The sequence below is a fragment of the Brevibacillus sp. genome (assembly GCF_003521185.1).
Taxonomy (GTDB): Bacteria; Bacillota; Bacilli; order Brevibacillales; family Brevibacillaceae; genus Brevibacillus; species Brevibacillus parabrevis.
This window is the reverse complement of sequence record NZ_DOTK01000025.1, coordinates 1-57,107: the sequence shown is the minus strand read 5'-3', so window position 1 is coordinate 57,107 and position 57,107 is coordinate 1. Positions and strand designations below refer to the sequence as shown.

Here is a 57,107-nt window from a genome sequence, read left to right as displayed (position 1 = left end):
TTCGTCCAGCGCGAGCACCCGTTTGCGCATCGTTCCCAAAAAGCGCGTGTAGTCTTCGTACTCAGGCCCGATCCACGCTTCCAGCTGGCGGCGCAGTTTTTTCGCCAAGCCCGGATTGTTGCCCCCTGTCGAGATGGCCACAGTCAGGTCGCCGCGCTCGACTACGGACGGAACCGTAAACGAGCACAGGTCGGGACGATCCACTACATTGATCCACGGGCACCCGGCTTGCTGACACGCTTCGTAGACAGCCAGATTGACCGCAGAATCGCTGGTCGCAGCGACAACGAGCACAGCAGAAGAAACATCAGCGGAAGCAAACGGTCGCTGCCAAAGCGTCAGCCTGCCCGCTTGCCCCCAGGCGTGAATCGCTTCTGTACAGGTGGGACTGACGACGCAGACATCCGCGCCAGCGGCAAGCAGACTGGCGATTTTCCGTTCTGCGACCTGTCCGCCACCGACTACGACGCAACGTTTACGTTCCAGATTGACCATCATCGCATAGTGCGGCATCCGCCGTCCCTCCCTGCAATACTACATATTCGCGGCAGCAAACCGTCTAGCCTAGCCGCCCAGCCGTTGCGCTTTACTCGGCAAGACTATCGTTTACGCCAAGCGTGGCCTCAAACCAGTTGATTTTTTCCCGCATTTTCACGACATCGCCGACCAAAATGATCGCCGGATTGGTGACGTGGCTGTTCTCTGCCAAGCGTTCCTCGATGTTTGCCAAAGTGCCCGTTACGACCGCTTGCTTGGGCAGCGTCCCCCAGGAGATGACAGCGACAGGCGTCTCTGCGTCGCGGCCGTGCTTGATCAATTGCGTGCGGATCAGCGGCAAATTGGCGACGCCCATGTAAAAGGCAACCGTGTCGATCCCGCTCGCCAGCGCCCGCCATTTTTCCACAGCCAGCTCCGGCTTGTCTTCGCGCAGATGACCTGTCACTACGGCAAAAGATGAACCGTGATCGCGATGAGTCACCGGGATTCCCGCGTATGCGGAAGCCGCGATTCCCGCCGTGACGCCTGGCACGATCTCAAAAGCGACTCCTCGCCCAGCCAGATGCTCGGCTTCTTCTCCCGCACGTCCGAACACGCACGGGTCGCCACCTTTCAGGCGTACGACGATCTTGCCTTCCAGCGCCTTCTCCGCGAGGACTTCATTGATCGATTCCTGGCGCATCGTGTGATGATCAGGCAGTTTGCCGCAATAAATACGCTCTGCCGTTTCAGGCGCATAAGCGAGCAATTCAGGGTTAGCCAGGCGGTCATAGACGACCACATCAGCCTTTTGCAAGCATTCAAGCCCTTTGACCGTAATCAGCTTGGGATCTCCAGGTCCAGCGCCGACGAGGTACACTTTTCCCGCGCCGCTCATCGGTCACTGACTCCCGCCGAAGCAAAAGTCGCCATCTCGCGCACCATCCGTGCCGATGCCTCGACGATGGAAAACGCCACTGCCGCTCCGCTGCCTTCGCCAAGCCGCAGGTTCAAATCGAGCAACGGCTGTTTGCCCAGTACGTTCAGTACGAAAGCATGTCCCGGCTCCTGGGAACGGTGACCGGCAATCAAGTAGTCCGCTACGCCTGGCTCCAACCGCACCGCCAAAAGTGCTGCTACGGTGGCGATAAAGCCGTCGAGCAACACCGGAACGCGTCTGGATGCAGCGCCAATCACGGCCCCTGCCATCGCGCCGATTTCCAGTCCGCCCACTTTTGCCAGCACGTCGAGCGGCTGATCCGCATCCGGGCGATGCAGCGCGAGCGCTTCGCGGACAACGGCTTTTTTGCGCTGCCAGCCAGCGTCGTCCAAGCCTGTGCCCCGCCCGACAATCTCATCCGGGTCTGCGCCCGTCAAAGCGGACAAAATCGCGCTGCTCGCTGTCGTGTTGCCGATCCCTACTTCACCGACGATCAGCACCTTGGCTCCTTCATCGATGATCTGCTGCGCCAGCTCGATGCCGACCGCAAGCGACTGCCGCGCTTCTTCCGGCGACATCGCCGCTTCTTTCAGCATGTTGCCCGAGCCAGAGCGGATACGTCTGCTGGTCACTCCGGGAGCCTCTACCTCTACAGCCACGCCGACATCCACGAATTTTTGGATCGCGCCGATTTGCCGGGCGAACACGTTGATCCCCGCGCCACCGTTCACCAGGTTCAGCACCATTTGCGCCGTTACTTCCTGGGGATAGGCCGACACTCCCTCAGCAGCGACGCCGTGATCCGCCGCGAAAACAAGTACGCCAGGCGGCGTGACGACCGGAAACGTCTCTCCTGTCATTCCTGCCAGCTCCACAGCCAGTTCCTCCAGGCGTCCCAAACTTCCCAGCGGCTTGGTCAGCTGATCCACATGTTGTCTCGTTTGCTCACTTGCCTCATGGTTTCGCGGCTCAATCGCCGGAAATAGCTTTTCCAAGCCTGCCATCATATACGCACCTCTTTTTCCTGATAAGCCTTCATCTGTTCTTCAATGACATCCATCCGCACATGACGGCGTACCGTATCTGCCAGCAGATCGTAGCCTTGCTCGCGAAGCGCCACGAAGGACGGACGCTCCACGATTGGCTCCAACCCTTTTTTCGCACGGATTGCGTTCAATAGCAGCGTACGAAAGCGGTCGTTGTGAAACAACCCGTGAAAATACGTCCCGATCAGTTGGCGCTCCTCCTGACAGTAGCCTTCCGTGCGCTCTCCCATCTGGATAAAGGGGGCATCCACCTGCTCATAAGCGGACTGGCCCATATGAATCTCGTAGCCTTCCACTTCGAGCCGCTCTCCGGCAAACACCGCTTCGCCCTTGGACAAAACCGTCGTCTTTTTTGTCTCCATCGTCGTCGTCATCGGAATCAGCCCCAGCCCGTCAAGCTGCTGCAACGGAGATTCCACGCCATCCGGGTCCAAAATCGTCAGCCCCAGCATTTGATAGCCGCCGCACAGACCGACTACGTACGATTTTTTTTGCACATGGAGCTGTTTCACGGCGTCTGCCAGCCCTGACTCGCGCAAAAACTGCAAGTCTTCCAGCGTATTTTTGCTACCTGGCAACACGATGAGGTCAGGCTCGCCCAGCTCTTCCAAACGGGTCACGAAGCGCATCCGGCAATCCGGCTCCACAAAAAACGGGTCTACGTCTGTGAAATTGGAAATGCGCGGATAGCGCAAGACCGCGATGTCCAGATCGCGCGGCGTCTCTCTCTGCCCCTGGTAGCGATGCAAAATCAGCGAGTCCTCCGCATCGATCCACAAGTCGGGAATGAACGGCACCACGCCAAGCACAGGCTTGCCCGTATACTCCTCAAACCAGTCCAAGCCTGACTGCAACAGCGTCAGATCGCCGCGAAAACGGTTGATGACGACGCCGATCACCCGGTCGCGATCTTCGGGTTCGAGCAGTTGCAGCGTGCCGACCAGGCTGGCAAAAACGCCGCCGCGCTCGATGTCAGCCACCAAAATGACCGGAGCGTTCGTCAGTCGCGCGACCCGCATGTTGACCAGCTCGCGATCGTTGAGATTGACTTCTGCCGGACTGCCTGCCCCCTCAATCACGATCCGCTCATACGCGGCGGCGAGCCGCTCGTAAGCCTCGCCGATAATCCGCAGTCCTTCCTCGTAAAACTCCTGGCGATACGCCATCGCTTTCATGTTGGCGTACGGCTCGCCGTTCACCACGATTTGCGACTCGGAATCGCGCGTCGGCTTGATCAGGATCGGATTCATGTCGGTCGTGGCGAGAATCCCGGCCGCTTCCGCCTGAACGCCCTGTGCCCGCCCGATTTCTTTCCCATCCAGCGTGACGTAGGAGTTCAGCGCCATGTTTTGCGATTTGAACGGAGCCGTCTTGTAGCCATCCTGCGCAAAAATTCGGCAAAGTGCCGTTGCGATCGCACTTTTCCCTGCGTCTGAGCTGGTTCCCTGAACCATCAGCGGGAGAGCTTTAGGCACGAGCCGCCACCTCCGCGCACAGACTCAGCCACCGCTTCACCAGCTCTGGATTGGAGCCAAAGTGCAAGTGCGTGTAGCCTGCGACCAGATTGCCCTCTGCGAAGCCTTCTGGCTTGGTTCCGCGCAGCCCTTTTGTCTCATAGGCCGCAGGAAGCTGTTGCTCGCTGGAATAAGTCGAATAATGGAACTCGTGCCCTTTTGCCTGTTCATCCGGGCCGATCAGGAAATTGCCTGCCTTGCCGCGCACTTCCCGATAGCCAAGCGCGGCCAGCTTTTTCTGCATCGTCACCTTCCCGGGCACGATCCCGAGCATCGGGAAGCTCTCGCCGTCTGTGGTCACAATCGCTTCCGTCAAAAACATGAACCCGCCGCACTCGGCCAAGGTCGGCAAGCCTTTGGCAATCGCCTTGCGGAACGAGTCTTTCACCAGCTCGTTTTGCGACAGCTCGGCAGCAAACTCCTCTGGAAAGCCTCCGCCGATGTACAGGCCGTCCGCTGCTTCCGGCACGCCTTCTCCTGCCAGCGGCGAGAAAAAGGCCAGCTTCGCTCCGTGCGCCTGCAGCAGTTCCAAATTTTCCGGATAGTAAAAATGAAACGCCGGGTCTTTCGCTACCGCGATCGTCACGTCGTAGTTCGCTTGACGCGGCGCGAACAGCTTTGGCTCCACTTGCAGCGGCTCTGCTTTCGCCAGTTCCCAAACCAGGTCGAGGTCTACCGTTTCGTGAATCAAGTCTGCCAGCTTCGCAAACAGAGGCGCAAGCTCGCCGCGTTCCACGGATGGCACGAGTCCGAGATGACGCTCGGGAATTTCCAGCTCGTTTTCCCGTTTCAAATAGCCGACAACCGGAATCCCGCACTCCTGCTCAATCGCCGCCTTGACGATTTTGTGGTGCCCTTCGCTGCCGACTTTGTTGGCGATCACACCGACGATTTTCGCCTGCGGATTGAGCAGCTGAAAGCCTTTGACGATCGCAGCCGCGCTGCGCGCCATGCTTTGGCAGTTGACCACGAGCAACACAGGCGAAGCTGTCAAAATGCTGATTTCAGCCGTGCTTCCTTTGTCGCTCGTCGCTTCCTTGCCGTCGTACATGCCCATGACGCCCTCGATGATCGAGATGTCCGCGCCTTCGCTGCCGCGGACGAAAATCTCTTTGACCACCTCATGCTCCAGCATGAAGCTGTCGAGGTTGCGCGACGCTCTGCCTGTTACGGCTGTATGGTAAGTGGGATCGATATAGTCAGGGCCGCACTTGAAGCCTTGGACGACATGGCCTTTGCGGATCAGGGCAGCCATCAGTCCGATGGTAACGGTCGTCTTGCCTGCCCCACTGCCCGTTCCGGCGATTACGATACGGCGGCTGTTATCCGTCATACGCGCTCCTCCTCACGATAAGGCATTAAAGCGACAGAAATAGTGGCGTTGCCCGATTTTTTCTTGGTCAGGACGAGTTCGTCGACACCTGCGTACAGCTTCGCCGCAGGCTCGCTTACCCCGTACGCTCCCGTGAACTTGAATACCGTCTCGGACGGATCGCTGATCTCCACCTTGTTCAGTTCCTCCGGGGAATACCAGACAAAAGGCCAGCCGTACTTCTCGCACACGGCGATCAGTCCAGCCTCGTCTTTTTTCAGTTCAATCGTCGCAAGAGCCTTGACGCTTTTGATGGAGAACTGCAATTCATCCAGCGTCTCCTTGATGACCGCCTCGATCTCCTCGGCAGATGTTCCCCGGTTGCAGCCCATTCCGAGCACGATTACTTTCGGACGATACAGGACGCCATTGTCCAAAATCGTCTGCTCCTCTGGCGCAAGCAAGCGGTGAGAGACGACGAGCGCGGCATGCGGATTGGCTGCCTGCGCTTCGGCAATCGTCTTGTATTCCTTGATCGACGGCGGCATCGGCGTGTCGTGCATCCACCAGTCGCGCTCGCCTGATTCGTTGACCACCGCTACATGCTCCTCGTTGACGACAGAGGCGCTCACTGGCGTCAGCTTGTCAGCCGAATCCCACTCCCAGCCAAAACGGCGGCCGAACAAATCGACAGGGATCGTCTTTTGTACATCGGAAGCAGTCGTGATGATCGGACGAGCGCCCATGATCGCCGCTACCTCGCGAGCCAGCTCATTGGCTCCCCCGAGGTGGCCGGACAGGACGCTGATCACATTTTCCCCGCGATCGTCCACGACGACGACACCCGGGTCTTTCTTTTTATCTTCCAGCAAAGGAGCGATCATCCGCACAACCGCCCCGAGCGAAATAATGATAATCAGCCCTTTGTAAGCGGGCCAAAGCGCAGGAAACAGCATGCGCACACTGTTGGAAAACAGCTGGATGCCACGCGCTTCCTCGTCTCCACGGGCGAACTTGCTCATGTAGTACAAGTCTGCCCCGGGAAATTTTTGCGCCAGATCGCGTGCCATCTCTACCCCGTGCTTCGTGATGGCGACGATCGCATATTCCCCGCGCTGGCGGATGGCTGGAATTTCCCCTTCAACCAGTTCGATAATCATTCTTTCACACCTTTTCTGTACCCGTGCGTGAAGGTTTTATCGTACAGCTTGGAACGGTACTGTTCGCTTTTTTCATGGATATCCGGGTCCAAAGCCCAGCCTGCCAAAATCATCGCGTGCTTGCGAATGCCGTTTTTGCCCATGTCTTCGTCCAAATTTCTCAAGGTCGTGCGCACGATCAGCTGATCCGGCCAGCTTGCCCGTTGCACGACAGCGACTGGCGTATCTTCGCTCCAGCCTGCCTCGACAAGCTCACGCACTACTTTTTTCGTCAAAGTCGCGCTCAAGTACAAAGCGAGTGTGCAGTGATGCTCGGCAAGCGCGCGCAGCTTCTCCCTGTCCGGTACAGGCGTGCGCCCCTCTGCGCGGGTAAGGATGAGCGTCTGGGTCAGCTCCGGGATGGTCAGTTCGGCGCCTACTGCTGCTGCTGCCGCAAATACGGAGCTGACGCCTGGCACGATCTCTACCTCGATGCCTTTTGCTTTCAGCAAGGCGATCTGCTCCATGATCGCTCCGTACACGGACGGGTCGCCCGTATGCAAGCGCACGACTGTTTTTCCGCTGCTGATGCGGTCTACCATCAGCTCTACCATTTCTTCCAGCGCCATGCCCGAGCTGTGCAGCACCTCTGCATCAGGATTGCCAAGCGCAACCAGCTCTTCGTTGACGAGCGAGTCGGTGTACAAAATGACGTCTGCCTTTTGCAGCAGCTTCATGCCTTTTACGGTAATCAAATCCGGGTCGCCGGGACCCGCTCCCACTATGTACAGTTTCATCCCTTTTTCACCACCATCAGTGTAAGATAGCTAAGCTCTGCCCGCTCCAGTTCACGCATGTCCGTCCAGACCATTTCTTCCGAGGAAGTGACCTTTGTCGCAACAGCGGCTTTGTCTGCGAGTCCCATTTCTTTCAGCAAACCGATGATCATCGGCAGCACTTTTGCTACCTTCAAAAACACGACGGTATCGTGATCTTCAATCGCTTTGCGCATCGCTTCCTTGTCTTCTGTAGCCGGAATGATCCCGATTTGCTCGTCGCCATCCGCGAGCGGCATGTTGAAGCGGGAAGCAGCTCCGAGGAACGAAGATACGCCCGGCACGGTTACGACAGGCACTTCCGGGTGCTCTTCATGCATGACGCGCATCATGTGGATGAACGTACTGTAAAACATCGGATCGCCTTCGGTGACAAACGCGACGTCTTTGCCTTCGGACAGACGCTCCCAGACGATTTCGACCGTTTTGTTCCACTCGCGCTCCAAAATTTCTTTGTCGCGTGTCATCGGGAAGACGAGTCCGAGCATTTCCTTGTCTTGCGGCTGCACGTACAGCTCGGCAATTTGGTGGGCGTAGCTTTTGCTGCCCATCCGTTTTTTCGGGTACGCAACTACCGGGGATTGCTGCAGCAGGCGGAATGCCTTGACAGTAATCAATTCTGGATCGCCAGGGCCGACTCCCAGCCCGTACAATGTTCCGATCTTGGTCACTTGCTGTCTCCTCCTTGTTCCTCTGCCTGCTTTGCCCAGGCCGTAATGATGTAGATCGGATTCAACGCTTCAAAACGGGTCAAAGACAAAATCGGCTTGCTGCGCGACAGCTGCGCCAGCGTGACCGATGTTTCGAAGCCTTCCTCTGCAAAAGCTTGCGTCGCTTCGTACAACGTCTCAATCGTCGCCGCGTTGACCACGATGCGTCCGCCTGCCCGAAGCCGCGTGCAGCAAATGTTCAGAAGCTCGCGCAATTCTCCGCCGCTGCCCCCGATGAATACAGCATCCGGGTCGGGGAACTCATCCAGTCCTTTTGGCGCGCGGGCATTCACAACAGTCAGATCGGTGCGAAACTTCGCCATGTTTTGGCGGCAGTTTTCCAGGTCGTCCGCATTTTTCTCCACGCCGTACACTTCGCCTTCGCGTGCGATTCGCGCTGCCTCGATCGCGACGGAGCCTGTGCAGGTGCCGATGTCCCAAACGATGCTTTTGGCGTGCAATTGCAGTTGGGCGATGCTTAAAATGCGCACTTCTTTTTTCGTAATCAGTCCCTTGTCCGGCTTGCGCTGGGAAAACTCCTCGTCCGCAATCCCAAACGGCCAGACCGGGCTTGGCCGACGCTTTTTCAAAATCACGACATTCAAATCGGAAAAGACGCCGTCAGCCATGTCCTGCAAAGCGTACCAGCCTGTCCGCTCGTCTTCGCTGCCCAAGTTTTCCGCCACGAACGCATCGTATTCGGTCATCTGAAACGACAGCAAATACTTGGCGATCGCCGCAGGCGTGTTTTCCCGATCGGTGAGCAGCGCGACTTTGTCCTTGCCGTCCATCCGCTGCGCCAGCCCTTTGATGCTGCGGCCGTGTACGCTGAGCAATGTCGCATCTTGCCACGCCTCGCCCATTTTGGCAAAAGCGAGCTGAATGGAGCTGAGGTGCGGGTAAATGTCCACGTTGAGCTTTTTCGCCAAAAGGCTGCCGATCCCGTAAAAGAGCGGATCGCCGGAAGCGAGAATGACCGTCTTGCGCGTCTCTGACCGCAGTTCCTCGACCATCGCGGTCAAGCCGCCTTTCAAAACTCGCTTTTCCCCTTTGTACTCCGGAAAAAAGCCAAGATGCCGCTCTCCTCCAACCAACAGCTCACTTTCTTCGATCCAGGTCCGGTACAGCGGCAGCAAGCTTTGCTGTCCGTCATCCCCGATCCCGATCACTTTCATCGCTTGTGTCATCGATCGTCACCCTTCCCAGCAGGGACCCTTTCATAGTAATGATGATGGTTTCGACCACGATGCCGCCGCCTACTTCTTTCAGGGCGGCACGGCAGCAGTTGGCGCACATGATCTCGAAAAAGGCAGGCGTCTCCGCCATCATATCCCCGACCTGCGAGGCTGTATTTGCTCCCAGTATTTCGTCCACTTGCTCTTGGGAAACACCTGCTTCCGTCGCCATCTGGGCCAAAAACCCGAAGTCGACAGGAGCGCTTTTCGAGTGAACCATCATGACACCTTGCGCCACTTTGGAAAACTTGCCCATCATGCCGACAAGCGTCACTTTGCGCATTTTCCTGACCTTGCACTGCTTGAGCGCAAACCCGACGAAATCGCCCATCTCCACGAAAGCTTCCTCGGACAGCTCCGGGTAGGTAGCGATTCCATACGACTCACTTTTTCCGCCCGTGGAGAGGACGATGTGATCGCAGCCCGCTTCTTTGGCGACGTTGATCGCCTGAGCCACGCTTGCCTTGTAAGCAGAAGTGGAAAACGGCACCACGATTCCGCGCGTCCCCAAAATGGAAATGCCGCCGAGTATGCCGAGTCGTCCGTTCAATGTTTTTTTGGCAATTTCCTCGCCCGCAGGCACGGAAATTACGATTTTGATCCCGCGCTCTATCCCGTACTCATCGAGTACCGCCTGAGCCGTCTCGCGAATCATTTTGCGCGGAACGGGATTGATCGCGGCCTCGCCAATCGGGACAGGCAACCCTGGCTTGGTCACCCGTCCTACCCCGACGCCACCGTCCAAAATAATCCCAGGCTCGTCTGACCATTCGACAGTGGAAAGAATCAACGCCCCATGCGTGGCATCCGGGTCGTCACCGCCGTCCTTGATCGTGGCTGCTGTCGCTTTTTCCGGCGAAAACTCGCAGCTCTCCATCTGGAAAGTCACGTCTTCCCCGATCGGCAGGCGGATCGTAGCCTCCCTTTGCGGCTCCTGGGTTATCAGCGCTAGCAAAGCAGCCTTGGTCGTCGCCGTTGCGCATGATCCAGTTGTGTAGCCGTGGCGGAGGGGTTTCGCCTCTTTTTCGTCCGATGCTGCTTTGGCTGCCATCTGCTTAGCCCAACCGTTCCGCCATGATGGAGATGGCATTCAATGCCGCTACAGTTACAGGGCTTCCGCCTTTGCGCCCGATGTTGGTGATGAAAGGAATGTCGAGCTTCGCCAGCTCTTCCTTGGACTCCGCCGCAGATACGAAGCCTACTGGCATTCCGATGACAAGTCCTGGCTTCGCTTCCCCTTCCTTCACCATGCGAATCAGCTCCAACAGAGCTGTCGGCGCGTTACCGATGCAGAAAATTCCTCCGTCTGCTTCCTTCACAGCTTTGCGCATGGAAATAATCGCACGAGTGGTGTTGAGGCGTTTTGCTTCTTCCATGACGTCGCGGTCAGAGATGTATACTTTCACTTCGCCGCCGAATTTCTCAATCCGGTTTTTGCTGATGCCGACTTGAACCATTTGCACGTCCGCCACGACGATTTTTCCGCTGCGAATCGCTTGAATACCGGATTGGACAGCATCCGGGTGGAAAACGAGACTGCGTCCGAGATCAAAGTCGGCGGAAGCGTGGATGACGCGCTGCACGACAGGGTATTGTTCCTCTGTAAACGGGTGCTCGCCCAGCTCGTCGGTAATGATTTGAAAGCTCATGTCCTCGATCTCTTGCGGTTGTACAGTCAAAGGCTTAAATTCGGTTTTGAAGTCCATGGTTGGTTTCCTCCAGTCACTTGTTTGGATGCTTGTTTATACAGGCGGGATGCCGTGTTATTGCACGACCTCTTTAAGCTGGTTCAGCACGCTTTGGTAGTCGGAAAACTTGGTGCCGTAATCGATTTTCGGACGCCCGATGACGATTGTCTCGATGCCCATTTCCAGCGCTGCTTCCACTTTTTCGTCAAAAGCGCCTACCTTGCCGCTCTCTTTCGTAATCATCAGCGTCACGCCATAGTGGGCGTAGAGCGCTTTGTTCAGCTCTTTGGAAAAAGGCCCTTGCATGGCGACGATGTTTTTTTGCTCCACGCCGAGTTCTTCGCATTTTTGCATATTGTCGAGCCGCGGCAGCATGCGGGCAACCAATGTCGTGTCCGGCAGGCCCAGGAGACGATCCGTGAACGTCTTCAACGTCTTGCTGCCAGTCGTCAGCATGATGACGCCGCGCTTGTCAGCCGCAAGCTCGGCTGCTTGCACGTAATCCTCGACGATGATCAGCTTTTCGCTGCCTGGCGCATCCAGACTCTCACGCTCGTAACGGATGTACGGAACACCCGCTCCTTGTGCGCCAGCCATCGCGTTTTTCGAGGCTTCCTCCGCAAAAGGGTGGCTCGCGTCAACGACACAGCGCACGCCCCGCTCCTGGATCAACTGCTGGATGTCGTCGGCAGTCAAGCGTCCGACCTGGACGGGCACACCGGCCTCCTCCATGCTTTTCGCTGCGTTGTCCGTTACGACGGTGGTCAGCAGATCGTAGCCGTTTTCCTTGATCAACAAGGCCAATTCACGCGCGTCGCTCGTTCCAGCCAATACGAGAATCATGCTGTGTCTCCTCCTACTTGGTTACGTGGTCATGCTTGTGGTCGTGTTTGTGATCATGGTCGTGGTCATGATCATGGTGATGATCGTGGTCATGGTTATGATCGTGGTCATGGTTATGATCGTGAGCATGGTGGTGATCGTGGTCATGGTGATGATCATGGTCATGGTGGTGATCGTGATCATGATGATGCCCGTGATGGTGGTGGTGATGTCCATGTCCGTGATCGTCATCATGGTGGTGGTGATGGTGGTCGATATGCTCCATCGCTGCCAGTCTGTACTGACAGGTGTCACAGTTCAGCTTCACTTCCCCGTGCAAGGCTTCCTCGACGCGATCCTTGAGCACTTCTTTCAGCAACGGGTGGAAACCGAAATACTCGGCCATCTCAAACTGGGCATCCGGATATTGCGCGCGGAACTTCTCCAGTTGATCGCTCATCCGTTTGATCAGCACACCTGTAAACAGGAAGTACGGCAACAGCACGATGCGCTTGGCGCCAAGCTTCAGGCAGCGCTCCACTCCCTCGTCGTACAGCGGGTAGGTCACACCCATGAAAGCTGTCTCGACCAAAGGCGCCTTGTAACGCTCCCAGAAAAGGCGGGACATTTTGTAAATATCACTGTTGGCATCCGCGTCGCTGCTGCCGCGCCCGATGACGAGCACAGCCAGATCGTCGTAATCTTCTCCGGAAGCGAAGCCCGCTTCTGCCATGCGTGTAGACAAAATGTTGATCACTTCTTCGTGAATGCCGATCGGACGACCGTAGATGAACTGTACGTGCGGGTGCAGCTCCTTCGCTTCGTCAATCGCCGCCGGGATGTGGATTTTCGCATGCCCCGCAGAGAACAGGATGATCGGAATGACCGCTACCCGCGTCGCTCCTCTCGCTACACACGTATTCAATCCTTGCAGCATGTCTGGTCTGGCAAACTCCAGAAAGCACGTCTCGATAATCGGCACATCCAGCTCAGGCGCAAGGGAAGCGACAAACTGGCGAATCTCTTCGTTGCCTTCCGGGTCCTTGCTTCCGTGTCCTACAAATAAAACCGCGTCCATTTCGTTTCCCCCTCGTTTTCGGTCAACTCCGCTACCTATTGATCCGTCTGTCAATCTCCGCAAGCGGCGTTCTCGATTTCCGCTTTGGCAGGCTCGTACCAGGCATACCCCTCCAGCTCGCCTACCCGTTGGAAAAACTTGTGGAAGCGCTCATTCGGAAACGCCTCTTTTTTGAATCGGTTCACGATTCGCTCGACAAGCGGCACAATCGCCTCTTTATCAATGCCTTCCGCAACCGGAATGCCGGAATGCGCGTTACGTCCCACCGTTTTCGCGCCCAGGAACAAATCGAATTTGCCTTTGCGGAACACGATTCCGATATCCTCCTGAACAGCTCCATAGCAGGCCATTCCGCAGCCGTTAAAGCCGATTCTCAGCTCTTTGGGCATTTCCTTGCCACCCAGCCGCTGGTGCAGCTCCTCCGCGTACGGGATGCTGTCTTTTTTCTCGCCATCGCAAAAATCGCACGCCTTCACCTGCAACACATCCCCGATCGGGCTGAGGATAAGCCCCAGCTCGCGCAAACGGCTGGTCACACTTTCCGGATCAGCAGTCGGCACACGCATGATGATCTGGTGGTGCGGGGTATATTCGATCTCGCCTTTTTCTCCTGCGACTTCGGCGATCGCCATCATCTGCATCGGCGTGATTTTTTTGTTGGCGACACCGGGACTGACGGCGAACTCAAAAATCATTTCCGGCTGAAACGATGAAGCCGTACGAACAGCGCTTGTTTGGGCAGGCTTCGTTTCGATGCCTTTTGCCGTATTGACGGCACTCAGCGCTTGCATGGCCCAATCGAGCGGCGAGCGCTCTGCCTGGTGAGCAACCGTTTGCGCTGCCTGTTCCACCGGAGGAGCTTCCAGGACAGCCGTACTCGTTGCACTTCCGGCTAGTCCGGCTTGACCAGCAGCCGACGGACTTTCCACATCAGTCGCCAGCACAGGTCGCTCACTTGCTGGCTCTACTGTCTTTGGGGCAGTCGTGCCCACGCTTTCGTCGCCTGCTTCCAATGACCACGGTTCATTTTCCACGCGCAGCCGTTGATGCGGCTTGAGCGGCTGTTCGTCTGCCGACAGCGTGTATTTGCGCTGGTAGCCGCGCGGCGTAATCATTTTGCCATCGTACACGAACGTCGAAGAGTTCCCGATGATGACCGTCGTCAACATGCCGATGTCGTGCTCCAGCATTTGCGCAAGTGTCGTCACCACGACCGTCTCGCGCTCGCGGTAGGCGCTTTTCACGATTCCGACAGGTGTATCAGGCGAACGGTATTGCAAAAGGATGCGCTGCGCCTCCACAATCTGGCGCGTGCGTCGACCGCTGCGCGGGTTGTACAAGGCGATGACGAAATCAGCCATCCCGGCTGCATCGATCCGTCTGGCAATCAGCTCCCACGGCGTCAAGTGGTCGCTCAAGCTGATCGTGCAGGCGTCATGCATGATCGGAGCACCGAGAATAGCGCCACAGGAGTTGATCGCCGAGATGCCCGGAACGATTTCGATCGGAACGCCAGTCGCCTCTGTCCAGCCTTTCTCGACCAGCACTTCGTAGACCAGACCCGCCATCCCGTAAACGCCGGAGTCTCCACTGGAGATCACCGCTACTTTTTTGCCTTCCTCTTCCGCTTGGCGCACGGCTTCGCGCGCACGCGTCACTTCCTCGGTCATCCCGGTGCTGACGATCTCCTGATTGGTCAAAAGTCCGCGGATCAAATCCACGTACGTCGAGTAACCGATAATGACGTCAGATTCTTGCAGGGCTTCCCGCGCACGCTTGGTGATATGTTCAAAACTTCCCGGGCCAAACCCGATCACAAACAACTTGCCGCTCATACGGCCCCTCCCCTTTCCATCGCATACGTGTCGCATGCAGGCGTTATATGGTCTTACTCTTACGGTGTCTTTTCGCTCATCATCCGGCTAGACAAGTGTCAGAACTGCTGCAATCCCCAAACATAAAAGCAGGCACAGCAAGGAAGTGAGATACATCAGACGAATGGTTGCCGTGATATCGGCAGCAGCCAACGGCCGATGCGGGTCCCCGAGCCTTGCCCGATTGGACGGCACACCCTGGTAGTAGTTAAGACCCCCAAGCTGTACGCCAAGTGCGCCAGCCACCCCCGCTTCCGGCAATCCGCTGTTTGGACTTGGATGCAGGTGCGCGTCTCTTTTGATCATCGCCCAGCACTGTCTCCAGTCCAGTCGTTGCAACCAGCTTGCCATGACCAAAAGCAGCGCGGTCAGGCGAGCTGGTATGTAATTCATCACGTCGTCAAAACGCGCGGACGCCCAGCCCAAGTTTTTGTACTTCTCATTTTTGTAGCCGACCATCGAATCAAGCGTGTTGGCCGCCCGATAAGCCATCGCCAGTGGCGCACCGCCCAATGCGGCGTAGATCAGCGGGGAAACAATCGCATCCACGATGTTTTCCGCTACCGTCTCCACCGCCCCCCGGCAAATTTCCGGCTCATCGAGCTGATCCGTGTCACGCCCTACCACCATCGACAAGGAGCGCCTTGCCGCCGCCATGTCATTTGCCAGCAGATGGCGGGCAATCTCCAGCCCGGCGTCCGCCAAGCCTTTTGTCGCGATCGTCGTGGAGATGAGCCAGGCTCCAACCACCCACGCGAGCAGTGGATGCACGAGAGCAGCCACCCACAAAATCAGCCAGACGGCGGCATAGCTGCCTGACACGATCAGGAGCGGAAACAGGATTCCCGCCAGCTTCAAATGCGATTCCCGCTTGACGACAGCGCGAATGACACGCTCCAGCCGCGTGATCCACCATCCGATGATCACCACCGGATGCGGCAAGCTGCGCGGGTCGCCTACCACCCGATCAATCAAGTATGCCGCGCACAATACCCACACTTCCGTCATGTTGTCCCTCTCTTTAGCTTCCCAGCCTTTGTCTGTGCCAGCGCTGCCCATCCCACTCCGCAAACAGCGCTTCTCCGTGCTTTAGCCCGTCTACTTGCCAGTATTGGCGCGGATCTTTTGCAAGCCATGCCGCCTGGAACCAGCGAATCACTCCGCCGTGGGCAACCAATACGGTCGTTTCGTTTGGTTCCCGCTGTTGCCGATCCATCAGCTTGCACAACCAGCCGTCTACGCGGTGGCCCAGCGCTTGCAGGCTTTCCCCGTTGGGCGGACAGCAGTGAAAAGGATCGTCGTACCAGCGCGTAGCCCGCTCGCAATCCGCCTGCATCAGCTCGTCGTAGGTCAGCAGCTCCCAGTCGCCAAAAGACAGCTCCCGCAAAGCCGGAACAGAGATGATCGGCACATCCCATACGTCGGCCAGCGGTTGGGCCGTCTCCAGGCACCGGAGCAAATCGCTGGCGTAGAGCGCATCAGGCCGTTCGATCTGGCGGGACAAGCGCTCTGCCAGTTCACTCGCCTGCCTTTTTCCATCTATGTTCAAAGGGACGTCGCTATGCCCGAGATATCTGTGTTCCCGATTGCTGTCAGTCTCGCCATGGCGTATCCAGACCCACCTCATAACCACCAACTCCCGACCAGTACAAGCAGCATGACCGCCTCGCTGCTCTCGATGACAGCCCCGTAGCAATCCCCGTTCAGCCCGCCCAGCTTGCGGGCAACCGAACGACAGAACAGCAGAGCGAACAAGCACGATCCAGCGATCGCCGCGACGACCTGCCAGCCGCCTGCCAGCCAGCCAGCTGCGAGCAAAGCCACATAGCCGATGACGATCGCCCACAGCGACAATCCGGCGCTGATGCCTTTGCCGATCCCTTTATCCGCCGACAAGTACGGCCAGAACCGAATGGCAAGCAGGACATGGGTCCGCGCCGCTGCGGGAACAAAAACGAGGAGCAGCCCCCAGCCTGGATGTGTCAGCTCTGCCAAAGCGCCCGCCTTGAGCAGCAGTAGCAAAAGCGCCGCCAGCACGCCAAAAGCACCCACGCGGCTGTCCTTCATGATCGCAAGCACTTGTTCTTTTGGCCTGCTGCTGCCCAATCCGTCCGCCAAATCCATCCAGCCGTCGAGATGCAGTCCGCCTGTGATGTACACCCAGACGACGAGCGTCAACACGGCGGCAAGCCACGGACTGAAGAGCGAAAGCCCTGCCTGGTGGACACCCCATAGCAAAATACCTATGACCAGCCCGACAGCCGGATACCAGTTGACGCTTTTTTTCCACGCCTCATCGGATGGGCGCAGCCACGGGACGGGAATCCGCGTAAAAAAGGCAATCGCGTGCCAAAATGCATTCATCCTTTGATCCTCCACGGGATTCCGGCCATTACCGCGTAGACGGCATCCGCCTGCCGTGCACTCTGTTGATTGACATCCCCGAGCACATCGGCGAACCATCTGCCCAGCCGATTCATCGCCACTCCGCCCAAGCCGACCTCGCTGGTGACTGCGATCACTTTTTGCGGGGAGCGGCTGACGAGGGCAAGCCACGCCTCCAGTTCCTGCAAAAGCGCTTCGGTATGCTCCTGGCTGCGCCACTGCGCTTCCTCGACGCTCATCAGCCGATTGCTCACCCATGTCGACAAGCAATCAATCAGCACGACCCCGTAGCCTGATGCAACGCTCTCGTAGTCGCAAAGCCGCTCCCCTACCTCGACGCTTCCCCATTGACTTGGACGGCGCTCTTTGTGCCGCTCGATCCGCTGCTTCATCTCTTCGTCCCAGGCTTGCCCCGTTGCTACGTAAAGAACTCGCTCGCCAGCCTGTTCGGCCAGCTCTTCGGCAAAGCGGCTCTTGCCGGAGCGAACGCCGCCTGTCACCAACACCAGACTCAACGCTTGCCGCCCCTTTCATCCCGCACCTCGCGCAAGACCGCCATCAGGCGAGCATTTTCCGCACTTCCGCGAACCGCGATGCGCGCGTCATGGGCAGTCAGTCCGGGATACATCGCGCAATTGCGGATCAGCACCCCTTTTTTGCCAAGCCATTCTTGCAACTGGGCCGCCGGCAGCTCCCCCGGCGAGCGAACGAGCAAGAAGTTCGCCTCTCCCGGCCACACTTGCCATCCCAGCTCCTTGCCGACGAAGTCGAGCAATTTGGCCCGCTCTTCGGCGATCAGGCTGCGGGTTTTTCGCTCGTACTCCTGCTCCATCAGGCACAGTTCCCCCGCCAAAAGGGCCAGCGCATTCACGCTCCAACTCACTTGCTTTTGCCGCATGTTGGCGATCACGTCTGGATGGGCGATCGCGTATCCCAGACGCAGGCCGGGAATCGCATACATTTTCGTCATCGACCGCATCAAAATGACCCGCGGAAAGCTCTCCAGGCGACTCGCCAGCGTAAACTGCCGTTCTTCCGCCACGAAATCGAGAAAAGCTTCGTCCACGACCAGCCAGGTGCCTGTCTCTGCCGCCCAGTCCGCCATTTGCAACAGCTCCTGCGGCTCGTACAAGATCCCGGTCGGGTTGTTCGGCGAGCCGACAAATACGAGATCAGCCTGTTCAAACAGCTTGTACAGCTCGGCGCGATCCGGCTTGTAGCCGTTCTCTGCTTTTCCGTAGCAACCAATGACACGCGCGCCAAACTGCTCGGAAAGCTCTGCATATTCCGAAAAGCACGGATACACGACGCCGACTGTCTCTGGTTGCAGCCCGAGAATCGCCAAAGCCATCGCTTCCGCCGCTCCATTGGCTGGCAAAAGACATGCTTCCGGCAGTCCGAGACGCTTCGCCAGCGCCTTGCGAAACTCGCGGTGTCCCGGGTCCGGATAGCGCAACACCGCAGACAGCGAATCCAGCAGCATGTCCCTGACCCGTTCCGGCATGCCGAGCGGATTGATATTGGCGCTGAAATCGAGAAACTCTCCAGGCTTTACGCCAAAGCGTTGCGAGGCGGTCAGCAAGTCGCCACCGTGACCATACGTTTCCAGCACGTTCATTAAAATTCTACCCCCAGCACTGCTGGTATTCCTTCGTCATAGTAATGCTTGAGCGGCTTCATTTCTGTCACCAGATCAGCCATGTCCATCACTTCCTGCTTGGCGCTCCGCCCCGTCACGACCAGATGCACATGGCTCGGCCTGTTTTGAATCGCTTCCAAAACATCCGAAAGCGGCAGCACATCGTCAATGGGAAAACGGTCGATCGCCAGCGCGTTGTTCAGCTCGTCCAAAATCACGACGTCATACGCTCCCGAAGACAGCTTTTCCCGGGCAAAAGTCCACGCCTCCTTGAGCGCTTCCCGATGCTCCTCTGGCGTCTTCGTCCACGTAAAGCCTACGCCCTTTTGCACGATCTCGATGCCGAGCTTGTCAAAAATGATTTTCTCTCCATACGTCCGCTCAGGCGACTTGATGAACTGAATCATAATCACCTTTTTCCCCCGCCCGGTCGCCCGTACAGCCAGGCCCACCGCTGCTGTCGTCTTTCCTTTTCCGTCTCCGGTATAGACCAAAAACAGTCCACGTTTATTGCTCACAACGCACACCCCCAGATTGAAGTGAAGACCTTGCTGTCATTTTGACCCTACATACTTTTCAGGGCCCCCGTCAGTTACCTAAAAAAGGATAGTTTTCTCCAGCCCTTTTCAGGTACTTTTCGGGGACCCCATTGTCCAGTCCAAAAAGTGTCAGCGATTGCTTGTCAGGCGCACAAAAAAACGCTTTGTTTTCCAAAATCTAGAAGGAAAACAAAGCGCGGATAGCTGACAAAAACAATCCTCACCTCTTCCTTTGACCCGAAGGAAAACAGTGCATACACCAAAACAGGCAGGTTTCCTGGCTCAAGGATCATCACTCTTCTTCTCCTTCCCGCCTCGTAGTGGGGCAGTGGATGGCGCCGTTGCCAGGAAGAAGAGCTACTCTTTTACAGTGGCGGGACCGCGTTGGCATTTCACCAAACTTCCCTTTTAACCCTGTCTTTCACGAAATAAGCACTCGCAAAAACACAAGGACCTGTTTTCTATCCTATTCAAATGTCGTTCATTCATTTCAATAACACTCACTTGTTTTAATAATAGCAAATGCTACCGTGGATTCAAGCAAAAGCTGCAAATCGGAGAGGGGAAATGGAAAAACACGGAAAATCCGAGGGAGCGATTCTTGCAAACAACGAAAAAAGCCAGCCTGAGCTGACTTTTAAACTTCCCATCATTAACCAGCGAGGAAATCAGCCAAGATCACTTCCATGTCAAACGGGGTAATCCCCTCTTCCATGGAAAAAACCGTGTCTGCTTCCTCCATCCGGTCGGTAATCGTCCCTCTCGCCTGTGCGTGCAGGGTGAACAGCTCGTGCAAGGTCGGTTTCACAAGTGTCGTCAGCGCGCGGCCCATCCATTCGATGCCGCCGCCATTTGCCTCTACGTTGTTGACAAAGCGCGGATGCGAACGCAGCGCGATGTCCGTCCAAATGACTTTTCGCTCTGCCAGATCGAGAATGACCGGGAGGCAGATCGTCGAACGGGCAGCGATGTCGGCTTTATCCTGAACTGTCAACGGTTCAAAAACTTCGCCGGACTCGGGCTGACTGCGGATCATCCAGCCTGCGAAGCACTCCGGCAAATCGCAATACGGCTGGCTCGTAAACGAGTTCAGTGACATCACGACATAGCGCCCGCCGTATCGAAGCACTGACTCGATATCGACATCGATGAACTCGCACGCTCCGTTCGGCGCCTGTACGACATCGCCGCTATGGCAGGCGCGATACTTCGCGGACCGCAAATTGGTGTAGGACACATGCTCCATGTACGTCCACTTCTCGTCATACAGGACAGCGGACAAATCGATATCTACCCGCCCGGTAGGGACATCGTTGACGATCCCTTCCTTCCACCAGGTGAAAAAGCGGATCGTGCTCCCCTCGGGGATCGGCAGTCTGGAGCCGCGCGCTATCGTGCGCAACGCCTTGCTTGCCGATCTTTGGGAAAAAGGCACCAGTTGCTCGTGCAATTGCGGGTCGATATAAACTTTTCCGAGAGTAGGCAAGGCAGAAAAGCGCCGAATCAATACCTCGCGACATATCCCGGCTGCACGCGCGCGCTGTTCATCCGCCAGCTGCGGAAGCATATTGGGGATCGCCTGTACTTTTGCCACTTCTCCTTTTGGAAAGAACGTTCGCCACTCACCGTATCGCTCCCGCTTGTCAAAGTGATTCATCACCTGCAAAAGGACGGGGGTCGATACAGAAGTCGCTATCTGCTCAAAGGAGCGCAACACCTGATCGCCCGCTTCCGTCAAGCGGAGCATGTGATCCAGCCGTCGGGCAAATTCACCTGGCCGTTGCATCAGCAATCTGGTCGCTTCTTTTATATCGCACGCCAGGATCGCCAGCTCGACCTGACTGTTGAAAGTCTCGATGCGCCGATTGTTGCGCAAAATATCAAACGCTTCCGCTGCCCGCGGATAACGGTCTTTGTATTCAAAAGGATGCAAAATCTCCCCGAGGCGAATCCAGCGGTTTTTATAGCGCTGCATGTCTTCCGCCAGGTTCGGGCTTGCTTCCAGCAATCGAAGCAACAGCCTGCGCTCGGCCCGTCTGAACTTGCGAAACTTCGCAGGGGCAGCCAGGCTGACATCCCCGTCGGACAGAGCCGTCGCCAGTCGCAGAACATCTGTTGACGTCTTGCAATACTTCGCAAAAAAGTCAGGCGGCATTTTGTCGGCCCGAAGCAACACGCTCGCCACGACAGCGGCATTTTCCTTGTGCGGGATTTCCGGCGGCAAAGCTTCCGCAATCCCTTTGCAACCGTGAATCAAGCCTTTCAAGTCTTCCTTGTCCTGAGCGGAGAGCGAGCTGTTCGCCCGCAGCATGTTCATGCCTATTTGCAGCAGCTCTTCGTCCGTTCCCAGTTGAATCACTTTCAAACGGGATTCTTTCAGGAGCGGCAGCCGCTTTTTCACTTCATGCACGGGAAGCTGCCACGTCAAGTAATGGATAATCGCCTGGAGGTACAGTTCCCCGTCGCTCGCTTCCATGACCTGGCGCGGGAAATTCGGATAAAAAGGCTTGAAGCGCCTGGAGGCACCGACCATGTCTTTTAAAACTCTCACTACCTCCGAGTAGAGCGGGAAAAATTCCGCTTCGGACAGCGTGCGGATTCGCTCGATCAGCTCCAGGGAAAACGTGTAGCCCAAGCTCTCCATATTGCGCAAGGCCGCAGCCAAGTAAGAGACAGGCAATTCATGCTGTCCCGCTTTCACAATCAGTTTGTTTTTCCGGCGAAGGTAGATTTGATTTTTCATCGGCAGCAATAAAAAAAATCAGGAAAGCAGTACCCCTAATATCCAAGTTGAGTAGAAGGAAGGTGTACAATAGCCTGATTTTTTTGTTCCTTTTGTCATTTTTATACATATTATCCTGTTTGCCATAGGTTGTAAAGGCTCTCCCGAAAAATAGGAGTTTCTTCACAGTCGGTCTGTTTGGCCTTGCATCCTTTCGATCAGGCACTGGAAAACAACCCCATAGTACAATAAGACAGCACCTGCCTGAAATGAAAAACATTGAGGACATGACAGATGAAAAAAATTCAGCAAATCATGGCGCTGGCTGTACTGCAAAGCGCTGTTTCCTTCGGCACTCCTGTCTGCGCACAGCCCGTCGACGTCACGGTAAACGGGCAAGCTGTCGCCTTTCCCGACGTCCAGCCGTATGTAGACGCACGCTCGCAACGTACGCTGGTGCCCGTCAGATTCGTGGCTGAAAAGCTCGGGCTGCGCACGCAATGGGATGCAAAAACCGGACAGGTTACGCTGCAAAACGCGACAACCACGATCAGGCTGACGGTCGGTCAAAGCATTGCGCACGTGAACGGCAAGCAAGTCCAGCTGGATACGGCGGCTGCGCTCCGCAATGGCCGGACAATGGTGCCGCTCCGTTTTATCAGCGAATCATTTGACGCCCGGATCGATTGGAACGCCGAGCGCAATCTGATTGTTATCGCGACAGCCGCTCCAAAGCAGCACAGCACGTGGCTGTGGGATGCGTCCTTGCTTTTGAGCGGTCAGGAACAGGAGCGAATGATTGAATTTGCCGCGGAACAGCAAGTGACGAGCATTTACTTGCAAATCGACAAGGACATTCCGCAAGCTGTATACCAATCGTTCATGCAAAAAGCGCAAAAAAGGCAAATCAAAGTAGAAGCATTGAACGGCCGCCCCGGATGGGCTTTTCCTTCCGGCCACAGCCAGATCGAGGCTTTTATCGACTGGGTCGAAGCCTACAATGCGGCTGTCGCCCCTGAGGAGAGGTTTTCCGGGCTGCATTTTGACATTGAACCGTACGTGCTTCCCGAATGGAAAAGCGATCAGACACGGGTCGTCAGCAACTGGATGGACAGCATACGCCTGATCGAGCGCAGAACAAAAGCGAACGGTCTGCGGCTTACGCTGGACATTCCTTTTTGGCTGCATCAGGTCAAGGTTCCCGACACCCGCTACAGTTTGAGTGCGTGGATGCTGGAAAAAGCCGATGCGGTGGTCATCATGGATTACCGCAACTCCGCTTTGGGCAATGACGGAATCATCGCCAATGCCCAGCCGATTTTGCGGGAAGCGGGCACATTGGGCAAGCAGGTCATCGTCGGAATCGAAACCGCCCCCAGCGCGGAAGGTGCCCATACGACTTTTCATTCGCTGCCGACACATGTGCTGAAAACAGAGCTTCAGCTCGCCAAGGAAAAGCTCGCTCAGCACGCAAGCTACGCAGGCTTTGCCATTCATGACTACAACCACTGGACGAAACTAAAGCAAGACAGCTTCTGAGTGTCCGGGCTGCTCGGGCTCGGGATACGGGAACAAATCCGCTACCCGCACGCTCTGGCCGCTTTCATTCGTGTAGACGACATGCTCGCGCGTAAAATCACGCGGGCTTTCCAGTCCACAGGCTGCGGCGAGCGAAAACAAGCCTTCGCGCAACTGCAAAATGTAGTTCATGACCCGCCACTGCTTTTCTTCCGGGGCGAGCGCCTCCTGGTATTTGGCGTCCGTGGTCGTAATTCCGGTCGGACACTTGCCTGTATGGCATTGCATCGCCATGATGCAGCCGTTCGCCATCATGAAGCCGCGCGCGGAGTTGACAGCGTCCGCCCCTAAGGCGAGAGCAATCGCCACTTTGTCAGGCGTGATCAGCTTGCCGGACGCAAAAATTTTGAAGCGGTCACGCACGCCGAATGTCCGCGCCACATCGTCGAGGATGAGCAGCGCAGGATAGAGCGGCAGCCCCATCCCGTCCGCCATCGCTTTGAAAGTCGCGCCAGAACCTCCCTCCGAGCCGTCAACCGTAATGAAATCGGGGTAAATATCCAGCTCGGTCATTTTGGCGAACAGCGGCTCCAGCCTTTTGGCGTCACCGACGACGATTTTAATTCCCACTGGTTTTCCGCCCGCTTCCTGCAACGTGCCGACAAACCGGAGAGCTTCCTCTGGTTTGGTCAGAAACGCAAAACGGTTGGGGGAATTGACCGTTTTGCCCACAGGCACCAGCCGCGCTGCCGCCACCTTTTCTGTCACCTTGGAGCCTTCGAGATGGCCGCCCCGTATTTTTGCCCCTTGATGAAATTTCAGTTCAAACGCTTTGATCGCAGGCTGACTCGCCTTGCGCTTGTATTCCTCGATCGAGAATCGCCCTTCGTCATCGCGGTATCCGAACATGCCTGGCCCGATCTGTGCGACGATATCCGCGCCTGTAGCGAGGTGGACTTCCGCCACGCCCCCTTCTCCTGTGTTGATCCAGGAGCCGCCCGCCATTTTGGCTCCGCTTCCCGTAGACAAAATGTAGTTTTCTCCGACCGCCCCGTACGATGTGGCAGATGCCCCGAACATGCCTTTGAGCCGCCACGGGTGTTCGCGGCGCTCTCCCACGACAATCGCATCCTGATCAGCCAGCAGCCACGGCTTCACTTGTTCCTCGATGAACTTTTCCTGGCGAGTGAACAGGCCCTCATCTGTAATCACGTACTTTTTGCCCACAAGCACTTGCTCGTTGTCTACCCGCAGCTCGCTCGTCAGCTTGGGAAACATGGCGTTGGACAAGTAAAAGCCCGGCTTTTCGTAATCTCGTCTGCCGCCAAACGAGATGAGATCCGTGCGGTATTTCGCCGCGTAGACCAACCCGACGAAATCAGCGCGGGAAAACGGTCTGCCGTCTGTGTCGTTGTCAAACCAGTATTGGCGAAATTCCGGCCCGAGCTTTTCCAGCAAATAGCGCACCCAGCCCAAAAACGGGTGCGAGCGGATAATCGAATGCTTCGGCTGTTTGGACAAGGCGTACATATATCCGAAAAAGACAAGCGGCGGCAGTACCACCACCACGAGCACTATGATCAAAAGTATCGACTGCATCTTGTTTCCCCTCCGGCATTGAGCATCTTCGTTCATTAGGATGCTACCTGATCCTTCCTCTCATACAGTACGGCGGTTTAGGGCAATTCCGCTCCTGTTTTTGTGCAAAATATTATTTAAAGTAACTTTCAAATGATATTGATTATAAATATCATTCATGATAATTTGATAGCAGAACCATACATCATGCCTACAGAAACGAGGAGATTCTCGATGAGCGCACGCATTGGACTTCCCGCACCCGATTTTACGATGGACACCGTGACGTTTGACAACGGCTTCCCTGTTCCGAAAAGCTTGGTCGATTACCGCGGCAAGTGGCTGCTGCTATTTTTTTATCCATTTGATTTTTCCAAAGTATGCCCGACCGAAATTCTCAGTCTCAATCGCCGAATTGACGAGTTCCGTGAGCTGAACGTCGAAGTGCTCGGCGTCAGCGGAGACAGTGTGCATACGCACAAAGCCTGGATGAGAGCAAGCGACGGAATCGGGCCGCTGTCGTTCCCGCTGGCTTCTGATTACAGCAAAGAAGCGACCAACAGCTACGGCGTGCTCGATGAAGCGACCAAAGCACCCCTGCGGGCGAGCTTCATCATTGACCCGGAAGGCATCTTGCAGTATGCGGTTGTCTCCAACTCCAAAGTGGGCCGAAGCGTAGATGAGACATTGCGGGTCATTGAAGCTTTGCAATCCGGCGGCCTGTGTCCGATGGACTGGAAGCCAGGGCAAAAAACGATCTCTTAACAGGCATACAGCAACTGACAGGCAACGAAAAACCTCGACCGAATGAGCTGGTTGACAGCTCCGGTCGAGGTTTCTTTTTGGCGAACAAACAGCCTAATCGTACTTCTCGTCGTCCACGCGTATTTGCCCGTCCACGATCAGCTCCAGCTCCGTTTCGAAGTTCAGCACGATTTCGCCCGGCATCTGGTCGGCGACCTCTGCCAAATCGGGAAGCAGCAGCGCGTCTTCCAGCGATTCGGGCTTTGCTGGCAGCTCATTGAACCAGCCGCGAATCGCATCCATCAGCTTGTAAAACGACGCCTCGAACTGGTTGGCGTCATCTTCGGCGTCATCCTCATGGCTTCTTTTCATCCGCTCCCACGCATCCAGCGTCTGGCGCAGTGCTTTTTCGATCGTCGCGTCCATGCTCCGCCCTCCTTTTCGCTCCTGTATTCTTCCTAGCTAGTATGACCGCTTTCGCTGCCCTTTTCCAGCCTTTCCGGCACCTCCGCTTTCGGATGAAGTCCCTTCCATTTTTTATAATCGTTGCGATTTTTGACACCTTTTATAGCCCGTTTGAGTCATACGCAAATGAATCGGGACTGCTATCCTAGTCTTAGCTGGCAGCCCCTTCCCTCAGGAGGAATTATCGAGAGCTCTCATTACAAAGGGGGGAACGTACCCTGACTCGTACTAGGAACAAAAAAATGGCGCTTCGCCAACTGCTGTCTGCTTCCCTGGCAATCGCGCTTGTCATGCCTGCTGCCCTCACAGCGCTGGCGGAAGAGTCCGCAGACTCCTTGCAAGCACAGATCGACCGGGCGGCATCAGGCGAAACTATCACGATACCGGAAGGCAAATACGAAGGGCCGATTCGCATTACGAAGCCGCTCAAACTGGTGGCAGACGGAGACGTCAAGCTGACCAACCCGAGCGAGGAAGCTGCCTTGATCATCGCGGCAGACGACGTTACCTTGCAAGGCATTACGGTGGTGGACAGGAGAATCAACAGCGAGGACGCCTCGATTATCGTCAAGGGCAACCGCAATCTGCTGGAAAAAGTCACCGTGGATACGATGGGAACAGGAGTTCAGTTGCGAGGGGCCAACTCCAATACGCTGCACAAAGTTTTCGTCATCGGCAAGGTAAAAGACAGGGGCAGTACGAGTGATGCCGGCCACGATCACAGCGCTCATCTGTCCAAAAGCCAAAGCAAGCCAAAGGTGACGGTTCAGGCTCAAAAAGGAAACGGCATCGACCTGTACGACTCGAATGACAATCGGCTGACCGACAATCAGGTGACGAACGTCTTTGACGGAATCTACCTGGAGAAAAGCAGCGGCAATCAACTGGAGCAAAACTGGGTGGAAAAGTCGCGCTACGGCTATCACCTGATGGGCACCACGAATACAACTTTGAAAAACAATACCGGCAGCGAAAATGTGACGGGCGCCATGCTGATGGAAACAAGCGAAGCCACAGTCATCGGGAACCAATTTTTGAAGCAGCAGAAAAACCCGAACTCCCAAGGCATTTTGCTGTACGATGTGCAAAATTCGCTCATCACGGACAACCGCATCGAAGGGAACCGGGTCGGACTGTACCTGGAGCGCTCGACCGGGATTACCGTCAAAGGCAATCAGCTGGCGCTCAATTTCGTCGGGATGCAGCTCACGTCCTCTTCGCAAAACACGTGGACGAACAACCAGTTCATCTCCAATGTCATCGCGGCGCAAGCCCAGGACAGCGCCACTGACAACATAAACGGCAACTATTGGGACAACTTGCTCGGTCTTGACGTAGACGGCGATCATATCAGCGATCTGCCGTACGAAATGAACCCGTTTTACCTCGGCCTGACTGACGCCGTTCCCGCCTATCAGCTGTTTTTCCAGTCGCCGGGCTTCGTGTTTCTGGAAAATTTGTTCACAAACGGCGCAGGCAGTCCGATTCGGGACAACTCGCCGCTGATGCCGACATCCGCTGTCTTGGCAGCCGATGCCCAAACGACCAGCGGCTGGGGTGCTGGCATACTTGGCCTCATTCTTTTACTGGGAAGCTGTACATTCATATACGTAGGAGTGAAGAAATCATGATGAAATTGAAAAAATGGGTAACCACACTGGGAGCAATCGCAGGAATCAGCCTGCTCATGGTCGGCTGCGGAAAAGAAGAAGCACAGCCTGTAGACATCGCGGAAGGCGTAGACAAATGTGACCTCTGCCACATGCACGTGCCGAACGACCACAACGCAACAGAAATCATTTTGAAAGACGGCAAAGCGCTGAAGTTCGACGATATCGGCTGCTTGCATGAATGGACGAAAGAACACGGAACAGACGAAGTCGCCATGCAATACGTTCGCGACTACTATACGGCAGAGTGGACAAAAGCCGATACGGCAACTTTTGCCTACGACAAAGAATTTAAAACGCCAATGAGCTACGGCATCTACTCGTTTAAAGACAAAGCGGAAGCGGACAAATTCGTGGCGGAACAAAAGAAAGGCGTCGTCATGAACGCGGAAGGTCTGAAAAGCCACACGTGGGAACGCAGCATGAGCGAACACATGAAAAAAGACGGACATTCTTCGGGCGGACATCAATCGGGCGGTACGGAGAGCACTCCTGCCCCAGCACACGGCAATGGCACAAGCACGCCAACGACTACACACCACTAATACCACGAATAGAGGAAGTGGCGAGCCTTGCACATCAATCTGATTGCGAAAAGGGAAGTGAAGGTAGGTTTCCGCAATCCATGGGCCTACTCTTTCATGGCTCTGTTTTCCCTGTTTAGCCTGGGGCTGCTGGTGATCCAGTCGCAGTCCTACATGAAAGGCTACACGTATACGACAGGCACCATGCTCAATCTGATTTTGTATTTGCTGCCGCTGATGACGATGCTCCTCTCCTCTTTCTCCCTGACTGCGGAGAAAGAGGAAGGTAGCTGGCAACTGCTCTCGACCTACGCGATGACGACCTCGTCGTTTCTCATCGGCAAATACGTCGGCCAGGCGCTCGTCCTGATTGCCATCGTCAGCTTTGGCTACGGCATCTCCGGGGTGGCTGGACTTTTGCTCGGCAAAAGCTTTGCCTTTTCCACCCTGCTGTTCCTGCTCGTCTTCTCGATTTGTCTGATCCTTTTATTTTTAGGAATCGCCATGCTGATTGGCGCGCTGTGCCGGAATCGCTGGCAAGCTTTGACCATGGGCGTCAGCATCTGGTTTTTCTACATCTTGGCCTGGCCGACGCTGTTGATTTCCTTGCTCAGCTTCGTGCCGTACACATGGATCAAGCCCTTGCTGCAAATCGTGACTTTTTTCAATCCAGCTGAATTTGTCCGCGTCTATTCTGTGACCCGGCTTGGCGGCGGTGCCATTTTCGGGCCGGAATACTACAAGTGGATTTACTGGATCGACTCGGCGCTCGGCGACGTTTGCTTCGTCGCACTCTGTCTGCTGTGGATTAGCGCTACGCTGTTTATCGCTACCCGGGCATGGGAAAGGAGATAATACGATGCAAACATTCGGTCTTACCGTCGATCAGGTAAGCAAGACGATCAACGACAAAACGATTGTCCATCCTTTCAGCCTGCGCATCGAGCCTGGCGAAGTGGTCGCTCTGTGCGGCGGAAACGGAGCGGGAAAAAGCACGATCCTGCGCATGCTGGTAGGCATTCTCCGTCCCACTACAGGCACGATTCAGCTCAACGGCATGAGCTGGGAGGAGCAGCGCGTCGACTATTTGCAGCAGATTGGCTACATGCCCGACCATTTCTCCTTCACGGCTGGTCTGACTGCACGCGAGACATTGGAGTTTTACGCAGCGTTGCGCAATCGGACCGCAGAAGATGCCGACCGGATGCTGAAAGCCGTCGGTCTGCACGATGCCCGCAACAAGCGCGTTTCGCACTTTTCCAAAGGCATGCAGCAACGTCTGCTGTTCGCCCAGGCGATCCTGGCAAAACCGGCCTTGGTCGTCCTGGACGAGCCGACAAACGGCCTCGACCCTTACTGGATGGACGCCTTCGTCGATCTCGTGCGCGAGCTGCGCCTGGCAGGACAGTCGGTCATCTTCTCCACTCACCAGCTTCAAGTAGCTGACGCCGTGGCTGACCGCGCGATTTTCCTCATGAACGGACAAATCGTCCGCGACGACACGATTGATCAGTACCAGGAGCAGTACGGCAATGTCGGACTGTACGGTGCGTTCGCGGAGCTGGTGTCTCGGGCGCATGCATAGCCAAAGAAGAACATACAGTCAGACATGATAGTGACACCGCTGTTCATTCGCAGCTATCGTCCAAACGCAAGAAGCCAGTCAACGGTTGATCCCGCCGACTGGCTTCTTTTTTTCAGGCTAAGCTTTAACATGCGATAACAGTTGCGAATAATCATCGTACGATAGCTGACTTCCATCCCCATAATGCTTTCGTTCTGCCTCGACAAGTCTCTCTTGCGGATTGTCAGCGGTAGCAGCCCACTCCCTTATATAATTCCTTAACCGATCGGAAAACTGCAATCCGCGTGTCTTGTGAATCTTCCAAGCGCGAACAACATTAACCTCTGGAGTAGGGTTTTTCCATACGACCTCATCATCAAGCAAAATATCAAGCACTCTGCTATTTATCGCTTCCATGAAATAAGTGCAATCAAGGTTCTGCCATTGCAAATGAAAACTTACTGCATCGAAATTGAAAAAGACCCCTTTAGATATATTCTCAAAGTTCGGCGCTAATAAGCGTTCGCGAAAAGCCCAATTGCTTTGGATTCCCCATATGTCGAATTCAATGCCGTCAACCTTAAGCTTATATCCCCCGAACCGATTTTGTTTATAGGAAAAGCTGGAAAAAGCTTCTGCAAACCTCGTATCGGGAGCATCCACAATTATGTCATAATCCCGTGGTGTTCTGCTCTCAGCCAGATCCCGTACAGCCCCACCAATCAAAATCAAATTACCGTAGGAGCTAAGGTCATGTAGCAAGCGGTCTACTTGTGGGCTGACTTCTCTTAACAGTTCAATCCTTTTTAGGATCATGCCTGTCTGATTGTAGTCTTCGTGAGCGCATCTCCATGCACTGCCCATAAGTAGCCCTCCTTACAATTTGATGCCTGATAGCTTTTGATACAATTCTAACGCATAAGTGTCAGTCATGCCACAAACAAAATCCGTCACTAGCAATAACCGATCATACAAACTTGGCTGTTTATCAACTTGCAGCGAAAAGGGGTAGCGCTGCATGAGATAGCGATAATTATCAGAGATCAGCATGAAATTCTTGCCTTTTTCGGAGTAGGCAAATTCATCATTGATTTTGAAAATATTCTTCTCCAGTTCAGCTAGCTGGTAGATGCTATCTGTACTCACTGAGCAAACGAATATTTCCAGCAATCCGCGAATCACCTTTCCCCCTACCAACTCGCGTGTAATAATGTCCCGATTCGGAAAAATATAATTCTCTGCAAGCGCTCGGAAAGCTTCCCGAACCTTCGCTGCTGACGAATTTTCCAAAATCTCCTCATCAAAGTCGCCGTTCAAGATGCGGTCATGCAATTTGAGGAAGCTTTCCACTACTCCATGAATCATGGCTCCCTGCGCCTTAATCCGCAGCTTTTGCACCGCATTGTCTAAACGGTCTGAACGCCGCTCCTCTGTATTTTGTTTAAAGTCACTTACAAAGGAATCGAGAAGCTTTCTATCGTCTTCTGTTTTGAAAAATTCTGCGAACACATCTGTAATGATCGAATAGTCCAATACTTTCTTTTTGCACCCATCTTCAATATCCGCTGCTGAGTAGGCAATATCATCGGCCGCCTCCAACAAAAACGTGACAGGATGGCGTTTATCCATAATTCCGGTATATTGGCGAACTAGCTCAAAACGTTCCTGCTCCGAAGTCATGTATCCAAATTTTTTGTAAGAAACGCCGAGATCTTGTGCTTTGCGCTCTGCTCTGCTTTTGTTCCCTTCCAACGAAGAACGGGGATATTTCAAAATGCTTGCCAAAGAAGCGGCGCTTAGATTGTAGCTATATTCATCCACTAATCCATTCAGCTTGGTCAACAGGCGGAACGATTGCGCATTTCCTTCAAAGTGTTCAAAATCAGCCTGCATCTGCTTTGCATACTGCGAATTCCCCTCAGCCAGTTGCCTGAGATTTTTTTCGTTTTCAAACCAATCCCGAAAGAAAGTTTGAATCGCTGCTTCCCCAAAATGACCAAATGGCGGATTACCCAAATCATGCACAAGACCAGCAACGGCCAATAGCGCGCTCAGTTTTCCAACAGACTCCTCTTTAAATGCCTGCGGTTTTCGTTTCGAAAGATACTTTTCCACACTGATGCCCAGTGATCGACCAATTGTCGCCACTTCATGAGAATGCGTTAAGCGAGTGCGCACAAAGTCACTGTTATCAAGAGGGAAAACTTGCGCTTTATCTTGTAATCTGCGAACTGCTGAGCTAATAATCAATCGGCTATAATCATCATCAAAGTCATTTCGCAAATCGTATTCATTATCCTTTGTGCGATCTTTTACCTGTCGATCTCGCAAGCGAACTCCGCTCAATAGTTGTTCCCACTGCATTAATGTGCTGTTCTGCATCTACTCATCCCTCCCTTCTCTATTTTACTACACAAAAACGCATTATTTGGTATTTTTGTCTCTTTATACAAACAAAAAATATTACTTTTTTCCTAAAAACCAACTAGAGTTACCTACTCTTCCGTTCGTTTGTTCTTATCCTCGCTTACTCAAATCGCCTTCGCTTCCATATAAAAAACAGATAAAAACTTTTTCACGCTGATGCGGCATTTTGTCGTCTTTTCTCCGGCTTCCAGCTCCTGCATCCGTTGGCGAATTTCCTGGAAGTCAAACAAGCGCGGGGCAAAATGCTCAAAAGTCGGGTTCGCGTAATCCGTCAAACCGAGCGAGGACAAATGCGTAAACGCTTGCAGCACCATGCGGCGAATCCGCTGCTCCATCGCCCGTACCTCTTTGGTCAACGCCTGCTCGTCGAGGCTGCCGTGCAACTTGAGCAAAATTTGCGTGTACAGCTCCTTCAGCTGCAAATCCCGCAGTTTGTCCACTTCCCGATCGTTTTGCGCAAGCCAGCCCATGATGACGAGCAAATCGTGCGCCCCCGCCTCGCTTGCGATCCCGAGCTGCAACAACAGCTGTCTCGCTTTTTGCGCCAAGCCCTCCTCGTCGGAGGAATGAGCTTTCAGCCCGCCCGTCGGCTGCTCTTTTCCTTTGACATCAAGAATTTGCAACGACTTGCGGATAGATTGCAAAGAGGCTTCCAGCGTCAAGTAATCAGACACCCTTTTGAGCACTGCGATGACCTCCAGGCGGTTGATCGGCTTCTGGATAAACGTATCAATCCCCTGCAAATAAGCCTCTCCGATCATCTCCTTGTTCTCCACCTGAGAAACCATGATGAACCGGCCCGCGAACCCTTCCGCTTGCAACTTCTTGATCGTCTGGATGCCATCCAGCCCAGGCATGAGCAAATCGATCAGGACGACATCTACTCCGTAAAGCTGATCGATGGAGACACAGTTGCCATCGCTTGCCTGGCCGACGATCTCGCCCAGGCCGCTGTCCGCTATGATTCGCTCCAGCATGCGCCGCACTACGGCATCGTCTTCAATCAAAAAGAAACGTATCATCGGTTATCCTCCCTCCCCTCTCAGCAATTGATGAGTCGGAATCCGCACTTCAAAATGAGTCCACTCTCCCAGATCGCGCAAAATGTGCAACTGTCCCTGCAAGCTCTGCACGATGCCTCTAGCATGTGTCAGGCCAATCCCGGTGGATGCGTTGCCCTGCGCGTCGTATTTCGTCGTATAGCCCGGTTCAAACACCCACTCCCGTTCATCCTGCGAGATTCCCGGCCCGGTGTCCAGCACCTGAAAGACGATTTGCCGCCCTTCCAGTCTGACGTTCAATTCAATTTTACCCGATCCGTCGATTGCTTCTACGGCATTCGCCACCAAATTGTTCAGCACAGACAACAGCGCATAAATTTGATTGGTCGCCAGGCTGACCTGACAGCTCCAGGCAAATTCGATTTCTTTTCCGAGCATCTCCGCATACTTCTGATTCGCTCGCATCACCAGCTCGCACAATTCGCCGACAGGCATCTGGGGAGCCAGTCCCTCCTGATTGATCAGCTTGGAAATACCTGCGAGAATGCGCTGCGAGTCTTTTTTTACCTCGTGCACATGCTCGGCAATCGTCAAAGCCGTAGGAGATTCGGCATGCTGCGACGTCAGCAGCCGCCTGTACAACCGATAGCTTTCACGGGTGATGTCCTCCAGTTGCGTCATCGATTTGCGCAAGTAAAACGCCTCTTCGTAAAGCTCAGTATTGATCATCCGCAGCCGTTCCAGCTCTTGCTGGCGCACCTCGCCAACCGCCCGAATTTGCCGGATCGAGACGCTGTTGTACAGACCGACAGCGAAAAAGCTGCGCAATACGCCGAAGAACAAGAGCATGAAAAAGCCTTGCCACGTAAGCGGCGGAAAACCGTTCAAAAACTCGCGCACCTGCAATTCGACCAGATTGGAAGCAAAGTCGACAGAAGCTCCGATCAGCCCCATTTTCAGCGGAAATTCCACGTAGTTTCTTGCCCGCAGCACCCGGAACAAAATGGCAAAGCTGAAATAGTAAAACGCAGAGGGAAGGTGATCATACACGCTTTCCAGCCACGGGCCATAGCCCATGAGCATGTCCATGCCGACCCGAAAGCCGAGGATGAACGTCCCGGTTAAAAAGCCTGTCGTGATCACAGGTACGGAAGAAAACCAGAGCAGACCGAAAGAAAAAGCAGCAATCCCCAGCGAGAAGCGAAACGATCCTCCAAGCGGATTGACCTTCATCTCTCCGAAAAAGGCCGTTGCCAGCATAATAATCATGAGGACCAACAGGCGCTCGCGCATAGATTCCCCCCTTTCCTACGCAAAAAGATCTCCCATTCCTATTTTACTAAGAACTGGAGATCCGAACAGATGCTTTTGCATCAGGCGTGTTTGTTTTCAAGTCGTTTGGACACGATCGACAAGGCGTAATTGACGACGAAGTACATGACCGCTACCAGCAGGAAGGTCGGGATCACGTAGTTGACGTTGCGCCCGTTGATGATTTGCGCGTGGTTCATCAGCTCTGGCAGGGCGATTACGACGGCGAGCGACGTGTCTTTCAGCAGCGAGATGAACTGGCTGACGATCGGCGGAACCATTCTTCGCAAAGCTTGCGGCAAAATGATGTGCCACAGCGTTTGCACGTAGGTAAGGCCCGATGAACGCGCAGCCTCAATTTGCCCTTTTTCCACCGATTTTAAACCGCTGCGCACGATCTCCGAGAGCATCGCCGCTTCAAAGATGACCAGTGCAAGGACAGCTGCATAAAACTTGTCGAGCTTGATGCCGACTTCCGGCAAAGCAAAGTACGTGAAAAATATAATCAACAAGAGCGGCAGGTTGCGGATCAGCTCGACGACTGTAGCCAGAGCTTGGGAAACACCGGGAATATTGGCGTAGCGCAGAACCCCGACGACGATCGCGATAGCAAAGCTGAACACAATCGCTAAAAAGGCAACTTGCAAAGTAAGCCAGAAACCTTCGAGCAGGAAGGTCAAATGACTGGGCGCGTATGCTCCGATAAAGTCCATGTTTTCCCCTCCCTTAGCGGCTTCCAGCCAAGCGTCGCTCCCAATAGCTGACGAGCATGCTCAACGGAAGTGTCAAAATCAAATAAAAGATAGCGACAAAAATGTAAACGTCAAACGTCACGAATGTGTCGGCAGAAATCAAATCCCCGAAGTACATCAAATCAAGACCCGCGATAACGCCAAGCACCGAGGAATTTTTCACCAGGTTGATAAACTGGTTGCCCATCGGCGGGATGACGACCTTGATCGCTTGCGGCAAAATGATGTAGCGCATCGCCTGTCCGTACGTAAGTCCCGAGGAACGGGCTGCTTCCATTTGCCCTTTTGGTACAGCCAAAATTCCGGCGCGGATAGTCTCCGCAATGAATGCTGCGGTGTACACGGTCAGTCCAAGCGTCCCGGCTACGAATGGCGCCAGCAAAATCCCCATGGCAGGCAGACCGACAAAGAACAGAAACACGACGAGAATCAGCGGAATGTTGCGGACGAACTCCACGTAAGCCGTTCCGATCCAATTGAGCGGGCGAATCGGCGAAATCCGAAAAATCGCAAAAAGCGTTCCCAAAACAAAGCTCCCGACGAGAGCGAGCAGGCTGGCTTGCACCGTGTTCCAGAAGCCTTCGAGGTACATATCCCAATGATCAAACAAGATGGAAAAATCGATCATAGCTGTAGCGATCCCCCTAGTCGTAAGAAAATAAGGGAATGAGCGGCGAAGTGAACCGCTCATCCGTCATGGAGTAGAACCGCTTATTTTTTTGGTTTTTCCCCGATCCATTTTTCATAAATCTTGTCGTATTCGCCGTTTTCCTTCATTTCTTTCAGCAGGTCGTTGACGGCTTTGACAAACTCGGCGTCGCCTTTGTTGATCGCGATACCGTACGGCTCTTCGGTGAACGTTTCTTCTGTTACACGGTAGTTCGGATCTTGCTTCGCCATTCCGTACAGGAGAGCGTTATCGGTAGTGAGCGCATCGCCTTGTCCAGCCTTGAGCGCTGTGAAGGCTTCTGCGTAGTTTTCAAATTCGAGCACTTCTACATCAGGCGCGCTGGCGCGAATGTTTTTCGCAGAAGTGGAGCCTTTGGCTGTCAGCACTTTCATCCCTTTTTGCAGGTCTTTGAGTCCGTTGATCGGGCTGTCTTTTTTCACGAGCAAAGACTGTCCAGCCAGGAAGTACACATCGGAGAAGTCTACTTCTTTTTTGCGGTCCTCGGTAATGGTCATCGTCGCGATAATTGCGTCAATTTCCCCGTTTTTCAGCATCGGGATGCGCGTTTTGGAGGTTACTTCCTTCAGCTCGATTTTGTTTTCGTCGCCGAGCACTTTTTTCGCAATCGCTTTGGCGATATCGATGTCGAAGCCTTCTACGTTGCCGGACGCCGGATCTTTCAAACCGAACAGGTTCAGGTCGTACTTGACGCCGACGACAAACTTGTCTCTTTCTTTGATTTTTGCCAATGTTCCGGTACCAGCTGCCGCACCAGCGCCAGTCGAAGCGGTTCCTCCCTCCGACTTGGCCCCGCCACAGCCTGCCAAAGCAGTTGCGCTAAGCATCAAGACAAGACCCATTCCCGCAATTTTTTTCCAGACGTTTTTTGTTTTCATTTGATTACCCCTCATCTCTTTTTATGTGAATGGCTAGTGATTCAAAATTCGGCTCAGGAACAGACGCGCACGCTCTTCACGCGGACTTGCGAAAAATTCCTGCGGTGTCGCTTCTTCCAAAATCGTTCCCTGGTCCATGAACACGATGCGATCGGCCACCTCGCGGGCAAAGCCCATTTCGTGCGTGACAACGACCATCGTCATCCCTTCTTTTGCAAGCGTCTTCATGACGTCCAGCACTTCCCCGATCGTCTCGGGATCGAGCGCTGAGGTCGGCTCGTCGAACAGCATGATTTTCGGACGCATCGCCAGTCCACGGGCAATCGCTACGCGCTGCTGCTGCCCACCGGAGAGCTGGGTCGGGAATTTTTCCGCCTTTTCCGGAATCCCTACCTTCTCCAAGTAATAGAGCGCCGTTTCTTCTGCTTCCTGTTTGGAGACACCCAATACTTTGATCGGCGCAAGCGTGATGTTTTCCAGAACAGTCTTGTGCGGATACAGGTTGAAGTGCTGGAACACCATGCCGATATCGCGGCGCAGCTTGTTGATGTCGGTATTTTTGTCGTTTACTTTTACGCCGTCCACCAAAAGCTCTCCGCTTGTAACCGTTTCCAATCTGTTGATGCAACGAACCATCGTACTCTTCCCCGAACCGGACGGTCCGATGACGACGACAACCTCTCCCTGGTTGATATGCAGGTCGATGTTTTTCAGGACGTGGAAGCTTCCGTAATGTTTGTTGACTTGATGAAAACTGATCAACCAGATCCCCCCTTGCTCTCTTTCATAGTTTGTATCGTAAAGGCGAACTACCCGAATCTACAGAAAAATACAAATCAATTTTATTTCTCTTTATAATTTTCTAAATTGTGAACGGAATTTAAGCACAAAAAAGGCCAGTTGCCCCCATGCCTGCCCGGCACAAAAGTCAACTGGCTTCGTTTTGGGATCGCCTTATCCCCGCAGACGGTTCACCCAGAAACCGCCCTTCAAGTGTTTCGGCTCAAAAGAAATGACAAAAGCTTTAGGCGCGATCTGCTGAATGAGCTGCCACAGCTTTTTTTCGTTGCTGCGCTTGGTCAGCACTTGCATCATGAGCCGATGCCCATCGCGGCCTTCCGCTACCCAGGAAGTGACGCCAAAGCCATGTTCCCGCAGCTTCACCGGAACGTCCAGATCGACAGAATCGACCACCACCTGGAGCGTCACATAGCCCAGGGCCAAATATTCCTCGATCTTGCTGCCGATGTACACGCCCATTCCCCACCCGATACAGTAAGCGGCGAGATTGACCGGATTGTCCAGGTTATCCAGAACAATCGCCAGTCCTTTCAAATACACGAACACTTCCACCATCGCCAGGAGCGAAGCCAACACGCGGTACCCTTTGATCACCATCAACAGTCTCAGCGTAAAAAAAGACACGTACAAAATGTTAATCCCGATGATGATCCACACAAACTCGAAGCCCATTTCTCCCCTACCCCCACCCAGACCGGGTCATTGCTGTTTTCCAATCACGTCTCGAATATAAACGATGTGCCGTGCAAAATCTAGCTGGAAAAGGACGCTTAAAATTTTCCAGCGAGCCGCCTTTCACCAACAGCCCAAAACAGCTTAATGACCAAAAGAATTGGGTAGATTTGCTCAGTTCGCCCGCCGATCCAGCAGCTTGTCAGCCATCTGCTCGATCAGCTCGCGCTTGGCCAGCAAATCGAGCATTCGCTTGGGCAGTGCCTCGACTCCGTAGTAGGCTCCTGCCAATTGACCGTAAACAGCCCCGGTCGTATCCGCGTCATCACCGAGATTGACAGCGCGAAACAAGCCCGCCTCAAATGTGTCTGTCGTGCAAAAAGCCCACAGCGCTGCTTCCAGCGACTCTACCACGTACCCTGATCCTTTGATTTCCGTCTCTGCTTTGCCTTTGTACGAACCAAGAGCGACGCGGGCAATGCCGGGATCAAGCGGTTCCTCTGCCCACAAATTCTCGACAGGCGAATAGGCTCCCGCCAGCAATTGCTCCTTTGGCACGCCCTGCAAAGCTCCCAGCAACAGCGCACCCAAAAACCGGCAGCCATCTACCGCTTGGGCTGCCGCATGTGTCGTGCGCGAGCTTTGGGCGCACATGTCGATGGCTTGCCTCGGCTCGCCTGCGAAAAAGAGCGCTACAGGAGCCAGCCGCATGATCGAACCGTTTCCAGCCGTCCTCGGGTCTGTCGATCCGCTGTATGGTTGCCCTGTCTGTTCATACCGCCACAGCGCTTCCTTTGTCGCATTGCCGATGTCAAAACAGTGATCCTTGCAGCTCATGTACCCTTTGCGATACCAGGCCAAGTAACGGTTCATTTGATCCTCTGGATCGAACCTCCCCGTCTCGCTCAGGCTCTCCGCCAGACACAGTGCCATGGAAGTATCATCCGTCCATTGACCCGGCTGCAAATCAAACGGCCCTCCGCCGATCATTTCCGTAAGCGGCTCAAACGTGCCTGGCTTGCGAAATTCCAGCGTCGCTCCAAGCGCATCCCCTATTGCCAAACCGAGCAAGCTGCCTGCATAACGCTCACGCAGTTCCATAGCCAACACCACCTTTTCAGAATTATCAATCTATTTATCGACAGGTCAGAATAGGCTCTTGCCTACCCTACCTCCTTCAGACAAAACATCTGGCAATCACACTCTTGCCGACATGCTGCTCGTCCAGCTCGTCAGACGCCACCTTCTCGTCGCTTTGCGTGAAGGTAATAATCTGCGGCATTACCAGCTTGTACCGATTCTCCATCACGGTTTCCAGCACATACTGCCCTTCGTTATCCCACAAAAGAACACCTGCCAAAATCCTGGTCTCCACACAGATCCTCCCCCGTCGTGGTAAATATAGACAACCCACCTACGATTGAACTTATCTGCTGGTGCAGCAAAGACGGGTACGATGACCCGCCTTTCCTCTGCGCTCTTTGTTGTTTTATTGCTCTTTTTTCAATCGTGCATCCAGAACAAAATTGCCGAACGGCAACAGAGACGCGATAAACGCCACGATTACCTTCAAAATGGACCATCTGTCCTTAAATGTAACATGAGCCAAGGCCAAAATATAGAGGACAAAAAACAAGCCATGCAATGAGCCTGCGACTTTTACTGCGTCCGGAAAATCGAGGTAGTACTTGAGCGGCATCGCAATCAACAGCAACACCAGATACGAAATTCCTTCAATAATGCCGATAACGCGAAAACGTCCGAGTGCGGTATTCATCATGGGCGGATACCATCCTTGCTTGTAATTATCATCATTATAAACGAAAAACTATCTAAATGATGAGAATTGTCCATTGTTCATAATAAATTCAAAATCAGCGGCCCCATGATTGTTCGCGAATGCGTTCCATCCAGCGCACCTCGGCATGCAAATGCTCGATCGCCCCAATCAGGATCGTCTTCGCCCCCCAATTCAGCTGCTGCTGCTCCATGATCGATTCGAGCAAGGCAGCGAGCCGTTGCACCTCCTGGATGTTCACGGCCAAAGCTTCCCCCATTTTTGCGGGATCGCCATGAGAGGCGAAGGTCAGAGCTGTATAAATCGGATTGGTGAGTTGCATCGGCTTGCGCATTTCCTGCAAAAGCAGCTCCTGAAACTCCGCCTCCCCTGTTTTGGTGATGCGATACATTGTCTTATCCGGGCGGTTAGACTCGCGAATGACTTGCGTAATCTCGATCATCCCACCCTTTTCAAGCTGATTGATGGCGTAGTAGAGTGAGCCTTTGGCGTATTTGACGTAGCAATCGATTCCTCGCGTCTTCACCTGCTGCTGGATTTCATACGGGTGCTTTTCCCCTTCCATCAGCAGCCCTAAAATAAGCAATTTCAAACTCATGGCTACTCCCCTCTTACCCGCGTTCAGGCTTGGCTTGCGGAGCCTTTTTTCCCGACGTTACCACTCGCTCATTGCCCATCAGCAAAATACAGACGACCGCGAGTAGAGCGGGAACAAGCGCCCACAAAAACGTGTGAGCGATGGAAGAAGCAAGAATGTCCGTCATTTTTTCCAGCACGGGAGCCGGAATCGCAGCTCTTGCTTCCGGCGTCAAAATCGCGCGCGGATCGGTGATCGCACCAGCTGCACCTTGACCGGAGAAAGCAGAAGCCATGCCATTTTCAAACTGGTTGCGCTGCAAAATGCCAAACACCGTAATCCCCAGCGTCATGCCGAGCGAACGGGAAAAAGAGTTCGTCGAGCTGGCCGATCCACGTTGGCGCATGTCGAAGCCATGAATCGCGGATATCCCGAGAACCGAGAAATTGAACCCGACACCAAATCCGGTAATCGTCATGAAGATCGTCACCGTAGAGCGAGCCATGTCAGGCGACAAGGTGCTAAGCAGAAACAATCCCGGTACGAAAAAGACCGCTGACAGCAGCATGATGTTGCGGAAGCTCGTTTTCGTCGTGAGAAAACCGCCGACCTGGCTGCCAACAACAGAACCGAGCATCATCGGCGTCAGGAGCAAGCCGGAATTGGATGCAGACCCGCCATATACCCCTTGGATGAAGATCGGCAAATAGACCGTCGTGATGATAAAAGCGGCTCCGTACAGCAGAGCGACTGCATTCGTCGTAGCGAACAATCTGCGTTCAAACATCGCAAACGAAATAATCGGTTCCGAAGCTTTCTTTTCCACAAACAGAAAAATCACGAACAGCAGGAAAAACGCAGTGAACAGTCCGATGATTTGCACGGAGTTCCATGCGTACTGATTGCCGCCAAGCTCCAGGGCAAACATGAGACTGACGACAGCGCCGACAAGCGTGATCGCTCCCCACCAGTCGATGCTTTGCTTGCGGTGCTCAAGCGACTCTCTGTAGTACCTCGCGATAAACCAAAGAGACAGCGCCCCGATTGGCACGTTGATGAAAAAGATCCAGTGCCAGCTGACGTACTCCGTGATGTACGCTCCGAGCAACGGCCCGAACACGCTGGAAGTACCGAAAACCGCTCCGAACAGCCCCGTCATTTTCCCGCGCTTTTCCGGCGGGAACACGTCAAAAATGATCGTGAAGGCAATCGGCATCAAAGCGCCTCCGCCGATCCCCTGAATGGCGCGGTAAATGCTCAATTCGATGATGCTGTTTGCCGTTCCGCACAAAATCGAACCCAATAAGAAAACGATCAGGCCAAATATGTAGAAACGCTTGCGCCCGTACATGTCGGAAAGCTTGCCGAAGATCGGCATACCCGCCATCGTCGCGACCATGTAAGCGGATGTTACCCAGACGAATTTGTCCATGCCGCCCATCTCGCCCACAATCGTCGCCATGGCAGTCGCCACGATCGTGTTGTCCATAGACGCAATCAAGAGCCCTAACAAGAGGCCCGTGACGACAAAATTCACTTTGCTTTCTTTGGCGATCATTGCCGTTGTCCTCCCTGATAGTCAAATCAAACTAATATTCTTTATTATATTCAAATTTGACCATTTGTCTGTAAAAAAATATTGAAGAACTCCAACTGGCTTCTCCTTCTCTTCGCGCGATACAAAAACACCTTCTCTCCCAAAAGAGAAGGTGCCTTACTTTTCGCTTAGTTCGTTTTCAACACGTCGTGATCGACATAACGCTCGCCATTCAGCTCGCTGATGACGTTGATCGCAACTTTGGCGCCATCGCCAGAAGTAATGATCGTATGTACGCTCACGCCTGCGCACGTGCCCGCTGCCCAAATGCCGTCGATGTTCGTTTTTCCTTGCGCGTCTACGTCTACTATTGTTTTGATTCTTGGCTCCGTGCCATCTTTCGTCTTCAAGCCGATTGTTTCCGCGAGAGCTGTGACTGCTCCCGTCGCCAAAATGACGTGCTTCGCTTCGAACGAGCCTTTTTCCGCCGTTTCGACTACCAGTCCTTGCTCGGTTTTCGTCACGTTGGTTACTTGGTCTTCCACCAGCTCTGCTCCGAATTTTGCAGCCTGTTTTTTCCCCGTTTCAATCAGGTCAGGGCCAGAGATTTCCATGATGCCATAGTGGTTTTCCATCCAAGCGCGTTTGGTCATGCTTTTGTCATTGTCAATCAACAGCGTCTTTTTGCCTGCTTTTGCAGCGAAAATCGCTGCGCTGCCTCCCGCTGGACCTGCTCCAATAATCACGATATCAAACAAAGAAATCTCCCCTTTCCAAAATGTGTTACAAGACATAATTATATACTTTGTTTGTGAAAAGAAAAGCCTTCCCTTCTCTGAAAATCTCGCGAAGACGTTCTGCACCCTTCAATAGTATGAAATCTTCGCAGAAAACGATGCACGGCTTTGGCGCAAAACCTTACAGACGAATCCAAAATCGCCGCACGACATTGCCATCCTCTTCGATTACCTCGGATTCAAACACCCCGCCGTTGCCGAGAATCGTTTTTTCCGAACCGATATTGTGGCTGTCGCACACGACCAGCACCCGCTCCAGGCCAAGCTCCCTCGTCTTGTCCAGCGCTTGGGCAAGAATTGCCGTCGCGTAGCCTTTGCGTCTTTCGCTGGGCCGGATGCCGTAGCCAATATGTCCCCCGACGTTCAGCAATCGTTCGTTCAGGCGATGGCGAATGTTGACCGCCCCGACGATCTGCTCTTTTCCATCGACCAGCCAGTAAGTAGAGTGCGGCACCCAGCCTGCTTGCAGGTTTTCTTCCTTTCCCTCTCGCTCCATGAATGCCAGATAAGTCTCAAAATCATGCGGATCGTGCCCGATCACCCATGGAACGAACGGTTCCCCGCTTTGCTTCCATTCCTCGTAAAAAGCCAAATACTCCTGTTTGCGCTCGACTGACGGCTTGACCAAATACGGCGTCTCCGACATGCTTGTTCTCTCCTTTTTGTCAATAAATTCCGTCTATCTTAGCATGGACATCGCCGCTGGACAAGAAAAAAAGCGTGACACGAGCAACCAATCGCTCGCATCACGCCTTGTTTGTTTTTGAAAATTACCCTTGCTTCTTAGTACTTGTTGAACATCATGATCCAGATGGAACCTGCGATAATCGTGAACACGATCACAAGTCCGAGAATCAGTGTCTGTACATTGTAGCGCGGCTTTTCTCCCTCACGGATGTGCATGAAGAAGAACAGCTGAACAACGAATTGCAAGATGGCCATCACCAGAATCGTGATTACGAGAGCCGTTTTTTCGAGCATCTGATTCATGACCAGCACCAGCGGGATGATGGTGAGCACAATCGAGAGAACGAAACCGATCACGTAAGACTTCAGCGATCCGTGATCTTGATGACCGCCATGGTTTTGATGTTGTGTCATCTTACATCACCCCCATCAGATAGACGACTGTGAAGAGGAAGATCCACACAACGTCCAGGAAGTGCCAGTACAAGCTCAGGTTGGTAACTTTGCGGCGAGTTACCGCATTAATTCCACGGCGCTTCAGCTGCATCATCAGCGCTACCATCCAGAACAGACCAACGGAAACGTGCAAACCGTGCGTACCGACCAGTGTGAAGAACGCGGACCAGAAGCCGCTAGTAGCCATGGTCGCACCTTCGTGCATCAAATGCGTAAACTCGTTAACCTCCAGCACGACGAACGCAAGACCGAGAACAGCAGTTACAGCGAGCCAGGCGATCAGCTCTTTTACTTTCCCTTTGTTCATCGCCAGTACAGCAAGTCCGCTGGTAAAGCTACTGGTCAACAAGATAAAGGTTGAAGCGATGATCCCAGGCAGTTCAAACAATTCTTTTCCAGTCGGTCCGCCTGCAAAGCTATGCATCATTACCGCATAGGTAGCAAACAGCGTACCGAACAAAATGCAGTCCGTTACAACGAAAATCCAGAAGCCAAGAACCTTGAGTTGCTCATGCTCTTCATGATGGTCATGGCCATGACTATGGTCGTGATGATTAGCCATCATTACAACACCCTCCCCAGTGAAGCCTCCGTGCGACGCACTTCATCCACCGGTACGTAATAATCCGTATCGTATTGGAAGGAGCGTACCCACATGCACACGGCAACTCCAATGAATCCAACTACGGCCATCCATACCCATCCAAAGGTGAAACCAAATCCAATCAGGAACCAGAAGGTCGACATGATAATCGGAATACCCGAGTTTTTCGGCATATGAATTGGTTCCAGATGCACCGGCTCTTCTTTATACGTGCCGTTTGCTTTCGCTTGTTTTGTTGCCCACCAGTCATCCGAGTCTTTTACATTCGGAACGACAGCAAAGTTGTAGAACGGTGCTGGAGATGGAATCGACCATTCCAGTGTACGCGCATCCCATGGGTCGCCTGTTGTATCCCGTTCCCCATGCTTGATGCTGTACGTAATTTGCCATACTTGGAAGATGAAACCGATCCCCATCATGAAGGCACCGACAGTCGATACGAGGTTGAGGTCTTCCCAACCGCGATCCCAGCCGTATGTGTAGTAACGGCGTGTCATACCCATGAAGCCGAGCGCGTATTGCGGCATAAAGCAAATATAGAAACCGATATTCCAGAACCAGAAGCCCCAACGTCCGAGCTTTTCATCGAGCTTGAAGCCGAACAGTTTTGGCCACCAGTAGTAAATACCTGCCAGGTAACCGAACACAACCCCACCGATCAACACTTGGTGGAAGTGGGCAATCAGGAAGTAGCTGTTGTGGTACTGGTAGTCTGCCGGAGCTACCGCCAGCATGACACCTGTCGCTCCCCCTACGAGGAAGCAAGGAATGAACGCAATGGTCCACAACATTGGTTGTTTAAAGGATATCCGACCACGGAACATCGTAAACAGCCAGTTAAATACCTTAACCCCGGTCGGGATCGCAATGACCATCGTCGATATCGCAAAGAACGCGATAACGCTGGCGCTTGTACCCATTGTGAAAAAGTGGTGAGCCCATGTAAAGAAGGACGCGATCGCAATCGCCATCAAAGCCCACACCATGGATTTGTAACCGAAAATGCGTTTGCGCGAGAATGTCGCAACTACTTCAGAGAAAATACCGAATGCTGGTACAACTACGATGTATACCTCTGGGTGACCCCACATCCAGATGAGGTTCAGGTACATCATCGGGTTACCGCCGCCGTCCATCGTGAAGAAGTGAGCACCTGCGAAACGGTCAAGGAACAAAAGTGCGATTGTAATAGTCAAGATTGGGAAAGCAAAGATAATCATGATGCTGGAAGACAATACCGACCAGCTAAACAGCGGCATTTTGGAAAGAGTCATTCCTGGTGCACGCATTTTGAGAATCGTAACGATAAAGTTGATACCTGTTGCCAAACTACCGATACCGGAAATTTGAATACCCCAGATCCAGAAGTTTTGACCAGGTCCCGGACTGAAATCATTTTGTGACAATGGCGGATAAGACAACCAACCAGCGTCCGGGGAGCCCCCGATAACGAACGACAGGTTGAACAGCATCGCGCCAAGGAAGAACAGCCAGAAGCTGAGCGCGTTCAGGAACGGATACGCAACGTCGCGCGCACCGATTTGCAGCGGAACAACCATGTTGAACAAACCAAACATCATCGGCATCGCCATGAACAAAATCATGATCGTACCGTGAGTCGTAAAGATCGCGTTATAGTGATCGGCATGCAGGAATTCCAAATTCGGGAATGCCAGCTGCAAACGCATCAGCAGGGCGTCAACCCCACCGCGGAACAGCATGAGGAGCGATGCAATCAGGTACATGATCCCGATACGTTTATGGTCAACGGTAGTCAGCCATTCGCGCCAGAGCCAACCCCATTTTTTATATTTGGTCAAGACAAACACGATCGCGAGCATTGTCAAAACAATCGATACGTCCGCACCGTAAATCAGTGGGTCACCAGTTACAAAGAACGTGGATGCAAAATCCTTAATGTCCTCCCACACGTGGTATTCCTCCTCCCTCTCCTAATGTTTCATGCTGGAATGATCCATTCCAGGCATGTTGCTCATGTCAGTTGGTGGCAATTGCGAGGTTTCTTTTGACTTATCGCCTGTCGGAGCAGGCTGCTTTTGCATTACATGGTCCATATCATGGCCATGACCGTATTTTTGAACAATCTCTTCAAACAAGCCTTCCGGGAATGCAGAGTACAGTTTTTCCTCAGCCAATCCTGGTTTTTTCAGCTCGTTGTAATCTTCTTTTGTCATAGCAGGGGAAGTGCCTTTTACTTCACTGACCCATTTATTGAACTCTTCTTGCGGTTTCGCTACTACTTTAAACTGCATGTGCGCAAATTTTTCACCAGAGAAGTTGGAACTGAATCCAGCAAATTCGCCTGGTTCATCTGCTTGCAAATACAGCTCAGTCGCCATACCTGCCATCGCGTAAACCTGACCGCCCAACGATGGCACCCAGAAAGAGTTCATCGGAGCTTCTGCGGAAATTTGGAAATGAACAGGTACACCAACCGGAATTTCCAGGTAGTTGACCGTCGCAATGTTTTGTTCTGGATAAGTGAACATCCATTTCCAATCCAATGCGGTAACCTGAACGGTCATCGGTGCTACTTCTTTATTCGGAGATTCCTTCAGCACATACGTATCGCGAACGGTAAAGTAACCCAAGATCGCAATGATGACTACCGGAATGCCCCACCAGATTGCTTCAAGGACCGAGTTATGTGCCCACTCAGGTTTGTAAGGCGCCTTGTTATCCGGTTTATCCCGATATCGATACACGATAAAAGCGGTAAGCGCAAGAACCGGAACGATGATGACGGCGCACAATATCGTGGAAATAATAATGAGATTGTACTGCGTCTCTGCTACAGGCCCTTTCGGATTCAAGACAAGATACTCACTACCACAGCCTGAAAGCAGGACGGTGGTTAACGCTGCCAAGATCCAAAAGTGGATTTGCCTCAGCATTTTTCCTCCACTCATTCTCCTAATCCCTCCTCTTTCACAAAACAACAAGCCTCTAACTGATGATGTGTCCGCTATTCGCGTCCGCTTCCCCTCCGAGTCTTTCACGACAGAGGATGGAATCCATCTTCGAGCAGGACTCAGCAGAGAATTTTAACGTAAGTGAACATATCAACTAACCGCATATACATACTATCAGAGACGGAGAACTTTTGTACTTCTTTTTTCGGACGTTCAATAATTCGTAGCTTTTCTGTGACAAAGTGTTCACGAACCAGTCACGAGTTGATCAAATTCTTGTTAACAATCCCCTGCGATGCACATCTCCATCCAAAATTGGTCGCGATATCCAGCCGTTTTGCCGCCTTTGCGTTGTTTCATTTAAAATAAACAGCCCCTTCCTTCGGACATCGCCAGAAGAAGGGGCTGGATCAAGGCAAACAAAACGGTCACATCCCATTTCATGAAAAACGTCGAGACATTTTTCACAGAAAAAAACCTCTCATTTTAAAAAGGAAGCTTCATGAGAGGTTTTGTCTATGAATTTGTCATCGCTCTTTACACTTCTTGCTTACGCAGATTCAACAGGCGGAAAACGGTGCTCATAATGAAAATGTTCATTCCTGCAATCAAGAAACCAATCGATACCATCAACGGGAAGTTCTCTGCTCTGAAATCGCTTGCAGTAAACGCCATCAGCAGGCCACCAATTGCAATTGCGGTCCAGGCAATCCATCTCAGCACATCTGCGGCTCTTTTATCTGTATTCATGATTTAAAACCCCTGTCGTTTTGGATTTTCGTCTTTGCTCGTTTTCTTTGTTGAACTTATTGTAACATAAAATTCACTTTTTGTTCATGTTTTGTTCAAATTTTGATTGAAAATTTGTCAAAAGTTTTTTCACAAACCTCTTGTCGTCTATGTTGTTACATTTTTCCTTTGTGTCTTAATTGTGAAACAGGGAAAAAAACGGACAAAAAAAGCCTGCCGCCTCGCTTTTGCGAAAAACGGCAGACTCTTTTGTTCCCTTTTGCCTTGCCCATCAACCAATCAAGCTGTCTTTTCCAAAGTGGCAGCCGCCTCATTCCTGTGCCTTTTGCCCCAACTGCGCCCGCCAACAGAGAACAACGTCAGGACAAACAGGACGCGGAACAACTGGAAGGCGGTCACAAGCAACGGATCGGCTCCGATCGTCATCGCAGTCAGGCTCATTTCCGCGATTCCGCCGGGCGCAGTCGCCAGGATGCCTGTCGCAAGCTCCATGTCAGCCAAATAAGTCATGCCGGCAGCCATCGCTGTTACGATCGCGAACAGCAGCAGAGCGTGCATGACGGCGAAGAGAAAGAAGCGTTTTTGCTGCCGGACTTCCTCTTTGCGAAAGCCCAAGCCGATACTCACCCCGATCATCACTTGCGCCGCCTTGACCAACTCTCCCGCCAGCAGCGGATTTGCATTGCCCGACGGGTTGTTCAGCGACACAATCGCGGCAATCAGCAATGGTCCGAGAAGGTATGGCGCTGGCACGCGACAGCGCGCTGCGAGCAAGGCAGCAAGCGAGCTGGCGATGACCAGAAGCACAGTCGGGAGCCATGCCAGCTGCTGGACGCTCGCCAACACCCCCGTAGTCGAGCTGTGGTTCCCGGATATCCAGGAAATCAAAAAGGGGATGCACAGCACAATCATGACGGCGCGGATCGAATGAAAGATGGAGATAATCTGCTGATTGCCGCCGATGGACTGTCCAATCGACACCATTTCCGACAGCCCGCCCGGTATGTTGCTGAAGATAGCAGTAATTCGATCCACCTTGCCGATTTTGTAAAAAAGCCACGCGTTGAACAGGCTGAGCAACACGGTGAACAAGGTGGCGATCAGCATCAAACCGATATGATCTGTCATGGTCTGCCAAATACTCGGCGTCATGCGCAGGCCAAGCGATATGCCGATCACGATCAGTCCCGCCTGACGGAACCAACCGGGAATCCACAAGTTTTTGCTGCCCAACATCGTAGCAGCGACGGTGGCGACGAGCGAACCGATCATCCATGGAAGCGGGCTGTGAACGAGAGCAAACAGCCAGCCTCCAGCCGCTCCGAGCGACAGTGCAAGCCCTATTCGAAGCAAGTTCATGCTGATTCCTTCTCTCCCTGTCTGACGTTGCGATCTTTTGTACAGTTCCAGTGTACGCCAGAAGAAAACAGCTGAAAAATACCGAATCGTTATCGCGATCGATTCGTTTCGCGAATGGCACAAAAGAAAAAGCTGCCCGCGTGGAGCTTGCACTCCTTGCTCGGGCAGCGACGAACGCGTTAATAGGAATGAGGAAAATCCATCTGTTGCATAAAGCGGACGAACGCTTTTACATTTTGCAGCTCCATGGATTCCTCATGGTAAAACATCCATGTACTTCGCCTGATCGGCTGGTTTGCCGCATCCCGAAGCTCGATCAGATGCAGCCCTTCCTTGCCCTCTGCCACCAGACGGGGCAAAATGGCGTAGCCAAGCCCGCTCGCGACCATCTCGCCGCACGTGTCAGCCTTGTCTACTTCCATGTCGATTCGCGGCGGCGAGGAGTAATTTTGTGTCCACCAGCTATCCACCAATGTCTGCAAAAGCGGATCAGTCTCGTAATCAATTCGCGGCAAGTCAGGAAGGCTTTTTAAATCGAGCGGAGTTTGCGAGACAATGCACACGCTTTCCTCAAACAAAAGCTGTTTGCCCCCCGGCCAATTGTAATCACCGCGCACGAAGCCAAGGTGCACATCCTGGTTGTAAACGGCCTGGTACACGTCTTTGCTCCAGCCTGTCTCCACCTTAAATTCCACCAGCGGATACTTTTGCTTGAACAGCTTCAAAAGCCCTGGCAGCTTGTAACGGGCAAAGTAGTTGGAGACGCCGAGGCGCAAGGTGCCGCTAACCTCTTCTCCCATATTCGCCACATGTTCCTTGATCTTGCGCAGTCGGACGAGCATTTCGTCTGCACAGTTCGCCAAATACTCGCCCTCCGGTGTAAAGTGAACGCCCCTTCTGCCGCGCTGCACGATTTGCACGCCAAATTCTTTTTCGATTTGCCGCAGACGCTTGGTCAAAGCAGGTTGGGACAAGTACAGGCTTTTCGCCGTTTTGGTAATGTTTTGTTCCTGATACAGCGTTCGCAAAATCGACCAGTCGCGGTATTCCATGGCTACAATGTCTCCGCGTGATCTTGCGCGGCGCTGCCTTCCTCTGACTTTTCACCCTTGCGCTTCAGGTACGTGCCCACAGCAATGACCACGAGCGCCAAAGCGACCGGCAAAATGACATGCAAAGCAGGCAACAGTTGTTCCAGAAAAGCTCCGACTACCTTGTCGCCGACGATCATCTCGCCTGCTGTGTACCCAAGCAATGCCGCTCCCAGCAGGACGATGATCGGAAACCGATTCATCAGCTTCATCAAAAGCTGGCTGCCCCACACAATCAAAGGAATGCTGACCGCAAGCCCGATGACGACCAGCAGCATGTTCCCATTTGCTGCACCTGCAACGGCGATGACGTTGTCCAGACTCATGATCAAATCGGCAAAAATAATCGTTTTCAAAGCCTCCATCATGTTCGAACCGCTACCAATGCGGGCATCCTCTTCCTCGCCTTTGAGCAGTTTGACCGCGATCACGATCAAAAGCAGTCCGCCCAAAACTTGGACAAACGGGATTTGCAGCAGCCAAATGGCAATGAAAGTCAGGATGATTCTCAGTCCGATTGCCCCGAATCCGCCCCAGAAAACAGCTTTCTTTTGCACTTCTGGACGCAAGTTACGACAAGCCAGCGCAATAACGACGGCATTGTCCCCACTCAAGACCAGATTGACGATGATGATTTGTAGTAAGCTAAGTAACAATTCTGTCATGATGGCTCCCTCCGTAGGCGATGATAGTGACAATAATAGACCTTTTCGTTTTCATCTGCAGTATTTTTTTCGCTTTTGCCTGCACTTTTTATCAGGTTCAGGCACAGAAAAAGTCTGCCCATCGCGACAGACTCTGTTTTCGTTCGATTGCGGCTGGCTGAAGGATTCATCTAGCGCGATTGCATTAGTTGTTGCCCTGTCCCTTGTAGCCGTATACGGAGTAGTCGGCCTTTACTTTGCGGATCGCATGCCAGACAGGCAAGCCCCGCGCTACCCAACGCAAAGCCGACATGATATTTTGCTCATTCTCAAACTGCTCGACGATAATGACCGTCTTTTCATTTATGTAGGACTGAAGCTCTTCCCAGCCCATTGCCGAATAACGGTCATTGCCGTAAGTGCGCAAGGCCAGAAAATCTTCTCGCTTCGGTTCTTTCATCTGGAGCAGTTGCCGAATTGCTCTCGCACAATCGGGATGAACATCGGGACTGGCCGCATTCGCCAAACGGTCATTCATAAACAAATGCCTCGTTTCTTCTATATATAGTTGCCCTTCTAGCATAAGCAATGCCCATGCTTTCAACAACCATAACATGCGCAAAAAGCATGATCGCGCGGCGAGCCTAGCTGCACCACTCCGCTATCAGCTTCGCCATAAAAGCGCTGGACAATACAACGGGCAATCCGGTCAGTTCGCTCACAAGCTCTCTCGCTTCCTCCGTATACCCCATGCAATCCATGAGCAGGACATCGACCTTGTCTTTGAGCGGTTCGATTGCCGCCTGGTATGCCGCCCGGTCCAGCGCGAACGGGGAGACGACGGCAAATATTGGCTCCAAGCCATGCGGCGCGTATTTTTCCCGCAGCGCTTCCACCTGCTCGGCCAAAGGCACAAGCACGCCGAGTCTGCGGCCTTTTGCCATAATTGCTGCCATGGGCGGAATGATCCGATCCGGCTCCAGCAAAAAAGCCTGCTCTGCGCGCAGTCCGGGAAAGACTCCCGTGCACAAAAGCAAAATGTTGCGGATTCCTGACCGCTCCATGTCCGCTATTTTTTGCTGCAAAATCGGCTGAATCCGTTCCCTGGACAAGACGACAGACTCGCCGCTTGTCAGGCGCGAAGTCAACACGTAATCGCCCGCAGTCGGAGCCAGCTTGCTTGCAATCTCCGCTTTCGTCATCTGATCCAGCACCCCGGCCTGGACCAGCTCCGCCCGCCCCGCCAAATGCTTTTCTACAATCGGCGCAATGTCTTGCCGCGGTGCTTGTCCAATCGTAATCATTCCTACTTTTCTCATCGGCTGCTTGCCTCCTTTTTCCACTTCGTTTGTTTGTAAAAAAACGGGGAGAATCCAGCTCTCCCCGTTCGCTTGTTTAGTTGTGCGCTTCCACGCCCATCGTTTGAAAAATTTTCATGGAGCCGTAGCGGCGATTCATATGAGCAAATTCTTGTTCGTCGTAAAAGCTGGTTGTGCCGTTCGTGTATTCTTTTGCCACTTCAACCGCAAACTTGACCGCGAGCGCAATATCCGTCTCATGACTTGCGCCTGTGCCGCATCCGGGAACAGCCGTCTGGGCCGTAATCGCCACTCCGACTACCGGAGCATCGGTGGCGACAGCAGGCTGCAAAATGCTGTTGATGTGAAAAAGATCGTTGCCGTACGGCGTGATGTCTTGCTGCGTAATCGGGAACGTCACAGGCAGCTGCCCTGTCGTCATTTCCATGATCCGCAACAAATCTTCGCTGATGCGCAAAATGTAGCCTTCCTTGACAGTTGGCGAGATAGCGATTCCTTTATGGTTCACGATGCGGTTGCCTTTTGTCGTGTCAATCGAGAGAATCGCTTCCATCTCGTCGATGACTTCATAGCGATTCATCGTCAAAATATCGACAGGCGATCCCATGAAATCGACCGGCTCATGCGGCTGTGTCGGCGCATTCGGGCATATGTGCGTGCTGATGATCACATCGCCATCGAGAACGTCGCCATTTTTTTGCATCTCGGCAAGCTTCAAGGCGCAAGCGATTGCAGCTACAGCGCCGTCGGCATCAGATACCATCCCGATCCGGCTCGGACGCGCTCCGATTCCGCCAAGTCGGCCGATAATCCCGAATGTTCGCGCGCTGCCGCCAGTGGACTTGCCGTTTTTCCCCGGTACGACGATTTTTACGAAATCGGTGCTGCCTTCTGCTCCTGCGACCGTTTGCACGGTAACCGAAACGCCGGAGTAGGCGGTAAACAGCTCCTTGATCGTTTCGCCATTCACATAGGCGCTGTCCATCGTTTCAAAAACAGTCATCGTTTGCTTCAAAGACATGGTTGCTCCTCCTCGATCCGAACATAGATGTTGTCTCGTGATGTGATGTGGAATCAATCGTTTCTAGCCGAAAAGATAAGGCAGGATTTGTTTGCCCACGGCACCTTCCACAGCGGCAAGCAGTTGTTTGTTTCGCATCGTCGCGCTGAGAAGCAAGTTCTCTTTCGGGACGTGAATGACGGCAATTTGCTGTCCTTTTTCGATTTCCGCCGAAACAATCGGCTTCGCTGTATTGGCGTCGAGTGTCATGATCAGGTCCGGGAACGTGCCGAGCCGCTCTCCTTTGTGCTCCAATGTCATGTACTCGTTCCAGAAAGTCATCTCGTGCCCGCTGATCACTACGCGCCCGACGTCAAAACCGCCCGCTGTCGTCAATTCGCATTCATCTACAGAGCCTGCCGTCACGATGCACCCGCCCAATTTTCGGCACACAGCTTCGATCGCAGCCTCGCCTTTTGCCCCGAGCAGTGCCTGCCCCACTTCAATCGCTTGGCTGATCGCCCCTGGCGCTCCATGCTCGCGGGCATAGCCTACGCTGATCGGGTTGCGGGCCACGACTACCAGACCGCCCGTCTCGACCGACACTTTGCGCACCAGACCCGCCGCCTGCTGCAACTGTCCGCTCACACATACTTCATGGTAAAGCTCATCCTTGCCGCCGACTGCCGCCTGATGGGAAATGTAGCCCTCTACCTCGTGCAGATTCATCGCTCCCATCGAACCAGTCGGATGGGCACGGCCGTTGCAAGGCAGGTCGATTACGGGCAATCCCGTCACTGCGGCCTGGAACCAGCCGTTTACGGTCGTTCCGGCGCCATTTTCATTGGTGATGATTCCTTTGATCGGTTGTCCGATCGTCTTTTCCAGCAGTTGCAGAGCGCGTACGTAGTGCATCGGCTTGACGTACTGATTTTCCGCAGCAGGCGCTCCGACCAGCGCAACGGTTGCCAGCAAGTCATCGTCATTCATTTCATCTGCTGTCACCAGGACAGGAGAGCCGACTTCGAGGGCGAGACGTCCTGTCTCCATGCCATCCTCGATCCAGCCGCCCCCGCCGCCGCCAAGGACTGCTCCGCCGTAGACGGCCGCTTCCATCATCGCTTGATCCAGTATGATTTTCGCCATTTCGTTTCTCCTCCAGTTGCTTTATTTTTTCGCGAATTTGATCAGGGAGTTACAGAAACTGTAGATCGCGTCACCTGCGATAAAACCTGCTGCGAGAATGCTCAGTGTGCTTTCCGCCTGTTTGCCCTTCACTTTCAGGACGACAAAGCGGATCAAAATTCCCGCCAGTACGGCCCAGCCCGCATTCGGGTTGAGAATCAGCAAACCTGTGGCAAACATGACGCCGAGCTGACGGTTGGAGCCGCCAATCAATTGCAGGAGCGCACCCGGAATCGCCCACAGGAACAGCTGCTTGGCCACTTCCGGGGAAGTGCCTGCTGCGATTGTACTGGCGTAAACTTTGTCTACTGGCGGAATCAAGCCTTGCGAGAAAAAGCTTTGATAGGAAAAGGCAACGGTAATGAGCGCAACCCCGAAGGCAATCAATCCGGTAATGTACTGTTGCTTGCGACCGTCTACCTCCAGAGCCGCGTCTGCGCCCTGGCCGCGCAAAATGTAGCCGGTTTTCAAATCGTAGCCCATGTCGGCAAAAGCAGGCCCGGTCGCTGCGCTAAAGCCGACCAGAAGAGCGAGCGCGACAGGCGGGAAGCCAATCATCATCCCGATAATCAGCGTAATCAGTGCAATCGCAAACGCGGGGAACCAGCCGGAATGCATCGCCGCAATCCCCACAATCAGCTCGTGAACATAGGCGGCAAAAGCGGCGAACAACAGAAAGCCGATCAGCATGCCAAACGACATGTCCGTCATCAATCCGCCTGCAAGCGCAACAATCAGCGCTACGACGAGATATGCGACGAAGCCAAGCCCCAAGATGCGGGATGTCGTCTTTTCATTTTGAGTGTAGCTGTCCTCGGGATTGTTCGCGTTTCCTGCGGTGGCCGCAGCAGGCTTTTTCTTTTTCAATATGATAAAAGCTACCTGGAACAACGCGACGATCCCGGCCCCGATCATGAAGCCATGCGGAATGTACAGCGCGTTCAAGTCTTGATTGAACAACGGAACGGAATATTGCCGCAGCAAAAGACCGATTCCGAACATCGTGAGCGCCCAGATGTTCCCGATGAACGCCACCCCGAACGCCGACATCGAAATGCCGAGGTACGAGCCTAACAATCCAGCGCCTGTACCGACTCCCAGCAGCACGCCGCGCTTGCCGCCTTTGTCTCCGGCGATAATCGCCTCGGCCGTTGCTACGCCAGGTGCCCATGTCCCGGAAGCGGGAAAAATTTTCGAATCAAACAGCTTGTACAACAGGGCCGTGTCCACAAACATCGCCAGTCCAGCCCCGATCAGCATCGGAATAATCAGCTCCGGCATGTTCATCGCAAACGGAATCCCGATCGGAATCAACAAACTGTTGGCAGCCCCGAACGTCGCAGAGGAGATCGACGTTTGCACCAGATTTTGCCGATGAGTCGAGCGGTATTTGGAGAAAATCTCCATCGGAATGCGCGCAATCAGCATCGCGGCAATCGCCCCGATAATCGATGTGCTCGGTGTGACCCCGAGTGAAGTAATCAGTTGCATCCCGATCATCGCCCCGAATACGGACAAGGCGATATTGAGAATAAGCGTCATTGGCTCAAATGCGGAGGGATGTTTTTCTCGTGGTGTCTTGTCTTTTTGCATAAGTAGCGCCTCCTTTGTTGAATGAATCATGATGAAAAGAAAAAATGGAAAATAGCCTTTTTGCGATCCAACTTATTTGTTGGCTAGTATTGCCAATCCGCTTCGCCTTTTGCCATGAAAGCGCCTCCACGTTCGCTGGCCAAAAGCTTTGTTGCTTTCCCCCCTTTTGCGCCACGTTTCTTTCTATTCTGTGTTTTTCCACTTTAAATCGGGTAGGAGGCTACCCAT

General features: G+C 53.6%; 58 protein-coding genes and 1 riboswitch (1 of these 59 running past the window's edge). Of the genes, 6 read left to right on the top strand and 52 right to left on the bottom strand.

Going from position 1 to position 57,107, the window contains the following annotated elements; translation table 11 throughout:
* The 21 genes from DEP07_RS05450 to DEP07_RS05350 form a co-directional block, all read right to left on the bottom strand.
* Window positions 1–513: the 5' portion of a precorrin-2 dehydrogenase/sirohydrochlorin ferrochelatase family protein gene (locus DEP07_RS05450; RefSeq protein ID WP_217021873.1), read on the bottom strand. The gene continues 144 nt to the left of window position 1, outside the view; the window shows 513 of its 657 coding nt (coding positions 1–513); it begins with the start codon at window positions 511–513; the stop codon falls past the left edge of the window.
* A gap of 73 nt (window positions 514–586) precedes the next feature.
* Entirely contained in the window at window positions 587–1,375 is a 789-nt protein-coding gene (gene cobA, locus DEP07_RS05445; protein ID WP_122962815.1) for a uroporphyrinogen-III C-methyltransferase, read from the bottom strand.
* Window positions 1,372–2,424 carry a nicotinate-nucleotide--dimethylbenzimidazole phosphoribosyltransferase gene (cobT, locus tag DEP07_RS05440; RefSeq protein ID WP_173596049.1) on the bottom strand — a complete coding sequence of 351 codons (1,053 nt, stop codon included), beginning with the start codon at window positions 2,422–2,424 and terminating at the stop codon, window positions 1,372–1,374. The genes cobA and cobT overlap by 4 nt, the downstream gene beginning before the upstream one ends.
* On the bottom strand, window positions 2,421–3,938 hold the full coding sequence (locus DEP07_RS05435) for a cobyric acid synthase (RefSeq protein ID WP_173598464.1): 1,518 nt from the start codon (window positions 3,936–3,938) through the stop codon (window positions 2,421–2,423). Before DEP07_RS05435 ends, cobT begins: the two co-directional genes overlap by 4 nt.
* Window positions 3,931–5,310, bottom strand: a complete 1,380-nt coding sequence (locus tag DEP07_RS05430) for a cobyrinate a,c-diamide synthase (protein ID WP_122962813.1) — start codon at window positions 5,308–5,310, stop codon at window positions 3,931–3,933. The genes DEP07_RS05435 and DEP07_RS05430 overlap by 8 nt, the downstream gene beginning before the upstream one ends.
* Window positions 5,307–6,449 carry a cobalt-precorrin 5A hydrolase gene (locus DEP07_RS05425; protein WP_173596047.1) on the bottom strand — a complete coding sequence of 381 codons (1,143 nt, stop codon included), beginning with the start codon at window positions 6,447–6,449 and terminating at the stop codon, window positions 5,307–5,309. The genes DEP07_RS05430 and DEP07_RS05425 overlap by 4 nt, the downstream gene beginning before the upstream one ends.
* Window positions 6,446–7,225: a precorrin-4 C(11)-methyltransferase gene (gene cobM, locus DEP07_RS05420; protein WP_063228368.1), complete on the bottom strand. Its 780-nt coding sequence runs from the start codon at window positions 7,223–7,225 to the stop codon at window positions 6,446–6,448. Before cobM ends, DEP07_RS05425 begins: the two co-directional genes overlap by 4 nt.
* Window positions 7,222–7,935: a precorrin-2 C(20)-methyltransferase gene (cobI, locus tag DEP07_RS05415; protein WP_063228369.1), complete on the bottom strand. Its 714-nt coding sequence runs from the start codon at window positions 7,933–7,935 to the stop codon at window positions 7,222–7,224. The genes cobM and cobI overlap by 4 nt, the downstream gene beginning before the upstream one ends.
* Complete coding sequence (cbiE, locus tag DEP07_RS05410) at window positions 7,932–9,161, bottom strand: precorrin-6y C5,15-methyltransferase (decarboxylating) subunit CbiE (RefSeq protein WP_122962811.1); 1,230 nt, start codon at window positions 9,159–9,161, stop codon at window positions 7,932–7,934. The genes cobI and cbiE overlap by 4 nt, the downstream gene beginning before the upstream one ends.
* On the bottom strand, window positions 9,124–10,260 hold the full coding sequence (locus DEP07_RS05405; RefSeq protein WP_173596044.1) for a cobalt-precorrin-5B (C(1))-methyltransferase: 1,137 nt from the start codon (window positions 10,258–10,260) through the stop codon (window positions 9,124–9,126). Before DEP07_RS05405 ends, cbiE begins: the two co-directional genes overlap by 38 nt.
* A gap of 4 nt (window positions 10,261–10,264) precedes the next feature.
* The gene (locus DEP07_RS05400) at window positions 10,265–10,915 is read right to left on the bottom strand and encodes a precorrin-8X methylmutase (protein ID WP_063228372.1); all 651 of its coding nucleotides are present in this window, start codon (window positions 10,913–10,915) and stop codon (window positions 10,265–10,267) included.
* A 57-nt stretch (window positions 10,916–10,972) separates the two neighbouring features.
* A complete protein-coding gene (gene cobK, locus DEP07_RS05395; protein WP_122962809.1) occupies window positions 10,973–11,740 on the bottom strand; it encodes a precorrin-6A reductase in 768 nt (255 codons plus the stop codon).
* Between the two features lie 13 nt (window positions 11,741–11,753).
* Window positions 11,754–12,797, bottom strand: coding sequence for a sirohydrochlorin chelatase (locus tag DEP07_RS05390; RefSeq protein ID WP_287102227.1), 1,044 nt, complete (start codon window positions 12,795–12,797; stop codon window positions 11,754–11,756).
* 50 nt (window positions 12,798–12,847) lie between these two features.
* Complete coding sequence (gene cobJ, locus DEP07_RS05385) at window positions 12,848–14,632, bottom strand: precorrin-3B C(17)-methyltransferase (RefSeq protein ID WP_173598468.1); 1,785 nt, start codon at window positions 14,630–14,632, stop codon at window positions 12,848–12,850.
* Between the two features lie 87 nt (window positions 14,633–14,719).
* On the bottom strand, window positions 14,720–15,679 hold the full coding sequence (gene cbiB / locus DEP07_RS05380; protein ID WP_173596040.1) for an adenosylcobinamide-phosphate synthase CbiB: 960 nt from the start codon (window positions 15,677–15,679) through the stop codon (window positions 14,720–14,722).
* 13 nt (window positions 15,680–15,692) lie between these two features.
* Entirely contained in the window at window positions 15,693–16,298 is a 606-nt protein-coding gene (locus tag DEP07_RS05375) for a histidine phosphatase family protein (protein WP_173596039.1), read from the bottom strand.
* Window positions 16,295–17,035 (bottom strand): adenosylcobinamide-GDP ribazoletransferase, encoded by a 741-nt coding sequence (gene cobS, locus DEP07_RS05370; RefSeq protein ID WP_173596038.1) that lies wholly within the window; start codon window positions 17,033–17,035, stop codon window positions 16,295–16,297. Before cobS ends, DEP07_RS05375 begins: the two co-directional genes overlap by 4 nt.
* Window positions 17,032–17,562, bottom strand: a complete 531-nt coding sequence (gene cobU / locus DEP07_RS05365; protein ID WP_229049938.1) for a bifunctional adenosylcobinamide kinase/adenosylcobinamide-phosphate guanylyltransferase — start codon at window positions 17,560–17,562, stop codon at window positions 17,032–17,034. The genes cobS and cobU overlap by 4 nt, the downstream gene beginning before the upstream one ends.
* A gap of 5 nt (window positions 17,563–17,567) precedes the next feature.
* The gene (gene cobD / locus DEP07_RS05360) at window positions 17,568–18,674 is read right to left on the bottom strand and encodes a threonine-phosphate decarboxylase CobD (RefSeq protein ID WP_287102224.1); all 1,107 of its coding nucleotides are present in this window, start codon (window positions 18,672–18,674) and stop codon (window positions 17,568–17,570) included.
* Window positions 18,674–19,213: a cob(I)yrinic acid a,c-diamide adenosyltransferase gene (gene cobO / locus DEP07_RS05355; protein WP_173596035.1), complete on the bottom strand. Its 540-nt coding sequence runs from the start codon at window positions 19,211–19,213 to the stop codon at window positions 18,674–18,676. Before cobO ends, cobD begins: the two co-directional genes overlap by 1 nt.
* Window positions 19,214–19,484: 271 nt before the next feature.
* Window positions 19,485–19,706: riboswitch (cobalamin riboswitch) on the bottom strand.
* Window positions 19,707–19,886: 180 nt separating this feature from the next.
* The gene (locus tag DEP07_RS05350) at window positions 19,887–21,977 is read right to left on the bottom strand and encodes a TerD family protein (protein WP_122962800.1); all 2,091 of its coding nucleotides are present in this window, start codon (window positions 21,975–21,977) and stop codon (window positions 19,887–19,889) included.
* 273 nt (window positions 21,978–22,250) lie between these two features.
* On the opposite strand from DEP07_RS05350, the gene DEP07_RS05345 reads away from it, so the two are divergent.
* The gene (locus DEP07_RS05345; RefSeq protein WP_122962799.1) at window positions 22,251–23,495 is read left to right on the top strand and encodes a copper amine oxidase N-terminal domain-containing protein; all 1,245 of its coding nucleotides are present in this window, start codon (window positions 22,251–22,253) and stop codon (window positions 23,493–23,495) included.
* Here DEP07_RS05345 and DEP07_RS05340 read toward each other — a convergent pair.
* A complete protein-coding gene (locus DEP07_RS05340; protein WP_122962798.1) occupies window positions 23,475–25,073 on the bottom strand; it encodes an FMN-binding glutamate synthase family protein in 1,599 nt (532 codons plus the stop codon). The genes DEP07_RS05345 and DEP07_RS05340 overlap by 21 nt on opposite strands.
* A gap of 213 nt (window positions 25,074–25,286) precedes the next feature.
* Between DEP07_RS05340 and DEP07_RS05335 the strand changes: the two genes are divergently transcribed.
* Window positions 25,287–25,817, top strand: a complete 531-nt coding sequence (locus DEP07_RS05335; RefSeq protein ID WP_122962797.1) for a peroxiredoxin — start codon at window positions 25,287–25,289, stop codon at window positions 25,815–25,817.
* 93 nt (window positions 25,818–25,910) lie between these two features.
* Here the strand turns inward: DEP07_RS05335 and DEP07_RS05330 are convergent, their stop codons facing one another.
* The gene (locus tag DEP07_RS05330; protein ID WP_122962796.1) at window positions 25,911–26,222 is read right to left on the bottom strand and encodes a hypothetical protein; all 312 of its coding nucleotides are present in this window, start codon (window positions 26,220–26,222) and stop codon (window positions 25,911–25,913) included.
* A gap of 281 nt (window positions 26,223–26,503) precedes the next feature.
* On the opposite strand from DEP07_RS05330, the gene DEP07_RS05325 reads away from it, so the two are divergent.
* From DEP07_RS05325 to DEP07_RS05310, 4 genes are read left to right on the top strand one after another with little or no spacing between them, the layout of a single operon-like run.
* Window positions 26,504–27,892, top strand: coding sequence for a right-handed parallel beta-helix repeat-containing protein (locus tag DEP07_RS05325; RefSeq protein ID WP_233454047.1), 1,389 nt, complete (start codon window positions 26,504–26,506; stop codon window positions 27,890–27,892).
* A complete protein-coding gene (locus tag DEP07_RS05320; RefSeq protein ID WP_122962795.1) occupies window positions 27,889–28,476 on the top strand; it encodes a nitrous oxide reductase accessory protein NosL in 588 nt (195 codons plus the stop codon). Before DEP07_RS05325 ends, DEP07_RS05320 begins: the two co-directional genes overlap by 4 nt.
* 27 nt (window positions 28,477–28,503) lie before the next feature.
* Entirely contained in the window at window positions 28,504–29,310 is an 807-nt protein-coding gene (locus DEP07_RS05315; RefSeq protein WP_122962794.1) for an ABC transporter permease, read from the top strand.
* A gap of 4 nt (window positions 29,311–29,314) precedes the next feature.
* Complete coding sequence (locus tag DEP07_RS05310; protein WP_173596030.1) at window positions 29,315–30,040, top strand: ABC transporter ATP-binding protein; 726 nt, start codon at window positions 29,315–29,317, stop codon at window positions 30,038–30,040.
* A gap of 117 nt (window positions 30,041–30,157) precedes the next feature.
* On the opposite strand, the gene DEP07_RS05305 is transcribed toward DEP07_RS05310, so the two are convergent.
* The 29 genes from DEP07_RS05305 to DEP07_RS05165 form a co-directional block, all read right to left on the bottom strand.
* On the bottom strand, window positions 30,158–30,883 hold the full coding sequence (locus DEP07_RS05305; RefSeq protein WP_122962792.1) for a hypothetical protein: 726 nt from the start codon (window positions 30,881–30,883) through the stop codon (window positions 30,158–30,160).
* A 12-nt stretch (window positions 30,884–30,895) separates the two neighbouring features.
* Complete coding sequence (gene dgt / locus DEP07_RS05300) at window positions 30,896–32,401, bottom strand: dGTP triphosphohydrolase (RefSeq protein ID WP_173596029.1); 1,506 nt, start codon at window positions 32,399–32,401, stop codon at window positions 30,896–30,898.
* Window positions 32,402–32,550: 149 nt separating this feature from the next.
* On the bottom strand, window positions 32,551–33,468 hold the full coding sequence (locus DEP07_RS05295; protein ID WP_122962790.1) for a response regulator: 918 nt from the start codon (window positions 33,466–33,468) through the stop codon (window positions 32,551–32,553).
* A 3-nt stretch (window positions 33,469–33,471) separates the two neighbouring features.
* Window positions 33,472–34,740, bottom strand: a complete 1,269-nt coding sequence (locus DEP07_RS05290) for a sensor histidine kinase (RefSeq protein ID WP_122962789.1) — start codon at window positions 34,738–34,740, stop codon at window positions 33,472–33,474.
* Window positions 34,741–34,820: 80 nt separating this feature from the next.
* Window positions 34,821–35,471 (bottom strand): amino acid ABC transporter permease, encoded by a 651-nt coding sequence (locus DEP07_RS05285; RefSeq protein ID WP_122962788.1) that lies wholly within the window; start codon window positions 35,469–35,471, stop codon window positions 34,821–34,823.
* Window positions 35,472–35,484: 13 nt separating this feature from the next.
* Window positions 35,485–36,138: an amino acid ABC transporter permease gene (locus DEP07_RS05280; protein ID WP_063228395.1), complete on the bottom strand. Its 654-nt coding sequence runs from the start codon at window positions 36,136–36,138 to the stop codon at window positions 35,485–35,487.
* Between the two features lie 83 nt (window positions 36,139–36,221).
* A complete protein-coding gene (locus tag DEP07_RS05275; RefSeq protein WP_122962787.1) occupies window positions 36,222–37,076 on the bottom strand; it encodes a glutamate ABC transporter substrate-binding protein in 855 nt (284 codons plus the stop codon).
* Window positions 37,077–37,109: 33 nt separating this feature from the next.
* Window positions 37,110–37,838 (bottom strand): amino acid ABC transporter ATP-binding protein, encoded by a 729-nt coding sequence (locus tag DEP07_RS05270; protein WP_122962786.1) that lies wholly within the window; start codon window positions 37,836–37,838, stop codon window positions 37,110–37,112.
* Between the two features lie 192 nt (window positions 37,839–38,030).
* The gene (locus DEP07_RS05265) at window positions 38,031–38,549 is read right to left on the bottom strand and encodes a DUF2179 domain-containing protein (RefSeq protein ID WP_122962785.1); all 519 of its coding nucleotides are present in this window, start codon (window positions 38,547–38,549) and stop codon (window positions 38,031–38,033) included.
* A 174-nt stretch (window positions 38,550–38,723) separates the two neighbouring features.
* On the bottom strand, window positions 38,724–39,650 hold the full coding sequence (locus tag DEP07_RS05260) for an ADP-ribosylglycohydrolase family protein (RefSeq protein WP_217021868.1): 927 nt from the start codon (window positions 39,648–39,650) through the stop codon (window positions 38,724–38,726).
* A 76-nt stretch (window positions 39,651–39,726) separates the two neighbouring features.
* On the bottom strand, window positions 39,727–39,924 hold the full coding sequence (locus DEP07_RS05255) for a hypothetical protein (RefSeq protein ID WP_122962783.1): 198 nt from the start codon (window positions 39,922–39,924) through the stop codon (window positions 39,727–39,729).
* 114 nt (window positions 39,925–40,038) lie between these two features.
* Window positions 40,039–40,329, bottom strand: a complete 291-nt coding sequence (locus DEP07_RS05250) for a DUF3817 domain-containing protein (protein WP_122962782.1) — start codon at window positions 40,327–40,329, stop codon at window positions 40,039–40,041.
* A gap of 94 nt (window positions 40,330–40,423) precedes the next feature.
* Window positions 40,424–40,945: a PadR family transcriptional regulator gene (locus tag DEP07_RS05245; protein ID WP_063228400.1), complete on the bottom strand. Its 522-nt coding sequence runs from the start codon at window positions 40,943–40,945 to the stop codon at window positions 40,424–40,426.
* Window positions 40,946–40,958: 13 nt separating this feature from the next.
* A complete protein-coding gene (locus tag DEP07_RS05240) occupies window positions 40,959–42,482 on the bottom strand; it encodes an MDR family MFS transporter (RefSeq protein ID WP_173596027.1) in 1,524 nt (507 codons plus the stop codon).
* Between the two features lie 167 nt (window positions 42,483–42,649).
* Window positions 42,650–43,219, bottom strand: coding sequence for an FAD-dependent oxidoreductase (locus DEP07_RS05235; RefSeq protein WP_122962780.1), 570 nt, complete (start codon window positions 43,217–43,219; stop codon window positions 42,650–42,652).
* A gap of 160 nt (window positions 43,220–43,379) precedes the next feature.
* Window positions 43,380–43,904, bottom strand: coding sequence for a GNAT family N-acetyltransferase (locus DEP07_RS05230; protein ID WP_122962779.1), 525 nt, complete (start codon window positions 43,902–43,904; stop codon window positions 43,380–43,382).
* A gap of 137 nt (window positions 43,905–44,041) precedes the next feature.
* Entirely contained in the window at window positions 44,042–44,359 is a 318-nt protein-coding gene (gene cyoD, locus DEP07_RS05225) for a cytochrome o ubiquinol oxidase subunit IV (protein ID WP_063228404.1), read from the bottom strand.
* A gap of 1 nt (window position 44,360) precedes the next feature.
* The gene (gene cyoC, locus DEP07_RS05220) at window positions 44,361–44,963 is read right to left on the bottom strand and encodes a cytochrome o ubiquinol oxidase subunit III (RefSeq protein WP_173596270.1); all 603 of its coding nucleotides are present in this window, start codon (window positions 44,961–44,963) and stop codon (window positions 44,361–44,363) included.
* Window positions 44,964–44,965: 2 nt separating this feature from the next.
* Entirely contained in the window at window positions 44,966–46,936 is a 1,971-nt protein-coding gene (locus tag DEP07_RS05215) for a cbb3-type cytochrome c oxidase subunit I (RefSeq protein ID WP_122962777.1), read from the bottom strand.
* Window positions 46,937–46,957: 21 nt separating this feature from the next.
* On the bottom strand, window positions 46,958–47,935 hold the full coding sequence (gene qoxA / locus DEP07_RS05210) for a cytochrome aa3 quinol oxidase subunit II (RefSeq protein WP_122962776.1): 978 nt from the start codon (window positions 47,933–47,935) through the stop codon (window positions 46,958–46,960).
* A 540-nt stretch (window positions 47,936–48,475) separates the two neighbouring features.
* Window positions 48,476–48,688, bottom strand: a complete 213-nt coding sequence (locus tag DEP07_RS05205; protein ID WP_122962775.1) for a hypothetical protein — start codon at window positions 48,686–48,688, stop codon at window positions 48,476–48,478.
* 279 nt (window positions 48,689–48,967) lie between these two features.
* The gene (locus DEP07_RS05200; RefSeq protein ID WP_122962774.1) at window positions 48,968–50,047 is read right to left on the bottom strand and encodes an AbrB family transcriptional regulator; all 1,080 of its coding nucleotides are present in this window, start codon (window positions 50,045–50,047) and stop codon (window positions 48,968–48,970) included.
* Window positions 50,048–50,226: 179 nt separating this feature from the next.
* Complete coding sequence (locus tag DEP07_RS05195) at window positions 50,227–51,099, bottom strand: LysR family transcriptional regulator (protein WP_122962773.1); 873 nt, start codon at window positions 51,097–51,099, stop codon at window positions 50,227–50,229.
* 2 nt (window positions 51,100–51,101) lie between these two features.
* Complete coding sequence (locus DEP07_RS05190) at window positions 51,102–51,803, bottom strand: TerC family protein (protein WP_122962772.1); 702 nt, start codon at window positions 51,801–51,803, stop codon at window positions 51,102–51,104.
* Window positions 51,804–51,987: 184 nt separating this feature from the next.
* The gene (locus DEP07_RS05185; RefSeq protein ID WP_287102218.1) at window positions 51,988–52,320 is read right to left on the bottom strand and encodes a hypothetical protein; all 333 of its coding nucleotides are present in this window, start codon (window positions 52,318–52,320) and stop codon (window positions 51,988–51,990) included.
* Window positions 52,321–52,426: 106 nt separating this feature from the next.
* Complete coding sequence (locus DEP07_RS05180) at window positions 52,427–53,101, bottom strand: AroM family protein (protein WP_217021863.1); 675 nt, start codon at window positions 53,099–53,101, stop codon at window positions 52,427–52,429.
* 76 nt (window positions 53,102–53,177) lie between these two features.
* A complete protein-coding gene (locus DEP07_RS05175; RefSeq protein ID WP_287102217.1) occupies window positions 53,178–54,122 on the bottom strand; it encodes a DUF1177 domain-containing protein in 945 nt (314 codons plus the stop codon).
* 63 nt (window positions 54,123–54,185) lie between these two features.
* On the bottom strand, window positions 54,186–55,247 hold the full coding sequence (locus DEP07_RS05170; protein WP_287102216.1) for a DUF917 domain-containing protein: 1,062 nt from the start codon (window positions 55,245–55,247) through the stop codon (window positions 54,186–54,188).
* 21 nt (window positions 55,248–55,268) lie between these two features.
* A complete protein-coding gene (locus DEP07_RS05165; RefSeq protein WP_122962767.1) occupies window positions 55,269–56,879 on the bottom strand; it encodes an OPT/YSL family transporter in 1,611 nt (536 codons plus the stop codon).
* Between the last annotated feature and the right edge of the window lie 228 nt (window positions 56,880–57,107).

Excerpts from the sequence above, each read along its gene's own strand:
- cobA (WP_122962815.1), bottom strand. The coding sequence starts at position 1,375 with ATGAGCGGCGCGGGAAAAGTGTACCTCGTCGGCGCTGGACCTGGAGAT.
- cobT (WP_173596049.1), bottom strand. The coding sequence starts at position 2,424 with ATGATGGCAGGCTTGGAAAAGCTATTTCCGGCGATTGAGCCGCGAAAC.
- DEP07_RS05430 (WP_122962813.1), bottom strand. The coding sequence starts at position 5,310 with ATGACGGATAACAGCCGCCGTATCGTAATCGCCGGAACGGGCAGTGGG.
- DEP07_RS05425 (WP_173596047.1), bottom strand. The coding sequence starts at position 6,449 with ATGATTATCGAACTGGTTGAAGGGGAAATTCCAGCCATCCGCCAGCGC.
- cobM (WP_063228368.1), bottom strand. The coding sequence starts at position 7,225 with ATGAAACTGTACATAGTGGGAGCGGGTCCCGGCGACCCGGATTTGATT.
- cbiE (WP_122962811.1), bottom strand. The coding sequence starts at position 9,161 with ATGACACAAGCGATGAAAGTGATCGGGATCGGGGATGACGGACAGCAA.
- DEP07_RS05405 (WP_173596044.1), bottom strand. The coding sequence starts at position 10,260 with ATGGCAGCCAAAGCAGCATCGGACGAAAAAGAGGCGAAACCCCTCCGC.
- DEP07_RS05400 (WP_063228372.1), bottom strand. The coding sequence starts at position 10,915 with ATGGACTTCAAAACCGAATTTAAGCCTTTGACTGTACAACCGCAAGAG.
- cobK (WP_122962809.1), bottom strand. The coding sequence starts at position 11,740 with ATGATTCTCGTATTGGCTGGAACGAGCGACGCGCGTGAATTGGCCTTG.
- DEP07_RS05390 (WP_287102227.1), bottom strand. The coding sequence starts at position 12,797 with ATGGACGCGGTTTTATTTGTAGGACACGGAAGCAAGGACCCGGAAGGC.
- cobJ (WP_173598468.1), bottom strand. The coding sequence starts at position 14,632 with ATGAGCGGCAAGTTGTTTGTGATCGGGTTTGGCCCGGGAAGTTTTGAA.
- cbiB (WP_173596040.1), bottom strand. The coding sequence starts at position 15,679 with ATGACGGAAGTGTGGGTATTGTGCGCGGCATACTTGATTGATCGGGTG.
- DEP07_RS05375 (WP_173596039.1), bottom strand. The coding sequence starts at position 16,298 with ATGAGGTGGGTCTGGATACGCCATGGCGAGACTGACAGCAATCGGGAA.
- cobS (WP_173596038.1), bottom strand. The coding sequence starts at position 17,035 with ATGAATGCATTTTGGCACGCGATTGCCTTTTTTACGCGGATTCCCGTC.
- cobD (WP_287102224.1), bottom strand. The coding sequence starts at position 18,674 with ATGAACGTGCTGGAAACGTATGGTCACGGTGGCGACTTGCTGACCGCC.
- DEP07_RS05350 (WP_122962800.1), bottom strand. The coding sequence starts at position 21,977 with ATGAAAAATCAAATCTACCTTCGCCGGAAAAACAAACTGATTGTGAAA.
- DEP07_RS05345 (WP_122962799.1), top strand. The coding sequence starts at position 22,251 with ATGAAAAAAATTCAGCAAATCATGGCGCTGGCTGTACTGCAAAGCGCT.
- DEP07_RS05340 (WP_122962798.1), bottom strand. The coding sequence starts at position 25,073 with ATGCAGTCGATACTTTTGATCATAGTGCTCGTGGTGGTGGTACTGCCG.
- DEP07_RS05335 (WP_122962797.1), top strand. The coding sequence starts at position 25,287 with ATGAGCGCACGCATTGGACTTCCCGCACCCGATTTTACGATGGACACC.
- DEP07_RS05330 (WP_122962796.1), bottom strand. The coding sequence starts at position 26,222 with ATGGACGCGACGATCGAAAAAGCACTGCGCCAGACGCTGGATGCGTGG.
- DEP07_RS05325 (WP_233454047.1), top strand. The coding sequence starts at position 26,504 with ATGGCGCTTCGCCAACTGCTGTCTGCTTCCCTGGCAATCGCGCTTGTC.
- DEP07_RS05320 (WP_122962795.1), top strand. The coding sequence starts at position 27,889 with ATGATGAAATTGAAAAAATGGGTAACCACACTGGGAGCAATCGCAGGA.
- DEP07_RS05310 (WP_173596030.1), top strand. The coding sequence starts at position 29,315 with ATGCAAACATTCGGTCTTACCGTCGATCAGGTAAGCAAGACGATCAAC.
- DEP07_RS05305 (WP_122962792.1), bottom strand. The coding sequence starts at position 30,883 with ATGGGCAGTGCATGGAGATGCGCTCACGAAGACTACAATCAGACAGGC.
- dgt (WP_173596029.1), bottom strand. The coding sequence starts at position 32,401 with ATGCAGAACAGCACATTAATGCAGTGGGAACAACTATTGAGCGGAGTT.
- DEP07_RS05295 (WP_122962790.1), bottom strand. The coding sequence starts at position 33,468 with ATGATACGTTTCTTTTTGATTGAAGACGATGCCGTAGTGCGGCGCATG.
- DEP07_RS05290 (WP_122962789.1), bottom strand. The coding sequence starts at position 34,740 with ATGCGCGAGCGCCTGTTGGTCCTCATGATTATTATGCTGGCAACGGCC.
- DEP07_RS05285 (WP_122962788.1), bottom strand. The coding sequence starts at position 35,471 with ATGGACTTTATCGGAGCATACGCGCCCAGTCATTTGACCTTCCTGCTC.
- DEP07_RS05280 (WP_063228395.1), bottom strand. The coding sequence starts at position 36,138 with ATGATCGATTTTTCCATCTTGTTTGATCATTGGGATATGTACCTCGAA.
- DEP07_RS05275 (WP_122962787.1), bottom strand. The coding sequence starts at position 37,076 with ATGAAAACAAAAAACGTCTGGAAAAAAATTGCGGGAATGGGTCTTGTC.
- DEP07_RS05265 (WP_122962785.1), bottom strand. The coding sequence starts at position 38,549 with ATGGGCTTCGAGTTTGTGTGGATCATCATCGGGATTAACATTTTGTAC.
- DEP07_RS05260 (WP_217021868.1), bottom strand. The coding sequence starts at position 39,650 with ATGGAACTGCGTGAGCGTTATGCAGGCAGCTTGCTCGGTTTGGCAATA.
- DEP07_RS05250 (WP_122962782.1), bottom strand. The coding sequence starts at position 40,329 with ATGATGAATACCGCACTCGGACGTTTTCGCGTTATCGGCATTATTGAA.
- DEP07_RS05245 (WP_063228400.1), bottom strand. The coding sequence starts at position 40,945 with ATGAGTTTGAAATTGCTTATTTTAGGGCTGCTGATGGAAGGGGAAAAG.
- DEP07_RS05240 (WP_173596027.1), bottom strand. The coding sequence starts at position 42,482 with ATGATCGCCAAAGAAAGCAAAGTGAATTTTGTCGTCACGGGCCTCTTG.
- DEP07_RS05230 (WP_122962779.1), bottom strand. The coding sequence starts at position 43,904 with ATGTCGGAGACGCCGTATTTGGTCAAGCCGTCAGTCGAGCGCAAACAG.
- cyoD (WP_063228404.1), bottom strand. The coding sequence starts at position 44,359 with ATGACACAACATCAAAACCATGGCGGTCATCAAGATCACGGATCGCTG.
- cyoC (WP_173596270.1), bottom strand. The coding sequence starts at position 44,963 with ATGGCTAATCATCACGACCATAGTCATGGCCATGACCATCATGAAGAG.
- qoxA (WP_122962776.1), bottom strand. The coding sequence starts at position 47,935 with ATGAGTGGAGGAAAAATGCTGAGGCAAATCCACTTTTGGATCTTGGCA.
- DEP07_RS05205 (WP_122962775.1), bottom strand. The coding sequence starts at position 48,688 with ATGAATACAGATAAAAGAGCCGCAGATGTGCTGAGATGGATTGCCTGG.
- DEP07_RS05200 (WP_122962774.1), bottom strand. The coding sequence starts at position 50,047 with ATGAACTTGCTTCGAATAGGGCTTGCACTGTCGCTCGGAGCGGCTGGA.
- DEP07_RS05195 (WP_122962773.1), bottom strand. The coding sequence starts at position 51,099 with ATGGAATACCGCGACTGGTCGATTTTGCGAACGCTGTATCAGGAACAA.
- DEP07_RS05190 (WP_122962772.1), bottom strand. The coding sequence starts at position 51,803 with ATGACAGAATTGTTACTTAGCTTACTACAAATCATCATCGTCAATCTG.
- DEP07_RS05185 (WP_287102218.1), bottom strand. The coding sequence starts at position 52,320 with ATGAATGACCGTTTGGCGAATGCGGCCAGTCCCGATGTTCATCCCGAT.
- DEP07_RS05180 (WP_217021863.1), bottom strand. The coding sequence starts at position 53,101 with ATGAGAAAAGTAGGAATGATTACGATTGGACAAGCACCGCGGCAAGAC.
- DEP07_RS05175 (WP_287102217.1), bottom strand. The coding sequence starts at position 54,122 with ATGTCTTTGAAGCAAACGATGACTGTTTTTGAAACGATGGACAGCGCC.
- DEP07_RS05170 (WP_287102216.1), bottom strand. The coding sequence starts at position 55,247 with ATGGCGAAAATCATACTGGATCAAGCGATGATGGAAGCGGCCGTCTAC.
- DEP07_RS05165 (WP_122962767.1), bottom strand. The coding sequence starts at position 56,879 with ATGCAAAAAGACAAGACACCACGAGAAAAACATCCCTCCGCATTTGAG.